Origin of the sequence: Bacillus proteolyticus (assembly GCF_001884065.1) — a bacterium.
Lineage (GTDB): Bacteria > Bacillota > Bacilli > Bacillales > Bacillaceae_G > Bacillus_A > Bacillus_A proteolyticus.
Genome location: NZ_MACH01000068.1, coordinates 1 through 57671 on the forward strand (window position 1 = coordinate 1; position 57671 = coordinate 57671).

The following is a 57671-nucleotide window of genomic DNA, read 5'->3' on the forward strand; positions in this document are numbered from 1 at the left end:
CTTGATCTTGTAATCGTTTTTGTTGCTGTTGTTTTGTTAATCGATGAACAATTACACGAGCTGGCACTTTATCAATTATTCCTACATAAGCATCAGCTATTTCACATGTTTGTCCTGGTGGAAGGGAGTTCATTAACGTCTCCATATCTATCTGTATATACTCTGTACCTTTCTTAATTCTTCCATCTTGAAAATAATCAGGATTAGGATTTTTTTGATAAATACGTGTATTCGACTTGATACGAGAGAGGTAGTAGGCCTCTTTATCTTGTATATATTGAAGGTCTTTTAAATGAAAACAACCTAAATCTCGGATACATAAATCATTCGCTGTCACAGTTGGGGCACACAGAGAGCCGTAAGTGCGATCATGTTGTTTACCTGGACCTGTATGAATATGTAGGAACTGTCCACTTAACAAATCATACTCAAGTTGAATTTTTATCCCCGCTGTATGGCTGCATCCTCCTGCACCTGGATAAACCGATGAAAATACATCCGGGAGTTGAAATGCAGTTGAATCTAAAATACGAATACGCTTGAAAACAGAAGTGTATGGAGAAGAAATCGGCATAGATGCGGCCAATTTTTTGCTTAGTAGTTCGGCTAGTAGGTGTTGTAAAAGTAGGACGGCCGCCTTATTAAACCGTTGATTCAGTCCCTCAGGACTGATGAGTACTTCTGTTGATGCTTCTAAACAGCTAGATAATTGAGTTAAAGAAGTCATAGCTACATTTTGGCTCACCCATACACATAAAGCTATTAAATCTTTTGCTTGGTACTTACTGGTTCGTTTTACAAAACCAACATCTCTAGCAAGATCCCGTAAGGTATTTGGAGATAAAAAACTTTGAATCTCTTGAGCAAATAGTTGTAATTCGTCAGACACAGAAACAGACATAAAAAACGCCATCCTTTCTTATGATTCTACAGAAAGAATAACGTATTTTTTTCATTACGAAAATAATCCCAGCTTTCTAGATAAAAAGTTGGGATTATTAGATTTTTAATAGACTTAGAGGAATGAATAATATTCTTCGCTTATTCAAGAAAAGCACCCGTTAGTGCATTAACAAAATGTAATGTACATGTTGAAACATCCTACAAAAAAATAGAAAAATCATTAATACCTGCATATGGTACTTGATTCTTGATTTTGTCTTCTAAGCTAAGTAAGGTGTATTCTTGCCATTCTTCTAAATTATTCGCATCCCATTTTTGAATGAATAGTTGATACAAATAAATCTCTCTTATTTTTAAGAAAATAGGAATTTGTATAATTATATCCTTATGAAGCGTATTTTCTGTTTTATATCCTGCAAAAAAATTACTCATAAATATATCACAAAAAGAATGTGTATTGCCATTGAAAGAGCTATGTTGCCAATAAGCATGATAGAAAGCTACTGCAATATCCTGAGCATACCAATTAAATGAGCAGTCATCAAAGTCAATTGTAGTTATACGACCTTCCTCATTAATAATTAAATTTCCTAGATGATAGTCATTATGAATAAGTCCGAAAGTATCAGGATTAATAATATATGAAGTTAGACTGTGTACCAATTTTTCATATTTCTCCCTAATCCATGGGTCTAACTTTCTTCTAATATCAAAGACATCAGGATTTTCAACTTTCCATTCAGGACGTTGTATTGTTTGTAATTTAAAATCTTTGGATAGTGCATGCATTCTTCCTAAAATTTTACCAAGTTTTTTAAAAGTTTTTTCATTCCAGTGGGATTTATTTGTAACATCAATTTGATCGCCCTTAATAAATTCAAAATATGTTTTAACCCGTTCTTCCTCACACTCTAAAGGAATTATTGGCTTAGGTACAAGTACACCTTTTTCATATAAAAAATTCATCCACTCTATTTCTTGTAAAACCATCTCTTTTGTTTTACTCTTTTCAGAAATTCTAACTACCCTTTCTTTCTCTTTGATATAAAAAATGTCGTTATTAAATCCTCCATTCAATCTAACACGATTTTCTTGCATCCTGTTTTCCCCTTTAACTCTCAATTTACAAGACCACTTTAATAATTCTTCTCCTTATTCATTATTAATCATCTTACAACTATAAATTATAAACTTAATTCAGTAGCATGTAGTTCTTTAAAATAGTACTTACATTTCTTTAAATACCACAGAAATTTTGCTTAGCGTATATTTTCGTTAAAATGTGGGCGGTACGCCCTGTCCACCAAGCTAAGGTTTTGAAGTACACCCTAAATGAAAATTCTCTTTCTCTACAGTTAGTTTTTTTGAGAATTCAGCTCATTTTTTCTTTTTGGGGGTGTTTATTTTTCTTAAGTTGATGGGCATGGGGTCACATCACATATCCATCAACTTAAGCATTTACCACCAATACGGAAATTTTGTGCATTTTGCTCTTTTTATTGCTTTAGGTTCACTAGTCCTTTTATCTTGATGGACATAGAGCACGGCTCCCTACTATCACTTTCTTACCTTGTAAATATATGTTCCATACTATAAAATCTAATAGTATTTATATTTTTCAGAAAAATCAAAACAAAATATAAACTTTATTGTATAATGTTGTAAAAAGATGTCGGAGGGATTTAATGTTAAATAAAATATCTCAATTCACAATAAAACTTTCATCAATTCTTTTATCACTCTTACTATTACTAAATTTACCTTATTTATTTATCACTCAACAGGGATTCACTTTTCAACCAATTCATTTTTTTAATCAGATCGTTACTATGTTAAAACAGGTTTTCTCACCTGAATCATTAGTAGTTATAGGATCAGACCCGAAATTTGGTAGTTTCAAAAAGACACCATTATTTCCAACTGTTTTAGAACCTTACCTATATTCATTTACTGTATTATTTATAGCCTTTTTTCTTGCGCTCTTTCTATCATCTAGTATGGCATTTTTTTATTTTTTAGCAAAAGATTATATAAAAAAATGGATAAACCGAATTGTGTTCATATTAGAAGCTGTCCCTGATATGATGATGATGATTTGTTTGCAAATATTTTTCATATGGGTACTTCAGAAATTCGGAGAATCTCCTGTCACCATTATTTCTTTTAATGAAAATCGAGCTTATTTACTCCCTATTGTATCTTTAGCGGTCTTACCTACATTACAAATGTTTCGGATGATGGTGTTATACATAAAAGAAGAACATGGAAAACATTACGTAGAGGTGGCATATGGAAAAGGCCTTTCATCAAGTTATATACTATGCATTCATTTATTCAAAAATATATCTATCCACTTCTTCCACCATTTAAAAACGATTTTTGTTTTCTTACTTTCTAACTTATTCATTTTAGAATTTGTTTTTAATATGGAAGGCATTATTCAATTTTTATTTAAGAAGGCGTTTATTTCACCTCCAGCTGCATTTATCATACTTGTTATGATCATTTTACCATTTTATACTATTTTTCAAATAACCTCATTCATGATGAATAGATGGAAAAAGCAATTGAAAGGAGCAGCATTATGAAATCTATTTGGAAATCAAAACGCTTTTTAATTGGCTTTACTTATCTATTCATACTTGTTTCAGCTAGTTTTATTTATAGTTGGTTCTTTAAAGATAACATCCCAAAACCTCCTCAGTTACTTTACAATGACAATAACGAATTACTTGGAAAGGCCCCCTTTCCACCAGCGTTAATGCCGCCTTTTGGAACCGATCGTTTTGGAGAGTCTGTTTTCTTACAAATTGTAGAAGGAGCAAAATTCACCATTTTATTAGCCGTGGCAATTAGCTTCTTTCGAATTTTATGCGGAACATGTATAGGAATCCTCTTAAGTTTATATGCTCCAAAATTCAAGAGATTTTTCCAGACATGCTCAGAAGTTTTTTATTATATTCCAACTCTATTTATCGCATTTATACTCATCACGCCCGTTAATATTGTAATTACATCAAATGCTGATAGATTAGACCCAAATATTTCATTTACGTTTTATCAAGTACTCGTACTTATTTTCGTCGCTCTGCCTACACTTTCTTTATATATATCCTCAGAGGTTGATGAATTTATGAAACAAGATTACATTTTAAGTTCACAATTACTGGGTGCTAGCCGTTTTCATATTATAAAAAAACACTTACGAGTCTTATTACTTGACCGCTTATTTGTGTTATTCATGGAACATATCGTCCAAACACTCATACTCGTTATCCATTTAGCGTCGCTTGACATTGTAATTGGCGGGATACAAATGCGGGAACTCTATGACGGAGTGCTCAAACCTGTTTCTCTATCTAATGATTGGGCAGGCCTTATTGGATTAAATCGTTATGAAATGAATCTTTCATGGTGGATTATTTTTTATACTCTCGTTTCATTCTTTATTACGATTCTTTTTATTAAGCTTATGACAATCGGGATTCAAGATGCACTGAAAGCAAGAGATTCGCAAGTTGTAGCAATTCAAACCGTTCCAGATCATAAAAAATTTGTTAAACATAAAGATTCTTTTTCGTTTGCAAATAAAGTGAACCTTTAATCAGCGGGGATTTTCTTCATCCCCCACTGACTATCAGCCCTCACCAATCGGGCTTTTATGGGCAATTGATTCCCCACCTAACTTCTTTGCCTTCACCGAATTTTGAGGTGGGGATCTTACTACACGACAAATAGCGGGATAAATTGAACCTTTAATCATTTCTCATTAATCGGCATTGCTATTAGTGGAATATAAAGAAGATGATCCCTGTTGAATACAGGGATCATCTTCTGCATGCCGTCTAACTTTTTTACATATCCTTTGCTAGACTCATGCTTTTTATATTTAAAGTGAATTATTTGCAATCACAATTATGCTGTTTAAAATCGATTACCATACGTCCTTGAATTCTACCTTGTTCCATTTCTTCGAATACATTTTGTACTTTATCTAGAGAACACGTTTGAACAACTGGCACTACTTTCCCTTCTGCGCCGAACAAAAATGCCTCCTCTAGGTCCTTACGAGTACCAACTAGAGAACCTACTACTTCAATTCCGTCGAGTACAAGTCGTGGAATATTTAAATCCATAGTTTCTACTGGTAAACCTACCGCAACGACTTTACCACAAGCACGTACTGCATCAACCGCTGAGTTGAAAGCTACTTTAGAAACAGCTGTTACTACAGCAGCATAAGCTCCACCAAATGTCTCTTGTACAATCTTATCAGCAGGACCTTGCGTAATTGGATTGATAGTCATATCCGCACCAACTTCTTTTGCTAAGGCTAATTTGTCGTCATTGATATCTACTGCAATTACCTTTGCACCAAATACATTTTTAGCGTATTGGATAGCTAGGTTACCTAATCCACCACAACCATAGATGACAATAGGTTGACCAGGTTTAATGTCCGATACTTTTATAGCTTTATATGTAGTTACACCCGCACATGTGATTGATGATGCTTGAGCAGGATCTAATCCTTCTGGTACTTTCACCGCATAATCAGCTGTAACAATACATTGTTCAGCCATACCACCATCTACTGAATAGCCAGCATTTTTCACTTCACGGCAGAATGTTTCTCTACCAGTTACGCAATATTCACAACGGCCACAAGATTGGAACATCCATGCAATACTTACACGGTCACCAACCTTTAGTGAAGTAACATCATCAGCAATTTTCGTAACAATACCTACACCCTCATGACCTAGGATACGGCCATCTGTATTACCAAAATCGTGATTTGCAACGTGTAAATCAGTATGGCAAACTCCGCAATACTCTACATCTACTAACGCTTCGCCTGAGCGTAACGGACGTAATTCTTTTTCAATAACTTCGACGTTTGCTCTGCTGTTTTTATTAACCACTACTGCTTTCATATGTGATCTCCCCTTTAGTGTTTTAGAATTTTAATGAGTTCTTCTCACAACTTCTGTCTTCACTGTTTTGGCCAACTATTGCACCAAATTTAAGTGTTCAATCATCATTACATGTTCATCATAACATGTAATTTTATAAGTCCATTGTAAAATATTGAACAATATTTGAATTATTATCCAAAATGTATTTTGATGTATGAGGCTATTTTTTGCTTTTGTATGCGAAATATATAGGTATAACAAAATGAATGTTTTTAAATATAAAAAATTACGAATATTAATTAGTGACCTTTTTCTATGAGGGAATTTAAAAAACGTAGATCTAGAGGATATATCAACAGACAATTGACCAATATAAAAAGCTCTTCATTTGAAGAGCTTTTTATATTCGCTTCATCGAAATTGTTTCACGAATGCTTTGTAAATTTTGTAGTGTTTCATCTTGGCGCTGTAACGACAATCCCACATACAAAGTACCTAATAAACTTGGTTGTGCTAATCGCGATGAACTTGCTTCCGTATGAAATTCTGTCTCACGAGTCGAAGTATATAGTGTTATGTCAGCAAGTTGACTTAACGCTGATTTCTGATAGCTCGTAATTGCAATATACACACAGCCTGCTCTAGTGCCGTTTCATTTAACAAATGTAATGTATCCTGCAGTCCTGTAATATGCGAATGAAAAACTTTTTTAGCGACAGTTACCATACTATCTTCTGCAGACACTTCTTCATGAATATTTTGCATTGGTGTATGTACAATCTCACGAGCTAATGTAATTTTCAGGTCTTGAAAACCTAGGTGTTTGCATAAGCGGAATATCGTTGCTTCAGAACTATTCGTAACTTCCGCTAACTCCGTAATCAATTTATGTACAACATCTTGTGAATGTTTCAAAATATGTTCGCCAATACTTCGTAATTTCGGTGATAAACCATTTAACGAAGCCTGAATCTTTCCAATCCCACTTTTTGTACCAGGCATATCGTATCTTCCCCTTCCATAGTTGCTATATCTCGTATTAACGGGCAGTAAGACTCCCTCCTCAAAATTCGATGAATGCAAGGGAGTTAGATGGGAGTCGGGCTGCCCGTAGAAACCCGATTGGTGCGGGCTAATAATCGAAAGAAGAACCACCTTTATTTAGCGCATCACTATACATTTTATTTGCTCTTATGTATTCTACCGTAACATATGACACAATTATTCATACTTATTTCTAGTTTTCCCCATGCTTTACTGCGTATAATGCAGCTTGTGTACGATCATCTACTTCTAATTTAGCCAATACGTTAGAAACGTGTGTTTTCACAGTTTGTTCTGTAATATGAAGCTCTGCTGCAATCTCCTTATTGCTTCTTCCTTTCGCAATTTCACGAAGTACTTCTTGCTCCCTTTTCGTTAACATAGAAAAAGGATTCTCTTTTTCTTTCTTGACTGCTGATCGTCCTAATAGTGCTGGTGTTACTTTCGGGTGAAAATTTGCATTTCCTTGATATACCGCAACAATTGACGCAACAAGTTGATCTGGCTGCACTTCTTTTAATTGATAACCATCTGCCCCAGCTTCGAGTGCTGGTAAAACGTAATCTTGTTCTGAAAAACTACTGAGCATAAGTATCTTTATCGTCTCATCATATTGTTTTATACGTTTTGTCGCTTCAATACCATCCATTTTCGGCATTGATAAATCCATTAATACTACATCTGGCCTTTCTGTTTGGACGAATGTTAATGCTTCTTCACCATTTTCTGCTTCCCCAATAATTTCAAATTCTTCTCTCGTCTTCAAAAAGAATACGAGTCCCCTTCGAACGATATGATGATCTTCTACAAGTAGTAATTTAATTTTCATAGACGTTCTCCCTTTCAAACCGGTAATTGAATTTCTATTTTCGTTCCCTTTTCTGGTTCTGCTTTTATTCGAAAAATCCCCCTCATTAATTCAATTCGTTCTTTCATACTTTTCAAACCAAGTGCGGACTCTCTTACTTGTTCCTGTATAAATCCTATTCCGTTATCTTCTATGTAAAAGTGCAGCTTATTATCTTCAATCCTTAAATGAACACATACTTTTTCACACGAAGCATGCTTTTTACAATTATGTAATGCCTCTTGGCTTATACGCCATAAAACTTCTTCTATTTCATCTTCAATTAAAACCATTCCATCAATTCGAACTTCCACTTGAATCCCTAACAGTTTTCCATAATTTTGTATCGCTTCTGCTAAACCTTTTTCTAATCCTTCAGGTCTTAATTGCCAAATTAATAGCGTCATCTCTTGTAATGCTTCTTGCGATAATTCCCCAATATAACTTAACATCTCTTGCAAATCTCTATCTTGCGTCATATTCAGAGTACCTTTCGCTGTTAGCATAATAGAAAATAACAATTGTTTAACTGAATCATGTAAATCACGAGCCAATCGATTCCTTTCAGCTACAACTACATATTTACGTTCTTTCTCCACTAATTGAATACGTTGTATTGTCGTTCCAATTTGAAATGCAATCGATTCTAATAACGCTAACTCTTCCTCAGAAAAATGTGTTTTATGGGGCGAGGCCACATTTAATAGACCAAATCTCTCTGATCCGGACCTAAGTGGAATTGTCGCATGATGTGTAACATCTTCTGTTTCACCCCAATTACATTCAATCGCATCTTCTATTCGCTTACATTCAATAATATTTGTCGCTTTTTCTAATCTGCCATTCACAAAACGTTCTACACACCAACAGTCTCCTTCACACATCGGCTTCTTCTTTTGCCACGTAAGGGCTGGTGGTAAGTTTTCGTCTACAAGCATACGGTGCTTTCCACTTTCATCAATAAAGAATATCCACCCTGTTTGTAAATTCATAACTTGTAACAATGTATGTAAAACTTTTTCTAACATGTCCTGTAAATTCGTTGCTTCATTTAGCAATTCCGCAATTTCTTTTAATGCTTCTAAACGATGTATCTCTTTTTCTTCAAAGTTCATTCTCATCACCAACTATCATTATAACATTAAGAAATTTCTAAATTCTATAAATAAAAAAGAACTGAATTTCTTCAGCTCTTTTTTATTTATCAATCATTTTTTTATTTTCTCTTTAAATTTTGGCAGCGTAATTCTTAAACTGAACTACGCCAAGTAATGAAGTTACTTTTTAAGCCCTCTAAAACTCATCTACATCTACAAATCCGAATTCAAAATGTAAAGCTTTATTTAATTGTCTGACAAAGATTGTTCCCCATGGATATGCTGCAAACTTTCAGTAGTAACGAACATATTCGCTGCTGGCATTTGCACTTGATGTTTATGGAACATAGCCATTAATGCAAATCTTACTTGTCTAGAAGTTTCAAAATAATCTTCTGGTTTAATTAAACCTGTAATACAAAATTCATATCCAACATATTTAAGGTTAGGATTTAAGTCTGTAACACCAACATATTTAAATGGTTCAACAGCCTCATCCTCTACTTTATACAGACTTTGTTCCAAATTTTCATTGCATATAACACATACGTCTTCTAACAATTCCTTAACTCTTGTAGGATCTTCCTGATAACTTACCGTGATGCGTTCAATTACTCGCATCCACCCTTTATTAAAATTTTGTATCGTTCTAATCTCTCCATGTGGTATGGTAAGTAGTTTTCCTGACCATTCACGTATTTGCATAAAACGAATACTAATTTCCTCAATAGTTCCCGAATTTGTTCCGTTAAAAGTAACAAAATCGCCAACACGAAACTCTTTGTCCGCTAATCTCGCAAAGCCTAATATGACATCTTTTAGCATTTGTTGCGCAGCAAAACCAATGACTACTCCCGCTATCCCTGCACCTGCAATAATGCTTTTTATATCTACAAACTGACTAATTAAATAAATGATTAGACTGATGATAATGATATATCTAAAAATAGATCGAATGACACTTTGAATCGTCTGTTCTACCTCTTCATCAAAAAAGCTGGACTTTCTAAAAAACCAATCAATAATGCGATTTATTACAAACGAAATGATGATAAGAACTAAAGCAAATAGTAAAAACCTTAATAGTAAAAACTCCCTTACATAATTAAAAAACTCCTCAGTATACGCTAATACACTCATCTATCCACTTCCTTATTTTTAAAAAATTTCATGCAGAGCTGATTTATTGTAATTACTTATTGATTATCTCAAAATTTGCTTTCGCAACTTTTTTCCCTGATCTTTCATTTTACTTTCTTAACTATGTATTTGTATCCCTAGTTCATCTCCAACAATATAACCCTTTCATCAATCTTTCAACTTCAGATGTCCTTTTCTATTTACTATAAATATACCCTTTTTAATAATCTAAAGGGAGATTACAATAGAAATTTTTATAAGCAACTTTGTAATTCTCACCTCGTTCAAAGGAATACATTCACATAACACCGAATAGTTCATTTGATACTTTTTTCATGGAGGTTACAATTAATGGGATATATCGAAGAACTAAGAGCAATTGTTGGATCAAGACCACTCAATTTAGCAGGAGTTGCTGTAGCTGTTTTAAATGACCAAGGACAAATATTACTACAACAAAGACGAAATGGCATGTGGGGTGTTCCTGGAGGGTTTGTGGAACTCGGTGAATCCACAGAAGAAGCTGGAAGACGAGAAGTGCTTGAAGAAACAGGTATTGAAATTGGTATACTTCAGTTAGTAAGTGTATTTTCAGGTAAAGAGTTTTTTGTGAAATTAGCGAATGGAGATGAATTTTATCCTATAACAATCGCTTACCTTTGCAAAGACATTACAGGTGGCTTGTTAAAAGCAGACGGAGTTGAATCATTACATGTACAATTTTTCGATTTAAATGGGCTACCAGAAAAGATTAGTCCGTTCATTAAAAAGTTAATTCAACAACAATTCGTTTCTATTTAAATGTAAAAAAAGAGACCTTTTCAAAGGCCTCTTTTTCACTTCACTTCTGCATTTAAACAAGATTTAAAATGTCCAAGTGCATATTCATGCCCTTGCGCATTAAAAGATGCAACCGCCTTTTCATAAACGACAATTTTAAATCCTTTATTATAAGCATCTACTGCTGTATGAAGAACACAAATATCAGTACATACCCCTACAAGATGAACTTCTTCTATTCCTCTTTCTCTTAGTTTCATCTCTAGATCCGTTCCCGCAAATGCACTGTATCGCGTTTTGTCCATGTAATATACATTCTTATCATTTTTATATTTTTCGTATACATTTTGTAATTCACCAAACAAGTTTCTTCCATTTGTACCTGCTATATTATGAGGTGGAAACAAATTGGCTTCTGGATGATGTACATCATTTTCTTCATGTTTATCGATTGCAAACACTACGTAATCTCCATTTTCAATATATTGCTTCGTTATATGTACAAGTTCTTTCTCAATTTCTTGACCTGGCTTCCCGCAAGTTAAAGCACCTTTTTCAGCTACAAAATCATATGTATAGTCGATATTAATAAGAGCTCGTTTCATTACTACTATCTCTCCTTCTTCTGTTTCACAGTAAACAATAGAAAATTTGTTATTACGACATCGTATGTACTATTCGACATTTCAAATGAAATCCCTACATTTCCAACTCAATACTTACCTTAATCCGAGTTTAGCATAAAGTGAAACTTTAATCAGAGGGGGGTGTCCATCCCCCTCTGATTATTAGCCTTCACCAATCGGGCTTTTACGGGCAGTTGATCTCCCACCTAACTTCCTCGCATGCGCCGAATTTTTAGGTGGGGTTCTTACTGCCCGTTAAAGCGGGATAAAATCGGTACACAATGACAAAACATACAGTTCCAATTAATAAATCATGAATTTGATAATTGAGCGTTACTTCAATTTCCTCTTGTAAGGTAAACCAAATTATCGACATCATTATCACAAGTAAGAAAATACGAATACATCGCTTCAAATTTTCAATCCCTTTCTCTTACATAGCAAAGAATAACTTCTTCCTATTCATTCGTATTGGAAAGCGAAACAGATTATTCTCTATTACATCATTCGATCCATACAAAAAAGCACACTACTTTTTTGAGTAATGTACTTTTTATTCCGCTTAAGACGCAGGCTTCGTTTCAAATGTCGCTTGATTAAAGCTAATGACTTTTCCTTTCGGGTCATTGTTTTCAAACTGAGCTGCGGTAATCGTATGACTACCTGTCTCAAGCATTTTTTCTTTTAATTGTACTGTTGTCTGTGTTGAACTAGTTACTTGATGTTTATCTGCAAATATTTGATCTACAAATACGAATGTATCTTTATCGTTTTGAAAATTAGAAAGTTCTAACTCGACTTGCTGAATTAAAGTATCTTTTTTGATAAATACAGTCGGTATATTGCCATTTTCAGAAGTACCATCTGGTGTAATTACTTTTACTTTCCCTTCTCCAACTGGTATTGCCCCTTCAGGAAATACAACCATATTCTCATCACTTGCATTTACAACCTGTTCTTTCTGATTAGACTGTGCGTCCTCTTTTTCCTTTGGAGTACCACAACCTACTAATAACAATACAGACAGTCCAGCGATTATGAATTTCTTCAAAATTCATCCCCCCTGTAATTTCATTATATTTTATTATACAAAAATAATTTTAATATTTTAAAACTACTTTTAACACTTTCATGAACAAATACTATCTTGCTCACGATTACTGTATCATACTTTCCTTAATAGAACATTAATTTTTTGTAAGCAATAAATAGAAATTCTTTCTTATTCATCATTTTAGCCCAAAATCACACCAAAATATCCCAAAAAATAAAAAGACATCGTTATTTCCAATGTCTTTTTTATCTATTATTTAATAAATGTTGTAATCTCATCTACTTCTTTTCTTGGAAGTTTCTTCGGTTTATCTTTCGGAAACCCGAGTGAAATAACCATATTTATTTGTTTTCCAGGCTCAATTTGTAAATATTGTCGCAGTTCATCCTGAGCTAATAATACAGGTCCTGTCATTGGACAAGTACCAAGTCCCTTCGCATGTGCAGCCAACATTAAGTTTTGTGCCGCTAAACAGCTACTCTTAATCCCTTCCTCTTCCCACACTGAATCAGGAACGAAGGCAATTGGATCAAATATCTTTTCACGAAACTTTGATTCATATGGCGTTGCCAAACATACGATTAATACTGGTGCCTCTGAGAAAGCTGTCGCATACGGTCCGAAAGAACGTGTAAGTAATTTCCCTGCTTTCTCTTCTCCATTTTCTGCTGCTTTTGCTGCAAGTTTATGTAATGCATCCCATGTCATTTGTTCAATTTCTTTAATTTTCTCTCGGTTCATAATAACCAAAAACTCCCACGTTTGTGAGTTCGTATCACTCGGTGCGTAACGAGCACAATCAATAATTTCTTTTATATCACTTATGGACACTTCTTGTTCCGTGAATTTTCTAACACTTCGTCTACCGTGAATTACTTCTTTAAAATCTTCATAATTCATACATAAAATCCCCTTTTTACAGCGTTTTCAAAACTTGTCCTACGGTTGAATTATATCATGAAAAAAAGCCGGAAGAATACCAGCTTTTTTCTTCAGTATTAATTTGTCACTTTAAACAAACTAATACTCTCTTCATATGCAGCTTGTAGTTTTTTCGTAATTGGTCCTCTTTCACCGTTTCCAAACTGCTCATCACCAATTTGAACAACCGGGAATATTTCGAGCGGTGTCGCTGTAAAGAAGCACTCATCAGATTCATATACTTCCTGTAATGAGAATTCTCGCTCTTCTACTTCAATATGTAAAGCTTTTGCTAATGTAATAACATAGTGACGAGTAATGCCGTGTAGAATAAAATTGTCAGTTGGATGGGTAATCAATGTATTATTTTTCACCATAAAGAAATTAGAGTGACACCCCTCAGTTACAATTCCCTCTCGTACTAATATCGCTTCTTGATACCCTTGCTCATTTATTTTATTTTTAATCATAATATTCGGTAGCAGGTTTAATGATTTTATATGACAAAACTTCCATCTGATGTCCTCTTCTACTGTTACTTTGATCCCCGCTTCCATTGAAGCAACTGGTCTTGGGAACGAAACAAGATTTGCAAAATATGTCGGCTGTAAATCTGCCTCATATACATGATTACGCGGTTGTGCGCCTCTTGATATTTGTAAATATACATTCCCATCTTCTTGAAATTGATTTTTTTCAATCATTTGATGTAACCCTTCCACTAATTCTTCCTTCGTAAATGGTGGAACTAGTTTAATTTCTTCCATTGATTTAAAAAATCGCTCCAAATGTAAATCTAATAAATGAGGCTTACCATCGTATAGTCTAAATACCTCATAAATACCATCACCAAATTGGAAGCCTCGCTCTTCTAATGCGACCATCGGCTGTTCTTCCTTCGTATTAATAATTCTCCCATTGAACAAAATCCAATCTTTATGAGTAGCCTTCATTCTTCCCCACTCCTTTATTACATGATTGGTTTTATTGTACAACTTATACCGTTCTGAAAGAAGGAATTTTCTGTATTTTCACAAATAAAAAGTACATCACTTCGTAAAAGTGATGTACTCTATCATTCATTTATTTAAGAAAATATTTTTCAATATCATCTAACATAAGGTTTGCAGCTTTAATGCCGCCTGCTGTATTCCAAATTACTTCATCTACTTGGAATACTTTATTATTTTTAGAAGCCTGTAATTGCTTAAAGAGTGGATCTTCTGTCCATTCTTTCGCTAACGTATTTCCTTCATTATTCTTATCCGCATCTTTATCAGATGTGAAGTAGAATATGTAGTCCCCATCCATATTCGGAATTTGCTCTTTTGTAATTCCTTTTATCGCAAATTCATCTTTATCTTGTAGTGGTGGTCGCTTAAATCCAACATCATTTAAAACAGCACCTGAGAATGAATTTTTCTGATAAATCCGGACATCACCTGGTACGAAGCGAATAATAGAAACTGTAGAATTCAATTTATCTCCTAGCTTCTCTTTCATTCCTTCAATACGTTTTTTATAATCTTCAAGAGCCTTTTGCCCTTCTTTTTCTTTATTTACAGCTTTTGTATAGAGTGTAAAGTTTTCCTTCCAATCCCCGCGCAATGTTTCAGCGTATACAGTTGGCGCTATTTCGTTCAATTGCTCATATATTTTTTCATGACGCATTTTATTCCCGATAATTAAATCCGGCTGAAGCTTCATAACTGCCTCTAAATTAATATCACGCTCAGTTCCTACAACTTTCGTATCTTTTAACTCTTTTGCTAAATGAGGATACCATTCATCGCCAGCACGTGGTTTTGTAGTTCCAACTGGTGTTACTCCAACAGCTAAAAGTGCCTCCGCACCCTCATTTGTTAAAACAACTACTTTTTTAGGTGTACCATTTACTGTTGTTTCACCCATTGCATGCTTTACAGTATACGAATCTTTTGCTTTAGCTGATGTATCATTTTCTTTTTTCTCTTCTTTGCTACACCCTGCGATTATTACCATAAGTATCATAATGCAGAACATAAATATTTTTTTACTATGTACCATATGTCCTCCCTAGATGAAATCGATTATCATTAACAATTAAAGGTTAATGTATATTACATACATTGTCAATGTATATCAGAAAACTTTTTTAATATATACAATTTAAATTTTATCCGCTATTCAAATGTTTATTTTTAAAATAAACTGTATAAGTATGAAAATAATAAACGTTCTTAAAATGCGTATCTACGTTATACATAAATACGCATTCATATTACATTATAAATTCATTTTCTAATATTGATTATATTTAATATATGATGGATCATTGTACACCCATTGATTTCCACCAAGGTTCAACCAACCGTTTTGATTAATATACACTAAATAAGATTCTGGATTATTTAATTTACGAATAACTGAAGAAGATGTTGATGGACCACTTCTTAAATTCACATTCGTTCCTTGTATATATGCGACACCAATTGCACTTCCATCACTATTGCTCGTCTTTACAAAATTAATGTACGAAGGGTCATTATACACCCATTGTCCATTTCCTAAGTCCAACCATCCATTACTTTCCTGATATACGACATACGACTCTGGAGAGTTTAGTTGACGAATAACTGAAGAGGACGTTGATGGACCACTTCTTAAATTCACATTTTTCCCAAGTATATAGGCGATCCCCTTTGTTTGTGGTGTTGGCTGAGGGTTTGGAGGTTGTGGATTTGGAGGATTGGGATTTGGAGCAACTCCAAAAATAGCTGCTATCCCATTTGCATACGCTTGACTTAAGTCTTCAATAAATTGTGGATTTTTCAATAAATTAGCATCAAACGTTGTATCAATAAAAGCAGTCTCAGTTAAAATTGCATCCATTGCAGTCTCTCTTAGTACCGCATAATTTGCTTTTTTGGCTCCTCGGTCACGAAGACCATATTTAGTTAATACAGGATTGACTGCTGCATGCATTTTTTGTTGCTTTTCATATGCGGAACTACTATTAGATAGCGCATTGTAAATATAACTTTCAAATCCAGTGCCACCGCCGCTATTAATGTGAAATGAGATAAAATAATCTGCACCAAATGAATTAGCAATATTAGCACGTTCTGATAAAGAGATGAATACATCGCTGTCACGTGTCATTTTAATATTGATTGGATAATTTGCAGATAAAATATCTCGTACACGTCTAGCAATTTGAAGTGTTAACTCTTTTTCTACTAACCCATTACCAACAGCACCAGAATCATATCCACCATGCCCTGCGTCTATAACAAGTTTCATATATCTTTTTCGTTCCTTTCGTTAAGGTAATAAGCTTACATTTCTACTCGTCCTATTTTATGTTAGTTGTACAAGTTCCGTTACAAATACAAAGAAAAAACCCCCTTATGTAAGGCGGCTTCTATCACTTTTCTTTAACCAATTTAAAATGAATATGTACGATTGATAGTGGATGTAACGTATACAAAACAAAATAAATATAAGAGCTATTCCAACACCGCTGTATAACAATCCAAACTTTAAAAAGATGTTCAAAAGAGGTGAAAAATGAATTACGTTTTGTAATGCAACTAACATGCAAAACAAAATTACAAACACGGGTATATATTGTAATTCATATGGTCTTCTCTTCTTATACATTCTTTTTCGAATAAAGATCTGGCATAGTTCTGCTACAATAAAACAACCTCCAACTAATACAAGACCAGCAGTCATTGTCATACATTCACCTGCCCCATATTCATTTCATCAAGTGATCAATATTCATTATATTTTCTTTACATATATTCCATTTTCCTCAATAAAACCAGATCCCACTATGAAAGATTTAGCTTGTTCCGTAAACACCTCTTGCAATACTTTTATTTCATTCACATTTCTCTGTTTCATTATTTCTTCAAATGTAAAATACGTATTTGTCCCGTATCCATAACCTTGATAATCAAAATGAATAATTAACTGTGACAAAATAGCACTCTCTTCTTGGACACTATAATCTATTACACCAATATATGTATCATCAACTTTTACACAATACTGAACCTTTTTCATATCTAAGCTGTGTGAGTGAAACATTTCTTTTACAACGCTTTCATTTTCTGTATTTACTTTCTCAAACGTAATCATATGTTGTCCATCCTTTTACTATTATTATATCAATTATAATTACAATTTATGAAAAAAACCTTAAGGCCGAATACGACCTTAAGGTTTTTTTTATTAAACTAAGCTATACGCACGCTTTGTTTCTTCGTGGAACTTATTCGTATCGTATTTATGCTCAACATAAATTTGATGCCATACCATAAACGCAAGTACAGTCCAAATTTTACGGCTATAATCGCCTTTATCTGCACAATGTGCTTCCAGTAAGTTTAATACATACTGTTTGTCGATTAAATGATCCGTTTTGCTTTCTTTAATAATATTTATAGCCCAATCGTGCATTTCATCTTTTAACCAGTGACGAATTGGTACTGGGAATCCAAGCTTTTTACGATCTAATACGTGATCTGGAACAATGCCACGTGCTGCTTCACGTAAAATAGCTTTCGTAGTTCCGTTAGCAATTTTAAATTCAGTCGGAATTTTAGATGCAACGTCAAATACTTCTTTATCTAAGAACGGTACACGAAGTTCTAATGAATTTGCCATCGTCATTTTATCAGCTTTTAATAAAATATCGCCGCGTAACCAAGTGAACATGTCAATGTACTGCATTTTACTTACATCATCATAATCTTTAATTTCGTTATACAATGGTTTCGTGATATCCATATAGTTAACACTTTCATCGTAATACTTCATTAATTCAGCTTTCTCTTCTTCACGGAAGATTTTCGCATTTCCATAGTAACGCTCTTCAATTGGCGTACATCCACGCTCTAAGAAGCTTTTCCCTTTAAATCCTTCTTTAAGAGCACCACTTAATGCCTTTAGAACGCTCTTTCCTGGGCTAGGAATGTAAGAGAACATTTTTAAAGAGTTTGGCTCACGATAAATGTTATACCCACCAAATAGCTCGTCTGCACCTTCACCAGAAAGAACAACCGTTACATGTTTACGTGCTTCTTTCGCAACGAAATACAATGGTACAGCTGCTGGATCTGCTAAAGGATCATCCATATGCCAAATGATTTTTGGGAACTCATCCATAAACTCTTGCGCTGAAATGAATACGTTATGGTTTTTAACTCCTAATTTCTCAGCAGTTTCTTTCGCAACGTCAACTTCACTGAAACCGCGTTGCTCAAAACCAATAGAAAATGTTAAAAGATTTGGGTTCATTTCTCTTGCGATAGAAGCAATAATAGATGAATCGATACCACCAGAAAGGAATGAACCTACTGGTACATCACTACGCATATGCACTTTTACAGAATCGTATAATACATCACGAATTGCTTGGATATGTTCTTCTTTCGTTGCGCTTGAAGCGTTGAAATAAGGATTCCAGTAGCGATGGATTTCCATCTCTTTACCGATTTCTTTTACGAAGTAATGACCAGGCTCAATTTTATTAACATCAATTGTTAATGTTTCTGGCTCTGGACCATATTGGTACGTAAAGTAATGTTGTAATGACGTTGGGTTTACCCCTTTGTCTTCCATTACATGCATAATACTTTTCTTCTCAGATGCGAAGAATGTAGTATCACCTTGTTGTGCGATGTATAAAGGCTTAATGCCGAAGTGGTCTCGTGCACCGAAAAGTGTCTTTTCTTCACGATCCCAAATCATAAATGCGAACATACCACGAAGGTAGTCTACACATTTTTCTTTCATATGTGCATACAATGCAATGATAACTTCTGTATCAGATTGCGTTGCAAACGTTGCGCCTTTTTCAAGTAACATTTCACGTAATTCTACATAATTGTAAATTTCACCATTAAAAATAATTACATATCGATCATTTTCATAAGTTAGCGGCTGATGTCCTGCCTCTAAGTCAATGATGCTTAAACGGCGGAAGCCAAATTGTACATGTTCATCACGAAAATATCCTTCGTCATCTGGACCGCGGTGGAAAATCATCGTGTTCATATTTTCAAATTGATGTTTTTCTGTTTCTGAAAACTCTCTAGGGTTTTCACATAAACATCCTACAAAACCACACATACTTCTTACCCTCTTTCAGTTTTCATTCTGTCTCTATACTACTATATCAACCCTATTTATACTAGCATAATCAACTGAATATGGCGACCAAAAACTATAAAAAAATCACTCCATTTCACATTTTTAACAATTTTTTATGAAAACATGAAAACTAGGCAATCACCTTTCTCCGCTTTTGTCATATGATATTGCATATTGATTTCTAGGAGGGAATACCATGAGTGAAGAAAAAAAAGATTCTTCTCGCCCACCGGTTCGCAATTATTTAAAGCAAATTGATGATTTCTTCGAGCAAACACCACTTCGCAATGTAATCGCTGATTTAAATCATTTTTTCCAAAAAGGAAACCGTTTATTAACATTCCCTGTAGATTTATATGAAGTTGGCGAAGAACTCGTTGTTACAGCTGAACTACCAGGTATACAAAAAGAACAAATTCGAATTGAAATACAAAGTGAATACTTAAAAGTCTCTGTAAAAGAAGAGATACTTGGCGAGGAAGAAGAACAAACATCTCATAACTATTATCGCCGAGAACGTTCCATTTCAGAAGCATCAAGATTGATTAAGTTACCATACTCAATTAATAAAAAAGCAGCGAAAGCATCTTATCAAAACGGCGTATTAGAAATTCGTGCACCAAAACTTCCACAGCAGCATGACATTTTATCCATAGACTAATGTAAAAAAAGAAGGGTACTATGCACCCTTCTTTTTAATCTGCTAATCGCTTCATATCACGTATAATATCTTCGTATGGCGTATTACTAATGCCACTATATTTTTTCATTACTTTTCCGTTTTGATCGATTAGATAAAAAGATGTACCGTGTATTACTTGCCCATCTTCTGGTTTATCTACAAGCGATTGGAAGTTATCTTTTGAAAACTTTGTAATTTCCTCCAGTGAATACCCTGTTAACAAGTTCCAGTTACTTGTATCTTCTGTAAACTTTTGAATGAAAGTTTTCAAATTTTCTGGTTTATCAAGTTCAGGATCTACACTAAACGAAACAAACTCAACATCCAATTTCTCTTCCTTAGCCATTTTCTGTAATTTAGCCATATTAGCAGTCATTGGCGGACAAACTGTTTGACAGTTTGTAAACATGAAATCAGCTACCCAAACTTTCCCTTTTAAATCTTTTGTACCAAATGGCTTTCCTTCTTGATTTGTAAATTGGAAAGTTTCTAAATCCCAGTTTAACGGTTTACGTAATTTTGAACCTGAACTGCTACAACCTGCAAGTACAAAGAGACAAAATACAACCATAAGACCAATTAACTTTTGATAACGCTTCATTATTAAACCTCTTTTCTCTTTCCTTAATTTATGTAAGTAATGTATATCATAACAAAAGTAAACACTATGAGAAAATTGTTTACGTCATTTGTTCACGAAATCGTACGATTTTACGTATGTTACTTCTTTATTTAAAGCTAATTACTAGACAAAATATATTTTACTACTATTATTTCTCTAAACATTATTTACGAAACAAAGTTCATTGTTAAATTTGTAAATACCTATCCCTGTTTTTTTACAATTACTTAAACATTAATCCATGTTAAACACTGTATTCCTTAACAACATTTCGGTACAATACAACTACAACGATTTTAAATGAGGTGATGTTCATGGCTAAGCGCTATGAAAATATGGATAATGTAAGTACAAAAAAATCAATTCGCTCCTTCCTACGCTGGCGTAAAGAGAGAAAGCAAAACAAAAAAGACTTTTCTTTTCTAGTAGAACAATCACCTGTTAAACAAAGTAAATTTTTGCAAAGTAATGTTGAAAAAACGACTGTCACATGGATTGGGCATTCCACTTTTCTTATCCAAACGAATGGACTTAATATATTAACGGATCCAGTATGGGCCAATAAATTAAAGCTAGTTCCAAGACTCACAGAACCTGGACTCTCTATAGAAGAATTACCTAAAATTGATATTGTCCTTATTTCACACGGTCATTACGATCATTTAGACTTTTCATCTCTGCGCCAACTAAATGATGATGCCTTATACCTTGTTCCTATTGGGCTTAAAAAATTATTCACTCGTAAAAATTTTACCAATGTAGAAGAATACAACTGGTGGGAAAGTACAACAATTGATGAAGTCTCTTTTCACTTCGTACCTGCCCAGCACTGGACGAGAAGATCATTATTTGATATGAACACCTCTCACTGGGGAGGATGGATCATTGATAATATAACTTCTTCAGAAACCATTTATTTTTGTGGTGATAGTGGTTATTTCCAAGGTTTTAAAGAAATTGGAAAACGTTTTTCAATTGATATTGCACTTATGCCAATTGGCGCCTATGAACCAGAATGGTTTATGAAAGTGTCTCACGTTTCACCTGAAGAAGCTGTGCAAGCCTATTTAGATATAAAAGCTACACATTTCATTCCAATGCACTACGGTACTTTTGCTTTAGCAGATGAAACACCAAGAGAAGCAATAACAAGACTACGAAATAACTGGAATTTACGAATGCTACCGTGGGAACAACTACATGTTCTCTTTTTAGGTCAAACTTTCACTTATAATAGCGCAACAAATGATAAACAAGTAAATGAAAAAATCGAAACGCTACATGTATAACGGAACTACTTATTTCTTGCATCCATCATATAATATAGAAAATCATAAAGTGAACTTTAATCAGTGGAGTTTTCTTCATCCCCACTGATTATTAGCCTTCACCAATCGGGCTTTTACGGGCAGCCCGACTCCCGCCTAACCTCTTTGCTCCAGCTGAATTTTGAGGTGGGAGTTTTGCTGTCCGCAAATAGCGGGGTAAAGGGTGTTTTCTATGAAAGAATATTTGCAGACTCGTTATATCATTAGCGGTTGTGCCTGTATAACCCTTCTTATTTCTTACTTTCTCTTCACATAAAAAAGCTACTTGAAATATATTTCAAGTAGCTTTTTTATTACTCTGCTAAATACATAAATCCGATTGCGCCCGGACCTGTATGAGTACTAATAACTGGAGTTGTATAGAAAATTTCAGATTGTGCGAATCCACTCGCTTTTTCAATCGCTGCTTTCATACTTTCAGCTAAAGGAATTGCTTTTGCATGAGGAATCCCAACAGCTTTTATAGACTTCCCTGCTGTATCCTGTTCAAATAATTTAGTTAGTGTCTTTACAATCTGCCCTTGACTACGAACTTTTGTGACAGGATTGTATGCTCCACCATCAAGGTTTGCAATTGGTTTGATATTCAGTAAAGAGCCGATAAACGCTTTTCCTTTACCAATACGTCCACCTTTCACTAAGTTCTCCAATGTATCTACAACTACATATAAGCGAGTATTTTTTCTCACTTCTTCAATTCGCGTTAAAATTTCTTCTAATGAGCGCTCTTCTTTTGCCAACTTTGCTGCTTCAATTACTTGATATGCTAATGCATGGCTAATGAACTGAGAATCAACGACTGTTACTTTTGTATCGGTCATTGATGCAGCACTATTTGCTGTTGCAACAGTACCACTCATTCCACCTGTCATATGGATGGATAGTACTTCGCTCCCATCTTCCCCTAACTTTTCATACATTTCTACAAATGTACCCATAGCTGGTTGTGATGTTTTTGGTAATTCTTCTGATTTTGCCATCTCTTCAATAAATTCATCTGGTTGTAGATCAACGCGATCTAAATATGTTTGTCCATTTACAGAGATTGATAATGGTAGAACATGAATGTCATACTTCTCAATCACCTCTTGTGATAAATCTGCCGTTGAATCTGTTACAATTTTAATTTTTTGCATATTATATTCTTCCCTTTCCAATACGCTCTCCTTGTTATTATACTAGCATTCCAGATGCTTTCAACAATTTCGAATAAATTTCACCAAATTAATTATATTTCTATACCTAAAATGAAAAAGACAGAGCCGATCTAACTCTGTCCCTGCTGTATATTATGCATTCTTTTCAAGAGTATTTGTTTTATATACATTTGAATAATCATTCCACTTCAAACAACTTTGTAAATATTCACGGAAAGAGTACGAGAATCTTGGATTTTTATGTTTTTGAATTTTTGCAATAAACAATTGAAGACGAGACTGAATTAGAAACGCTAATGGATGCTGTGTTTGTAGGACAGGGATTTCAAATATTTTAATACAACTCCCTGTTGCATGAGTGAAATAAAAACTTTTCGTAATCACAATATCAATCCTCTTTTTCGTTGGATTTTTGAACTTCCTCCACTTTATTCTTTAACACGTTTTTCAAGTGTAGGTTTCCTATGAAAACTAAAATATTTTTAAGCGGCCCCCGTTTAGAAGTTAATACTTAATTTATATCCACCTAATTTGGCCCCTGTCCTATATATCCCTTGAGACGGGAGTCTTATTACCCATATATAGCTCGATAACTTCAGTATAAACTTATAAAGGTGAAAAGTTTGTCTAAATTTTGGAGATTCTATAATTTTTTTCTTCTATATATTGTATACGATTATAGCTAGAGTATAACAAATAAATTAAAAAGTGCCTTTATAAAGAGGCACTTTTCGACTGTTTTTCTTCTCTTTTTTGTTTTCGCTTACTAACAATCTTTGATAAAGCAATACTAATTTCATAAATACAAATAAGTGGTACCGCTACCAAACTATGTGATAAAAAATCAGGTGGTGATATACATGATGCAATAATAATCAATGTTACATATGCATACCTTCTTATTTTCACAAGGAATTCTGCCGTTAAAAGTCCGATACTCGTTAAAAACATCACCACTACAGGTAATTCAAAAATAACTGCAAATGGCACTGTTAAATTAAGTACAAAATGAAAATATTTTTCTGTAGTAAACATCGTATTAAACATTTCATTACCAATTGTCGTTAAAAAATGAAATAGAAACGGCATTACAATAAAATATCCGAAACACAAACCTGCAATAAATAATATAGATAGTACCGGTATATACATTAATGTCATTTTTTGTTCATTAGGATGCAAACCAGGCTTTACAAATAACCAAATTTGTATCGCAGCAAAAGGAATCGTACAAACGATAGCAAATACTGTAGCAATCGAGAAAAAAATCCACAATACATCACTCGGTCCCAGAACTGTTAACTTCATCGGCAAATCTTTTACGAGCCCAAAATATATATCCTTCGTAAAAGTAAATCCAATAATTAAAAATAGTACAAATGATAAGACTGTATATATTACTCGTTTACGAAGCTCAACAATATGTTCTACTACGCTCATTTCTTGATCTTCCATCTCGTTCACCACACTTTATTTATCCATTACAAGGAAAATCCATTACATTTTTTCTTTCTTTTCCTTCTCTTGAAATGCATCATCTGTCAATTCTTTCGTTGATTTTTTAAACTCTTTTAACGTTTCCCCTAAAGCCTTCCCGATTTCCGGTAATTTTTTAGGTCCAAATAAAATGAGTACAGCTACTAAAATTAAAATTAACCCTGGAAAGCCAATATTTGAAAACATTTCTCCATCCCCTTTATTAGTAGATTCCTTGTCCTACTATTACATAATTTTATTTTGTCAAAAAAGTTTGAAAACGTCAACAATTCCGTTATCTTTTGTCAAAAAAATTCAAAAATATAATCAATTATACAAATTTCATTTTCTATTGCCCTTGTGTATGATATGGTAAGGGAAATGAGAAATTATTTTATGATAGTAGAAAGGATTTGCATAATGACTGAAAAAATGACACGAATGACACATTTTGTGAAAGAAGAAATTGCAAATGCAATTACACATGGTATCGGTGCCATTTTAAGCATCCCTGCCTTAGTTATATTAATTATTCATGCTTCTAAGCACGGTACCGCATCTGCTGTTGTTGCATTTACTGTTTATGGTGTAAGCATGTTCTTACTGTACTTGTTTTCAACGTTGCTACATAGCATTCACCATCCAAAAGTAGAAAAATTATTTACTATTTTAGATCACTCAGCCATCTATTTACTAATCGCTGGCACATATACTCCTTTTCTACTCATTACACTTCGTGGACCTTTAGGTTGGACGTTACTCGCTATTATATGGACACTTGCAATTGGCGGTATTGTCTTCAAAATTTTCTTTGTACGCCGCTTTATAAAAGCATCAACTTTATGTTACATCATTATGGGCTGGCTCATAATCGTTGCTATTAAACCACTTTATGAAAATCTAACTGGACACGGTTTTTCACTACTGTTAATAGGTGGCATTTTATATTCTGTTGGGGCTATATTCTTTCTTTGGGAAAAGCTACCTTTCAATCATGCCATTTGGCATCTTTTTGTTTTAGGTGGTAGTACAATGATGTTCTTCTGCGTACTCTTTTACGTCTTACCTGCAGTGTAATAAAAAAAGTTTCAGCTTGATGTAAGCTGAAACTTTTTTTATTACTTATGTAATTGAGATGCAATAATATCCTGTGTATGCTTCGTTAATTCTTTAATATCCATATTCGCATACTCTTCAGGTGTAATCGGCTTAGAAATTGTTACTGTTGCATGAGCTGGTTTCATGCGATTTCCATTCGCTTCAAACATTTTATATGTACCATCTAACGTTACTGGTAAGATTGCTACACCAGATTTTACTGCTAGGTGAAAACTCCCCGCTTTAAACTCTCCAATTTCGCCACCCTTACTTCTCGTTCCTTCAGGGAAAATTACGATAGAATGTCCATTCTTTAATAGTTCAATTCCATCTTTAATCGCTTGAAGAGATTGACGACGATCATCACGAACCATAAATACACAATTCATAAGTTCCATCCAAGTTGGTACAACTGGAAATTTCTTAATCTCTGCCTTTGAAACGAATCCAATTGGTTTATTTAAGTAACCTAGTAAAACAGGGATATCCATATTACTTTGATGATTACTTACAACTAGTACTGGCTTGTCTTTCGGAACATTTTCAAGTCCTTTTACTTCTACTGTCCCCCCAGCAACACGTACCATTTTTTTACCAAACCAATTTGTCGTTTTATACACAGCATTATCTTTTTCTTCCGGTGACATCGTATTTACTTGTTTTTTAAGACGCCACATTCTCGGTGTAATCGCAATTACGATTAAAATTAAATAAAAGATTTTAAAAAACGTTTGAATCATACAGAACCCCCACCTATTATCATTCCGACCTTCATTATACTAGACAAACGAAGGAAAAAGAAGAAAAAATGTCCAAACAACAAGTGTTTGGACATTTTTAAGTATTCTATATTAGAAACGTTTTGCTAATTCACGAGCATTAGCAATTGCTGCTTCTTTAATTTCTGGTGCTTTTTCAGGGTTTGCATTCATACCTTCAACTGCAATATATTCAGTATCATTTACACCAATGAATCCTAATACTGTTTTTAAGTGATTGCGACCGAAGTCTACAGCTGCATATGCTCCTTCAGAATAAACGCCACCTGTCGCTTGAATGTGAAGTGCTTTTTTGCCTTCTAATAAGCCAACTGGACCATTTTCAGTATATTTGAATGTTTTACCTGCGATTGCTACGTTATCTAAGTATGCTTTTACTACTGGTGGATAGCTAAAGTTCCACATTGGAGTTACGAATACATAACGATCTGCATGCATAAATGTTTCTAGGTTTGTGTTCATTGCTGCTACTTTTTGTTGTTGAACTTCAGTTAAAGTTTCAAAACCTTCACCTGCTGCAAATTTACCCCAAGCAGCAAATACATCTGCATCAATTGCTGGTACGACAGTATTAAATAAATCAACTGTTACAACTTCGTCTTGTGGATGCTTGTTTTTGTAAGCTTCGATGAAAGCTTCTCCTACTGCCATTCCGAAAGAACCTTCTGCTGAATTTGGATTTGCTGTGATAAATAGTACTTTTGTCATTGTATTCTCTCCCTTTTTACATTTTATCTTTAATTTGAGATTTATGTTTTGTAAGTAAATAACTTACCTTATGTAAGTATAATACAAAAAGTTATACTTGCTGTCAATAAAAAATAGCTACTTTTTTTCGTAAGTTAATAAGTTATGTAGTTTCATTTTACTTTTGTATATAAACATTAAGATTTTAACCAAATAAAAAACTACCTCCCTATTTCATGGAGGTAGTTTCTATCAATTTCTATTTTTGAAAAATATGTTTCACTTTTTCAGCTGGAATGTTACTTCCGCCTCTACCTTTTACATCTTCAATCATCATTGTAATGACCATATCAGGTGAATTTAAATCAAACGCAGCGAACCAGCCTAGTTCTTTTCCTTCGGCCTCTTTAGATACTTTTAATTCCGCTGTACCTGTTTTTCCAGCAAGAGTCATTCCATCAATTTTAGCAATTTTCCCTGTACCATCTGGATCATTAATTACTTTTGTTAAAGCAGTTTTTAATATATCTTGATTTCCTTTAGAAATCACATTTTCTTTCCAAGCTTTTGGTTGTTTATCTGTTTTAATGATATACGGCGTGGGAATCGTTCCATCATTTACAATTGGCGCATACGTTAAAGCTAAATGAAGAGGAGTCATTAACACTTGTCCTTGTCCATAACCTGTGTCTGCCATTTGAATATCATTTTTAATACCATCATTTGCGATTTTAGAAGCTGGGAATCCATATTCAATTGGTAATTTCTCATCGAATCCGAATTTTTTCGCTTCACTCATAAATTTGTCTTTCCCAATTTTTAACGCTTCTTGTGCGAAGTAAATATTATCCGAGTATTTCATTGCCTTATCAAGATCAATCGGATTTGCATCTTTCACACGCGTTACATAATAATTACCCCAAGAAGAATCTTTTGTCCATTTCAATCCTTCAATTTTCAACTCTTCTTTTGGATCAATCGTTTTTGTTTCAAGACCAATTGCAGCTGTAATTGGCTTAAATACAGAACCTGGTACCGATAATTGTGTAAAACGATTCGTCATTGGTTTTTTCGGATCATTATTCCAAGCTTCGCGTTGTGCTTTCGATGTTCCTCGTGCAATTAAATTAGGATCATAAGCTGGACTACTTACAAGAGCAATTGTTTCTCCACTTTTCGGATTAATCGCCGCACTTGAACCAGCTTCTCCCTTCATTTCATTATACGTTTTTTCTTGAACAACACTATCAATAGTTAAAGTTACATTTTCTCCATCAACAGCATCTGTTTTTGCCAAATTTTTAATTTCTTTTCCTTGTGCATCTTCTACAAAGACACGGCCACCCTTTTTACCGCGTAGCTTTTCTTCCAACACTTGCTCTAATCCAGCCTTACCAACTGGCTCATCAGCTTGATAGCCTTTCTTTTGTAGCGTTTTTAAATCTTCAGCATTTACCTTTCCGATATAACCAGTTAGATGAGCTGCAGCTTCCCCTAACGGATATGTACGAACATTTACAGGTTTTGTTACAACACCAGGTAAATCAAGATACGTATTTTGCGTTGTCCCTTCAGGTAAAATTCCAATTGGTACGAGATACCCTGGTTTTACCCATTTAGCAGCTAGTTTTTGATCAATTTCTTCTACAGACATATTTAGCAACTTCGCTATCGTTTCCTTCGTTTGCGGAGCAGCATCTCCTAATTTTTCTGGAATCATTCCAATTTCAGAAGCTTTACCATTTACCGCAAGATATTTACCGTTACGGTCATATATTTCTCCACGTTTTGGTTGCGTCGTTTGCATACGCACTTTACTATCTTTTGTCATGCCTGGGAATATAAAATCAGGAGTCCAATCTATTTTCCATGATTCTTTATCTCCATCTTTTTCTTTCACCATTTTCGCTTCATGGCCAAAAGTGACTTTACCACCAACTGTATCCATGCTTACCTTAAAAGGAACAGGGCCTTCATCTTTTTTATCTTCTTTTACTTCCCCTGTTTCTACCTTTAAGTCTTTCACTTCGATACCAGAATATATCTTTTCATATTTCTCAGTAAACTCTTTCTTTGAAATATCTTTTTTTGCATTTTCTGATAATTGATCATACATATCTGCAAATTTTTGTTTATTCCATGCTTTCGCATATGTATCAAACGCTTCTTGTGGTTTTTCTTCTTTACCGCATCCGACTAACATGAATGTTAAGCAAAGAAATAGAATCCCCCATATCTTTCTCAATCGATTCTCCTCCTCTTTCTACATTAATACTTTTGAAAATTTTAGCATTTTTCACATGCTATCTTTCATTATAGCACTATCGAATATCATCTATAAACTTACATTTATAAATACAAATAAAAAAATTGATGCGAATACTCACATCAATTTTTATTATTATTATTATTATTGTTGTTTCTCGTATACATGGTAATAATACGTATACGGATTTTTTTCATCCGTTAAACCTTGTTCTACAAAAATCTCTTTCCAATTTGTTATATCCATTTCTGGGAAGAATGTGTCTCCTTCAAATGCGTGGTGGATTTTTGTTATATATAACTTGTCTACATAAGGTAAAAAGAGATCATAAATTTGCGCTCCGCCAAAAATAAAAATCTCTTCTTCATTTTTACATAGTTCAAACACTTCTTCTACAGTATGAGCTACTTCGCAGCCTTCTACATGATACCCTTCATTACGAGTTACAATAATATTACGTCTTCCAGGCAATGGTCTACCAATCGCTTCATAGTTTTTTCTTCCCATAATAAGCGGGTGGCCCATCGTCGTTTTCTTCACGTATTGTAATTCACTAGGTAAACGCCAAGGTAAGTTATTATCTTTCCCAATTACTCTATTCTCGTCCATTGCGACCATAAATGAAATAATCATTCTTTTCATCTCCTCTACAATTACACTGCAACCGGTGCTTTAATTGCTGGGTGTGGATCGTATCCTTCAATCGTTAAATCTTCCATTTCAAAATCGAACACAGATTTTACATCTGGATTTAATGTAAGTTTCGGGAATGGACGTGGTTCACGTGCCAACTGTTTTTCTACTTGTTCAAAATGATTCGTATAAATATGTGCATCACCAATTGTATGAACAAACTCGCCAACTTCAAGACCACATTCATGTGCAATTAAATGTGTTAGTAATGAATAGCTTGCGATGTTAAATGGAATCCCAAGGAATATGTCACCGCTTCTTTGATATAACTGACAAGAAAGCTTTCCATCTGCTACATAAAACTGGAATAGCGTATGACAAGGCGGTAAAGCCATGCTTGGTACATCCTCAGGATTCCAAGCAGAAACAATTAGTCGACGTGAATCTGGCGTTTTTTTAATCATTTCAATTACATCTTTTAGTTGATCAAGCGTTTCACCAGCTGTCGTTTTCCAAGCACGCCATTGCTTTCCGTATACGTCTCCTAAATAACCATATTTATTCGAAAAATCATCATCTTCTAGAACGTTCTTTTTAAACAATTCCATTTGCTCATCGTATTGCTTCTTAAATTCCTCATCTTGTTGAGAGCGAAGACCGAAATCTGTCATATCAGGACCTTTATATTCGTCACTTTCTACCCAGCTCTTAAACGCCCATTCATTCCAAATATTATTATTATGTTGCAATAAATAACGAATATTTGTATCACCTTTCATAAACCAAAGCAGTTCACTTGCTACAAGGCGAAATGGGACTCTCTTAGTCGTTAATAAAGGAAATCCTTTACTTAGATCGAAACGCATTTGGTAACCAAATACAGATACAGTACCTGTCCCCGTACGATCTTCTTTCTTCGTACCGTGCTCCATTACATGACGGCATAAATTTAAGTATTCATATTCAGCATGTTTCATATGTAAGAAAACCTTCTTTCAATCTTATATGCAATTTATCATAACATGAAAAACAGCGAATTTAATAATCCAAATTAATAAAAAACATTTCTATATTAACAGAATTCTACCTCATTTATTTTCTTACAAAATGTAAATTCATAATCGCCCGATCCTAGTTCCTTTTCAATCCTATCTCGCATTTCCCATTCAGCTTCCTGAATTCGTAACGTTGCTGTAGTATTTGCCGGTACTGAGACATTTAATATAGCTTGTTCATGTTCTACACGCCAATCAATTTTAATTTCTCCATACGCTGTTTCACGCTTTATATTAATCCATTCTAGATTGGAATCAAAATGAGGCTGGATATAAAAATGTTTATATACAAGCTTTGTTTCATTCACTTCTAACCCAACAATATATCGGTATATCCATTCAACGATAGAACCGTATGCGTAATGATTATAAGAATTCATGCTATCCTTCCAAAGTGTTCCATCTTCTTTCACACCATCCCAATGTTCCCAAATGGTTGTAGCTCCTTTCTTCACTTGATATAACCAAGAGGGATAATCTTCATGAAATAGAAGCTTACAAGCAAGGTCGTGACGGTTAAACTTGCTTAATATTAAATTCAAGTACGGAGTTCCTATAAAACCAGTTGTTAAATGATTTTTATTTTCTTTTATAAGCACAATTAAGCGATTAAATACTTTCTCCTTCACATTATCATTTATTAATTCAAACAACAGCACCAATACATGGGCAGTTTGGGTATCTGAAATTAATCTACCATTTGGTGTAACGAATTCATTTTGAAATGCTTGAACAATATTTGCATGTAACTCTTCATAAAACCTAGCATCTGTTTTTTCACCTAAAATCCCAGCAATTCTTTGTAAAAGCGATGTAGAATACGCATAGAAAGCCGTCGCAATAAAATACTTGTCTGTTTCGCCTTCATACACATCTGGTTTCGTATCTAATGCAAGCCAATCTCCTAAATGATAACCTGTATCCCATGTATACTCGTTATCACCTTGTGAACGTATGTAATCTATATACTTCTTCATACTGTCATATTGTTCTTTTAAAATCAATACATCCCCGTAATGCAAATAATGAACCCACGGACAAATAATGGCTGCATCGCCCCAACCTCCAGAAGTATCAAGATCAAAATCCGCTCTTTTTCCAAACGCATCTGGAATAACTAAAGGCACAGCTCCGTTAACATTTTGATCTAATGATAAATCTTGGAGCCATTTCTTAAAGAACGATTGAACATTCATGATTTGTGTAGCTGTCCCGATGAACATTTGTGCATCTCCTGTCCATCCAAGTCGATCATCACGCTGTGGACAATCTGTTGGCACATCAAAGAAGTTACCTCTTTGGGACCATTCCACATTATGATGAAGCTGATTGATTAATGGATTGGACGTTTCGAACTCAGTCGCTTTTTCCATATCAGTATGCAATACAATCCCCTCAAAATCTGTTATTTGAGGTGGTTGGGTTAATCCACTTATTTTCACATACCTAAAACCTTGATATGTAAAATGAGGCTCAAACTTTTCCTCAGCTTCTCCTTTTGCTATATATACTATTTTTTGTTTTGCCTTTCGGAGATTTCCAGTATAAAAACTACCGTCTTTATTTAATATTTCAGCATGTTGTAATTCTATCTTTTGTCCACTATAAACATGACGAACTGTAAATCGCACCCAGCCCACCATATTTTGTCCCATGTCAATGAGCCACTCATGATTTGGTAGTTTTGAAATAGAGATTGGTTTTATGATTTTCATTTTACGAATCGATTCGTTTTCTTGTGCAACAATTATTCGTTTAGAATGACCAATTACTTCCACATTCTCTAACTCTTGCCCACTTTCTTCTAACCTAGCGTCGTAAACTTCTCCTTCATAAATTTCAGAATACAAAATAGGGCTTTTTTCTACCTTCCACGTTTCGTCTGTTACAATTTTTTCTTTCGTTCCATCCTCATACGTTATATGTATTTGAGCAATAATCGCACGTCTTCCCCCGTAATAATTACGTACATGATGCATTGTAAGCGGTCCTTTAAACCATCCATTACCTACCAGTATAGAAATAGCATTGTGCTCATCCTTTAATAAATGCGTTATATCGAACGTTTGATACAATACTCTCTTATCATAACTCGTCCATCCAGGAGTAAAGTAACTCTCTCCAATACGCTCTCCATTTATAGCGGCCTCATATAATCCTAAACTTGTTATATATAAACGTGCTTTTTTTACTAATTTTTTAATAAAAATATTTTTATTAAAGGACATAACTTGTGTTCGCTCTTTTTTTGCAGCAATCCAGTTTCCCGTCCAATTGTCACTTTGTAATCCAGTCTCCCAAAATGCTACTTTTGACCAAGATGACTCTTCTTCATGATTATCCCACACCTTCACTCGATAAAAATAGCGTGTCTCCGTTCTATATAGAAAGGAATTGATCGGTATATGTAAACTTTGATCTGTTTCTACTTTCTGTGAATCAAATACTATATTTTCAAAATCTTTATCCTTCGCAACTTGCAATTGATAAGCACGTTGTTTGACATTTCGGTTATTCGACTCAAGCTGCCAACTAATTTTAACAGCTTTTGAATCTATGCCTATCGGATTAATTTTATTATCGCAAAGTATTTTCTTTATTGTTAGCACGCTTTTTCACCCTCTCTTCTCAAATCCAATTTAAATTAATTATAATAAAAATAAAATTCTAAATAAATAATAATTTTATTTATTCTTACAAAATTATTAACTTTCTGTATTTAAAAAGGGTTTCACTTTTCTATTACAGAAAGTATAGTGCGGAACATAAAAATTATATTTGGAGGTTGAAAGCATGTCTAAAATCAAAACTCCTGTTTTAAGTACGTTACAACATAAGGTTGAGAAGATGATGAAGGATTTAAACGTTCCTGGCGCTGCTATAGCTGTTATAAAAGATGGCGAAGTAATCATTTCAGAAGGTTTTGGCTATCGAAACATAGAGAAAAAAGAGGCTGTTACTCCGCAGACACGATTCGCAATCGGTTCCGCAACGAAAGCATTCGGGACACTTTCATTAAGCTTACTAGCACAGCAAAAAAAATTTAATTGGGATACCCCTGTCCAATCTTACGTACCTAACTTCTCTCTATCCGATATGCTCGCTAACTCGCAAGCTACAGGACGAGATTTGGCTTCTCATCGAACTGGTGTAAGTCGTCATGAGGCTCTCTGGTACAGCTCTTCCTTATCTCGAAAAGATCTAGTTGAAAAAATAAAACATTTACCACTTGATGCGCCGTTCCGAACAGCGTTTCTATATAACAACTTAATGTATGCGACAATTAGCTACATTGTGGAAAACATTACAAATCAAATGTGGGAACAATACGTTACAGAACATATTTTAGAGCCTTTAAATATGAATCAAACAAATTTCTCTGTTACAGACTCACAAAATACAGACGATTATGCTTTACCTTACATGGAAAATGACGGTGAAATAAAAGAAGTTCCATTCCGTAATATCGATACAGTTGGCGCTGCTGGATGCATTAATTCTACAATTGAAGATATGGCAAATTGGGTACTTCTTCACTTAAACGAAGGAAAGTTTGGAGATCATGAATTAATCTCCTCTGAATTATTACAACAAATGTATACACCACACAATTCCATTCCAGATCAACCAGTTCTATCACTCCCTGAATCTCCATTAAATAGTTACGGCCTTGGTTGGTTTATTAGCGCTTATCGTGGTAATAAAGTGATTCATCATGGCGGTAATATTGATGGATTTTCGGCACTTGTTTCATTCATGCCAAAAGAAAATGTAGGCCTTGTCATTTTAACGAATGCCGGAAGCACATTACTCCCTACTTATCTTGCTAACCAAATTTATGACGATCTACTTGAATTAGAAGGCATCGATTGGCATAAACGTGCTGTTGAAGATACTGAAAAAATGAAGGAAATGATGAAAGAAGCAACTGAATCCCTTCCTGAACAAATTAAAGGGACTGCACCTTCTCACAAGTTAGAGGATTATACTGGTACTTTTGAACATCCTGCTTATGGAGCATTACAAGTATATAAACGGGATGATTCATTACACGTACAATTTATGGAGATGGAGATTCAATTACAGCATCATCATTACGACATTTTCTCCGCACCAGTTGACTTGTTCCAAGCAAAAATGAATCTATTATTTGCATATGAAATGAATGTGAATGGTGAATTCCCATCACTTCAGTTACATGTGCCCGCTATGCTAAGTACTCAGCCGCTTACATTTACTAAAATTGAATAGTTAATTTCATAGAGGGAAGCTTTCGCTTCTCTCTATTTTTTCACAAGTAGAAATTTCATCTAAAACCATTAATTTATTTATCTAATTAAACAAATAATACTTTAGCACTACTCAAACCATTCATCATTATATAAGCTCAAAATACTCCTTTAGCATGTAAAAAAAGAGCAATCTTATTAGTTGGTTCATATAAACTATTGGATATTTGTAAGTCTGTAAATGCAAAGATACATAGTAAAATAGCAAAGCTAGCAATTAATATCACTTTTCTATTTTTCATCATGCTCCCTACTTTCCACTATGCTTTAATATAAAATTCCCCATTTCAATTGCTAAATCTTCACTTTGAGGATAGACACCTACGTTATCTCCATAAGCGTGCCCTAAACCACGATAAAGAACTGTTTCGGTATCAACTCCTTTGTTAGTTAATTTAGCTGCATAAGCTAAGCATTCTATCATTAAAAAATCATGCTCTCCTACCGTAATAAATGTACTTGGATAGTCTGGGGATACATCAACATATGGACTTAAATACTTAGAATTAATTTCTTTCGTACCAAGTACTTCTGACATACCTCCAACCATTGAATGCATAATATTAAGCATTTTTTCTAATCCTTTTTTATACTTTGGAGCAATTTCATATTTATCTATACTCCAAGAATAAAACTCATCTTCATAATCACACATGTTAATTGTAGGATACAGTAGCAACTGTCCCTTCACGTACTTCCTACCATCTTCCAAATCTTTAGTTGTACAATACTGTGTTAAGTTCCCTCCTGCACTATCACCTGCTACAAAGATATTATTCTTATCACCGCCTAATGTGCCAGCATTCTCATAAATCCACTTTAAAGTAGTGTAACAATCTGTATGCCCGGTTGGAAAAGGATTTTCTGGAGCTAATCGATAATCCACAGAAACGGCTAGTATATCTGTTTTTTCTACTATCAATTTCACAAGTTCTTCTACCACATCAGGTGATCCTGCCATAAATCCGCCACCATGAATAAAGTATAAAATTGGTGCATTCTCTCGTTTAGTACTACTGTTATAAATTCTTATAGGTATATCATAGCCATCTTCCGCTTTCACTGTTTTATGCGCAATATTTATGTCTTTAGTGACAATTGGAACACTTTTAATTCCATTAAATTGTTTTCGCATATTCTTTACCGATTTTTCAGAAGCATCCATTTTCATCATATTTTTAGGCATAAACCTCATTACATTCATTTGAACCTTCGTATCCTTATAAAGGCGTGGATCCATCGCTCCTTTTTCATCGCAATCTGGTATGTTTTTTACTAAGACTTTTGCCCCCTGCACATTGATGGTTTCTTGTTTTTCTTGAATTTGTTCTAATAAGTCTAAGTCATATTTTCTAGTCATCTAATATTTCTCCCCTCTAAATTCAAGCGCTTTCATTATTCAGGATTATATAACTTCCCGTTTACTAAATAAAAATACGTTCCATGTACAAAATGTACCATGGAACGTATTTTTATTGTTGTTCATATTTGATTCGATTATAGTCATTTTTTGATATGATATTTTTCCTATACTGTAATGGTGTATATCCATATTTGTCTTTAAACTGTGAAATAAATGATTTCACATTTGGAAATCCATGTTTCAGCGCTATATCTTGTATAGAATTCGTACTTCTAATAATATCTTCATACGCTTTATAGAGCCTGTATCTCGTTAAAAAAGTGGTGAAATTTGATCCGAATGATTTTTTAAACATACGTGAAAAATGTTCTTCACTTACAAAAAAATGTTTAGCCACATCTTTCAGTTTTAGTTCCTCATCATAATGTTTGTAAATATACGTAATTATTTCTTTCTGTCTACTTTCAAGTTGAAAATCATTGTCTATATTCTCCCCATCTTTGCAATATCGCAATAGAATATAAACAATTTCATAAATTAAACTATTAATTTTTATATAAGTTAAATCATCAGAATTTGTAACTAACCCCTTTAATTCATAAAACATTTGCTGGAGGTTAGTTTTCTGAACAACTGATTCTTTTATATTAAATCTATATTTATCAAAATCTTCATTTAGCTCTTTAAGAAATTCATAAGAAATAATTAGCATCATGACTGCACAACTTATATTTTCAACTTTTTCAAATTCATGAACATCTCCACTATTTACAAAAATAAATTCGCCAGCAGATACTTTCTTTTTTTGCCCATTCACATACAAGAAAACGTCTCCATATACGACTAGGCTAATTTCAATACTTCTATGCCAGTGAGGAGGAATATAATAGTGAAAACCAGTAGGTAACATTGTGTCCTCTATATATTCAACCATTCCTGGGATTCTATCGCGTAATTTTATTTCTTCATATTTGCCTTGCCTGATTTTCAATAATTCACCCCCTTTTTTTATTATAATGGAGACATCAAGGTTTTCATTCCTTCATAAAAAAACTACATATATAGTATGTAAAGAGACCATCTCATGAGTTATTTACAAATAGCAGGTGTGAGATTTCCCACCTACTATCCTTATTTTCTATTCATCATTTCACTATCAAACCAAATCGGCTTCGATAATTCAAAGTTTTTATGATCCTCTAAAACGATAGTAAGACGTTCTAACATATCATCTAACATATGTGGTGCTGCTCGTAAACACCAAACAACTGAAGAGAAAACCGTCATGCCAACGTACACCGCATATAATTTCCAAAACTCCTCTGGTATTCTACCATTAAAGTATCCTTCTATTTGTCCGATTGAATACGGGATACTAATGTCTCTTGCAAATAATGCAATCTTTACGAAATCATGAAGTGGGTCGCCCCAATCATAGCCATTAAAATCAATAACACCTACATATTTCCCATCCCGTACAATTATATTTTCTAAATGAAAATCATCGTGTTGAAATCGATTCGGGCGGTTCTTTACATACATTTCATTTTCATCTATAAACTTAATAATTCTATCATCATTTTCTATTTTAAATCCGCATGTTTTATATGCCTCTAAATATTTTCTATGTTTTTCCATTGCTCTTTCATGCCAAGGCAGTAAGTCCTTGGGAGCTTCATATGTATGCATTTTTGCTAAATCTTTTCCTGCCTATATACCAATATCATATTGTTCTTTGGGTAAATACGTAGGTAATAGCTTCTTCGCATCTTCCCCTTCTATATAAGAAAAAATGCCATAGCATACACCTTCTTCTGCCAACAAACCCATTTCAATTGGTTTTTGTGCTTGCACACTACGGTTTTGCATTTCATTTAAAATTTGAAACTCTATTTTCTTTCTTTCATACTCTTTTATATCGCCTGTCCGCAATAAATATTTTTCATTACTCGCACTCGTAATTATATATTTCTTATCAGGTGAGAAACCTTTAGAAATTTCTTCAATATCCACTGCATCTTTTACTATTTGTATATTGTTTTGCCATGCTGTAATTGTCTTCATGTCTATTCCCCTTACATTTCCGCATTCGGTGTATACGCAACCTTTACAATAAAACCATTCGGGTCATAAAAGTCTATTGTATAGTATCCATCCTAATAATGCTTTATTTCGATAGGACCACATATAATCTTCACATTAGTATCGACTAAAAATCCCGATACCTCATCAACTACTTTTCTATTAATAGCTTGATAACAAATATGTCTCGGTCCTAACGTCCTTACAATTTTCCTCGTCTACTTCTTTAAAATATATTTCACTTTCTCCCGTACTATATGCTCCTTCGCTTAATTTTCTCCATCCAATTATTGAAAACAACATATCGTAAAAAGAAATAGACTCCTCTAAATTTGCTACCCAAAATTCAATATGATGAATACCTGCTCGAAGTGTATTCATATTAAGAATGCGCTCCCTGTACTACTTGCATTATTTCCATTGGCGTATTGACCATATAATCTGGCGCATCCCCTTTTACCGTTTCAATAACGTCATATCCCCAAGAAACCCAAATTACATTTACACCAGCTTTTTTACAAGCTGCTATATCACGTTGTTCATCACCGACATACAACATATCTTGTTCTGTTAGCTTTTTCGATTTTAAAAATCTTTTTATCATTTTATCTTTACCAAACAAATTTTTAGAACAATACACTTCCTGTATATTTTCTATATCATTATTGTGTAAAAATGCCCGAATATGCTCTTCTGAGTTCGATGATATGACTGCAATTCCGTAGCCTTTTTTATGTAGTTCATCTAATACATCTTTCATCCCATGGAACAAAACGAGATCTTTTATAGCAGGTTGATACAATTTATAAAACTCCAGCGCTAATATCGGTAGTTTATACAGAGGTACATCAAGCTTTTTACATCTCTCTGGCATCGTTAATTTACGTAAATACTCAATTTCTTCTTCCCTTACCGTTTTATATCCGTGCTTTTCAGCAAGTTGATTATAAATTGGTACAAATATATTTTGTGAATCTACTAATGTGCCGTCAAAATCAAAAACAATGTATTTTTGCATTCCCATACTCCCTTTGCTTTTTTTCCTAAACATATGTTATTCAACAACAGAAATGTCTTCCCCTTTCATAAATATAAAAAAAAGAACAAGATTTTCTCTTGTTCTTCTTTAAGACAGCCATTTCGGCGGTACATTCGTATTCCAATAAATATTTCCTAACTCATGGTGTCCTGAGTATCCATCATCAAAACGATGATAGTGGAAATTAAAATAATATCCATCTTGCGGTGGATGATCTCTCCTCACATGAAATCGCAGTAAGTCAATTCCTGATTTCGTGTCATAAACATGAAAAATCTTTTCATTATTTCCGCCAGCCGGTCTTTGAGAAATCGCTAATGATTGTAACGATTCTTCTGGCACATCATTGGCAAGTTCTGCAATTGCCTCTTCAATTTTAGGTAATACAACATCTTTAAATTCATCTTCAATTACAGGCCCAATTTTAGAGCCGAATTTTTGCATAGATTGCTTCTCTGCTTCTTGCATCGCATAATTAATAAAGGTATCGGTGGTTAACCTATCATTCGTTTCTTCATATGTATAGGACGTACTCTCCAAATTTTGTTGCCCAGCTGTGCTCGTAGGCTTGTCCGCAGCTTTGGCATTATCAAGTAATATGGAAGGAGGCGTCACTAAACCAAATGTAAATACGGTAATTAATGCGACTAAGGTTTTTCTAAACCAATTTGGCATTTATGTTCCCTCCCCTTTCGCTCATTATATTTTATATAACGATTGTTTCTTCTATTATACAAAATGATTGTAATTTTTGCACTTTACAATTTTGTTAACGTTCACATATTTTTCACTTGAATATGAAATTGTAAGATTTCATACACTATATATACAACAACGAGGAGGCGATCAGATGACTTTAGATGCCCTGTACTCCGCCGCAAGCATACTCCTTTTAGTATATTTTATTTATCAGTGTGTTACAGACTAGAAAAAGAGCCGTTTCCGGCTCTTTTTCTATGGTAAAAATACAATCCAACCAATGAATACTATAAAAATAAACCCAATTATTACTGCTGGCAATAAATAAAACTGAGAAAGGATGACCGTCCCGTATATGAATACGGTTGGAAAGAGCAAATAACGATCCGCCTTCCATCTTAATAATAGTAATTCTCCTTCGTCACAATATAAATGTAGAAACATTTTCTTCGTAAATTCATTCCAATAATCACGTGCATAGCGAGAAATAGCAACTAAAGCAAATACAAGAATAATAGCTGTTATCCACTTCGGAGTCACGATAATACTTACAGTACTTATACATACAATTTGAATATAAAACATGAAAGCACTACTTGTACGCAAAAATTCTTTTAAAAAAGTTTCTACAATACGCGAATCAGATTTTTTTCCTAATATCTTTTTAGAACGAGGAAACATCCATGGTTTTTTATTCGAACTACTCGGTTTAGCTGCATGACCACCAACCTGCATAATCCCTACAGTCCAGCGCATACTTTCTTCTTTTTCTTTCTCAACTTCTTTAAAAAAGAATTTTTTATAATTCATCTTTTCTTTTACTAAGACTACAGTAAGTAAAGCTGCTAGACCGATAAATAATACTGAGTACAACGGATTTTTATAAATAAAAAATATACTGATTCCAAAAAAAATTAAGCTAATAGAAAATACAACATCTTTTACTATCCATAAAACCCATCGTTTCCCCACACGTACATTTATGAATCTCATCAACAACGATAACGTAAATCGAAAAACAGTAAAGAAAATCCAAAATAGTACGATTTGGATACTTGTCGCTCCCATACTTTTCATCAATATAGGTAACATAATAAATATTACAATTACGTTCGTTATTGCAATCCGAATAAACGTATACATCATGCCAATCCTCATTAATTTTTGCATATGATTTGGATACGAAATTAAAAATAAGCTATCTGCTTGCTCAAAAAACGAGCGAACGCCTCTTGAAAATGTGACAAAATAAAACGCGAGTAAGCCTAATCCAAAATAAACGGCCTCTTCCATCGATAATTCTTTCATCCATAGTGAACGATAGTAAATCCCCGCAAATATAAGTGCTGGAATAATAATATATAATGCGACTGTCCAATCTGTAACAGAACGAATCGACTTCCATTTTCTTTGCAATTCATGACGTAACCTTTTATTAAACTGTTGTTTAATCATGCTGTTCCCGCCTTACAATTGCATCAAAACAGTCTAACAATGGACTCCTTGGCATTTCTGCTAATGTTTGGATTTTGTCTAATTTCCCATCTGCTACTAATGTCCCTTTCGAAATAAGCAAAAATCTTTCACAAATCCTTTCTGCAGTATCTAGTACGTGTGTACAAAGTAAAATTCCAGCTCCTCGCTCTTTTTCTTTATATAAGTAATTCAAAAATGCTTTCGTAGCTACTGGATCTAAACCGATAAAAGGCTCATCAATAATATAAAAATCTGGCTCTGTTAAAAATGCTAATATAAGCATCGACTTTTGTTTCATACCTTTTGAAAACTTTGATATGTATTCGTGTATATGTTTTTCCATTCGAAACGTATGTAATAATTCCCTTGCTTTGTCCTCCCAATTTCTCACTTCATTTCCACGGGCAGCCATTAGCAATTCAATATGTTCCCACAAAGTTAAGTAATCATAATAAGTGGGGTGCTCCGGTACATATGCATATGGATTTTTCTTTTCACCAAACGAAATTTCACCATCCATATTGACTAGCAAACCGAGCATCGATTTAATTGTCGTACTCTTTCCTGCGCCATTTGCGCCAATAAGAGCAACTAACTCGCCTTTTTCAATTGCAAATGCAATATCGTGAACTGTCTTTTCACCTACTTCATATCCTGCTGAGCGAATATTCACTTCTAGCATACATTCCCCTTCTTTCCATTTACAATACAATCAAGGAAAATGATAACATATCCCTCTTAATATAGTATTATATCATTTCTAAAATATTTGTTTCGGTAGCAGGAAAAAACATACTTTAACAGAATATTTAATGTTTGAAGATTTTAAAGTAAATGGGGTTGATCATATGTCAGTTCAAATTCGTGAAGCGACTATAGATGATATTGATTCACTTTGTTCTCTTACAAAAGAATTAAAAGGATCCTCTATCTCTAATGAAGATATGAAGAATCGTTTACAATTCGTAAAAATGAGCCCTTTTGATTTTTTATATGTATATGAGGAAGATAATACTATTTTTGGATTACTAGGATTTCGTATACGTGAAAATTTAGAAGATGTAACTCGTTATGGAGAGATTTCAATTATTAGTGTTGATTCTACAATACGTCGAAAAGGTATTGGACAAGTGTTAATGGATTATGCAGAACAATTAGCAAAAGAGCATGACTGTATTGGTACTTGGCTTGTTAGTGGAATGAACCGCAAAGAAGCACACCCCTTCTATGAAAAATTGGGCTATGAAGTAAATGGGTATCGATTTGTAAAATATTTTTAAACTACTGGTACAAAGAAAGGACTATAACTATGACAAACATTGAAGCAATATTCATTGATCGTGACGGAACAATTGGTGGGGATACTACAATACATTATCCAGGTTCTTTCACATTATTTCCTTTTACGAAAGAATCTCTACAAAAATTAAAAGCAAAAAATATAAAGCTTTTCTCTTTTACGAATCAACCAGGTATCGCAGATGGACTAGCGACCGTGAATGATTTTGCGAAAGAATTAAAAGAGTTTGGTTTTGATGATATTTACCTTTGCCCTCATAAACATGGTGATGGATGTGAATGTCGCAAACCGAGCACAGGTATGCTCCTACAAGCAGCGGAAAAACATGGGCTTGATTTAACAAAATGCGCTGTAATCGGTGATCGCTGGACGGATATTGTTGCTGGTGCAAACGCAAATGCAACGACTATATTAGTTCAAACTGGTGCTGGATATGATGCTTTACATACGTTCCGAGATAAATGGGCACATATTGAACCAAACTACATTGCAGAAAACTTTGAAGATGCTACAAATTGGATTTTAAATCATCAATAAAAAATTAAATGAGGCGTCTTCACTTTGAAAACGTCTCATTTAACTATGTGTATTTCAAAAAGTTAATTCATAATGGAAATAACGATTATCTCTCAAATAACCATTTTCAGCGTATAATCGCTGTGCTGATAAATTATCAATCTCTGTTTGTAATTTTACACCTTTTGCACCATTTTTTAATGCGAATTCTTTTGCGGCCTCTAATAATTTTTTACCTGTTCCAGCTCCGCGCTTCGCCTTTTGTACAAACAGATCATTTAAAATCCATAATTCTTTCATCGAAATAGAAGAAAATGATGGATATAGTTGCGTGAACCCGATATATTCTCCATCTTCAACTGCCACGAAAATAATGGATTCTTTTCTCTCAATTCGATTTCGTAAAAATACTTTTGCTCCTTCAATATCGGAATCTTGTCGATAAAATACGCGATAATTATTAAAAACCGATGCTAGTCCATCTAAATCTGCAATTGTTGCCTCATATATTCTCATTTTACTGTATTCCCCTTCCAATATTGTTTCATAATATCCGTTGCCCATTCAGGCTGCTTTATTTCTTCTCTCGGTATAAATTCTTTCATAACAGGCTTAATATCCAATATAGGTGTACCATCGATTGCGTCTAATCCTTCAACAACGATTGTTTTTCTATCTCTTCTTATCACTTTAACAACTGTCGCTCCTAGTCGGTTCGGACGATTTTTTCCACGCTGTGCAAAAATCCCTACTTTTGGATAATTACTATTATTTCTAGGGTGTCTAGCAGAATACTGGATTTGTTCATCTGTTACTTTATGAAAATAGAAAATAACTTCAATATGAGAAAAGTCTTCAACCCCTTGTATACTTTCCTCAGTATACATATCAGTTAAAGTAATACAGGATCTTACATCTCCCCACTCATCATCTTTTATTTCCTTTCTTTCATTATGTACAAATGCGATTGGTTGAACTGAAAACATCCGCATTCCCCCTTGAATGTAACCACTTACATTATAAAATATTTTCTGAACATTTTCCACTCACACGGTCATTGTTTACATAATAAAATTATCTTTACTTATTAAAGACATATTCACAGCTTCAATTGCGTGTATGCGGGCTGTATCAAATAAAGGAACTATTGAACCTTCCTGTTTTACTAATAGCCCTATTTCCGTACACCCTAATATTATGCCTTTTGCCCCTCTTTGCACTAAATCTTCCATTACACTTTTAAAATATTCTCTTGATTGTTGGTTTATTTTTCCTAAGCATAATTCGTTATATATTATTTTATTTACTGTCTCTCTATCTTCTTCTGTTGGTACGATTACTTTTATATCATTTTCTTCTATACGTAATTTATAGAAATCCTGCTCCATCGTGTATTTTGTCCCGAGTAGACCAACTGATTGAATTCCATGTTGTTTTATTTCCTTCGCTGTTGCATCAGCAATATGTAATATTGGGATGCTGATTCTATTTTTTATATGCTTAATAACTTTATGCATTGTATTTGTACAAACTATTATAAAATCAGCACCACCCTTCTCCAAAGAAGAAGCTGCATTTCCCAATACTTCTCCCGCTTTATCCCAATCCCCTTCAGATTGATATCGCTCAATTTCTTCAAAGTCAACACTGTAAAGTAGACATTTCGCTGAATGTAATCCACCTAATCTCATTTTTACTTCTTCATTTATCATTTTGTAATACTCAGTAGATGACTCCCAGCTCATTCCGCCAATAAGACCTATTAATTTCATATATTCTCCTTTTAAATAATATTTTCAAACACACAATTCATAATGTAATTTATACACAATAAATAACGTTTCATTACTATAATAAATCAAATCCCCATCTTAATATATATGCGATCGAATGTATAGGAATATTATTCATTTCCACGGAAATAATTATAGAATATTCAGAAAACAACTCTTGTAGTAGACTCATATTGATAATCAAAACATTTGCGATACAATCCTTTTATTTCTTCATATGATGGAACTCTCGGGTTATTGCTTGGGCTACCACTTGCAATAGCATCTTTCGCCATTTTAGAAATAGCATTTTCAAATTCAACTTCCCCAATTCCGTATTCTCTTAAATTAGGAATACGAAGATCAAAGCAAAGTTTCTTAATTTCAGCAATCGTGTAGTTGGCTACTTCTTCTTCAGAATGAGAATATAAATCTTTGTTTAAGTTATGTCCTATGTCAGCTAACCTTCTTACTGCTTTCGCTTTTGTATATTCTAAAACTGTAGGTAATAGTATTGCATTCGATATTCCATGTGGTACATGGAATAATGCTCCCACTGGACGAGACATACCATGCACTAATGTAACAGATGCATTTGAAAAAGCAATCCCAGCTTGCAATGAAGCAATCATCATTGCTTCCCTTGCTTCCATATTATCTCCATCTTCATATGCGATACGTAAATATTTCATAATGCTTTCAATAGCCGACAGAGCAAGAACATCTGTAAGAGGTTGTGAAACTTTAGAAAAATAAGCTTCAATTGCATGACATAATGCATCTATCCCTGTTGCTGCAGTAATATGAGGTGGTAACGAACGTGTTAAAATCGGGTCAATAATCGCTACTTGTGGAGTGAAATTCGGATGCTTTATCATCATTTTTACATCCGTTTTTTTATTCGTAATTACTACTACACTTGTTACTTCTGATCCAGTACCAGAAGTTGTTGGAATTGCGATAAGCGGTAGCGGATCTTTTTCTATTTCAACATCCTTTTGTACGTAATCTTCAATTTCCCCACCATTTGTATATAACACTGCAATTGCTTTCGCAACATCAATACAACTTCCTCCGCCGATACCGATAATAAAATCACATTTCCCTTCTTTACAAATAGATAAAGCTTCTAATACGTGTATATTTGTAGGCTCAGCGTTCACTTTATTGTATGTACTAACAGTAATCCCTTTCGCATTTAATTGCGTAATACAACTTTCAACATACCCTAATTTCTCCATAATTGTATCACTCACAATAAAAGCCCTTTTCCCTAACTTTTTTGATTGCTCCCCTAGTTTTTCAAGCGAATTTCTCCCATATAATACAGACTTCGGCATACGAAATTCAGCAACTTCTTGCAAGTACTCCACCCCTTCTTATCCTAATGAATATTTTCTTTTCGTATATTAACTCTTATTAATAGATTCCTGTTAAAGTATAGAACGCGATGACTGCAAATACAGCAACCGTTTTCAAAACTGTAATAGCAAAAATATCTTTATATGATTGCTTATGTGTTAATCCCGTTACCGTCAATATTGTAATAATTGCACCATTATGCGGCAATGTATCCATTCCACCTGACGCCATTGATACAATGCGGTGCATAACTTCTAATGGAATGTTATATTGCGTTGCTGCAGCAATAAATTTATCCCCCATCGCACTTAACACAATTCCCATTCCGCCTGATGCTGAACCTGTAATTCCAGCTAAAATATTCGTCGTTACTGCCCCATTTACTAATGGGTTAGTAAACGTTGCAGAGATGCCATCTCTCATTATCGCAAAGCCAGGAAGTGCGGCAATAACACCACCAAACCCAAACTCAGCTCCTGTATTCATTGTTGCAAGTAGCGCTCCACCAATACTTGTATTCAAACCAGCTTGAAATCCAGTTACTACCCGTTTCCAATATAATAAAAGTGTTGATAGAATCCCTATAATAAGTGCCAATTCTACAGACCAAATTCCAACTACTGCACTTAATTCAACTTTTCCAAATGCTTTCATACCAATAGCTGAGAAATCAAAGCCATTCGGATACCACTTCGGTATCATGATTGTGAAAACTTTATTCATTACACCTACTAAAATAAGTGGTACAAACGCAATCACCTGTTGCACTCTTGTGATTTCAATACCGCTTAGTATCGGCATATCTTTTTGTTCTAATTGTAAAGATGCTGCCATTTCAGAATTTCCATCGTTAAAACCAAAATACCCTTCTCCTGCGGCTTTTGCCTTCTTACGTCTACTCTCTAAATATAGTAAACCTAATGTAAGAACAAAAATTGCCCCTACAATACCAAGTATCGGCGCAGCATAAATGTCAGTTTTAAAAAAGGTTGTAGGTATTACGTTTTGAATTTGTGGTGATCCAGGTAGCGCATCCATTGTAAACGTTACTGCTCCAAGAACAATCGTTCCAGGGATTAGACGCTTCGGAATATCCGCTTGTCGAAACAACTTATCCGCAAACGGAAATATAGCGAACACCACTACATATACACTAACACCGCTATACGTTAAAATAGCCCCCATTAGAACAATCGCTAAAATTGTACGTTTTTCTCCAACTAACTCTACAATGGTCTTTGCGATGGAATCAGCGATTCCTGACATTTCTACTACTTTTCCAAATATTGCTCCAAGTAAAAACACAGGGAAATATAATTTAATAAATCCTACCATTTTTTCCATGAAAATATTTGAAAAGAAAGGTAATACAAAACTAGGCTCTGTCAAAAATACCGCAAATAATGCAAAAATCGGTGCGAATAATATTACAGAAAATCCTTTATATGCTACAAACATGAGTAAACTAAGTGCTAATAATATAATAACTAGCTCCAATTATAACCCTCCTTTTAAACTGAAAATTCAATCTTTTAACAACAGACTTTTACCGGGATTTCAAACCCTTTTATTTCATAACATTCCTCCTCTTTTTATCCCGCTATTTGCGGGCAGTAACACTCCCACCTTAAAATTCAGCAAATGCGCGGAAGCTAGGCGGGATATCAACTGCCCGTAAAATCCCGATTGATGAGGGCTGATAATTTGTGGAGGATGGAAAAAGCCTCCACTGATCAAAGTTTCACTTTATTACAAATTTTTCATGCTAAAATTGTCTAATTATAGTATTCGATTACATATGTAAAATCCCTTTAAACAAAAACGATTTCATCGTCATATGTTATAAAGGGATTTCTAGGTTCTATTTCTATAGTTTTATCGTACTATTCTCTATACAAAAGCTTTGTAACTCTTCGACATCTTTCACTATATGAATCGCCCCAGCATCACTCAATTCAATCTCACTACCATATCCATACAATACACCTATTGAAGCAATTCCGTTACTGTTCGCACCGATTACATCATGCTTTCTATCACCAATCATCACCATTTCTTCTTTTTTAAGTTCTTCATTTGTTTGTAAAATATGAGCAATTATTTCTTCCTTTTTTATTCTTGTCCCATCTAAATTACTCCCTACAATCTCTTCAAAAAAAGTTGTTAACTGAAAGTGCTCTATTACTTGTTTCGCAAATACAGTAGGTTTTGATGTCGCTATAAACAAACGATTGCCAGCATCCTTTAATTCTTGCAATAGAGTTGTAATTCCATCGTATACTTTATTCTCTAATAAACCACTTTGCTTTAAATATTCCCGAAAGTAAAACACTGCTCGTTCTACTTCTATTTCGTTCATATTATATCTATCTACAAAAGATTGTTGTATTGGTGGGCCGATAAATGAATCTAACTCGCTTATATTTACTTCTTCAATCCCGATTTTTTCTAACGCGTATAGAACAGAATTTATAATCCCTTCTTTCGGATCCGTTAATGTTCCATCTAAGTCAAATAGAAATGTTTTATACATATTTAATTCCCCCACTGATTTTATATGTACCCTATTAAAGCCATTCTCCTACTTAGCTCTTTACTATACTATCACCATTTAACTTTTCAGAAAATTACTTTTTCTAACCCTTATACTTTCAGTTACAAAATCACAAAAGATATGATAAAGTGAAAAAGTTATACTTAATTTAATAGAAACTGGTGAATCAAATGTCAATTACATTAATTTTTATAATGGCTTTCACAATTGTTATCCACGCAGTTGAAACTAGCTCTTATAGTATTCGATTAGCTGGTGTACGTTTAAAAAAGATTGCCGTTGCCTTATCCGTCGTAGGAATGGTACTGCTTATTTCAAGAACATCTAACTTACTGCAAGCCTTTTTAATCGGTGGTATTGTCGATGAAGCAAAACTAGATTCTTCTATTAATTTAGAGCATATTATACGGCTCGTTCTATTATCTGCTTCTGTCGGTACTTTGCTCGCGATTATACTCTATCCAACTTTGACAAAGCTATTTGGATACGTCATTCAAAACTTTGAAACAGATGGTTCATTCATTCGAATGATGAAGACGAATAACATTCAAAAATTAAAGTACACAAAAAAATATGTACGCTTCCCCAAATTCGAAATGATTCATCGAATGAGGATCGGTGGTATACCAAAGCGTATTATGCTTATTAACATGTTTGCTACTGCAATTTATACAGCGGGGGTACTTTCAGCCCTTTACGCTTCCTTTTTAAACCCAGATTACGCAACAAATGCAAGTACAGCTTCTGGCCTAGTTAATGGTTTTGCTACCATTTTATTAACAGTGCTACTCGATCCACGCATTGCTCTTTTAACAGAACGAGCTTTACAATCAGAAAAGGGTGCTGAAGCAATGAGTAAAATGTATGGTTGGCTAATGATTTCTAGACTTCTCGGCACCTTATTAGCACAACTTTTATTTGTACCAGGTGCTTACTGGATTTTATGGATTATTGAGCTGATGCATTAATCTACAAGGAAGGTGTATTTATCAATGAATATAAAAACAAAGCAAGATTTAATTCACTTAATAGAAAACGACGAATGGATGATGAATGTATTACAAATGGCAAAATCACTAGAGCTACCTGATTGGTGGGTTTGCGCTGGATTTGTCCGTTCTAAAATTTGGGATACTTTACATAACTACGAAGTACGAACAGCTACACCCGACGTCGATGTCATTTATTTTGATCCATTACATAAAGATGAGGTATACGAACAATCATTAGAACAGAAGCTGACGAAGATGGATGCCTCTATCCCTTGGTCAGTAAAAAATCAAACTCGCATGCATGTAGTGAATGGAATGCTGCCATACTCTTCTTCTGTTGATGCTATTTCTAAATTTCCTGAAACAGCAACCGCTCTTGGTGTTTCTTTGGACGAACAAAACAAAGTCATACTAACATCCCCGTGCGGAATAGAAGATTTACTTTCATTACAAGTGAAACCTACACCTCATTTTCTTGAAACGAAAGAACGAATACATATGTATAAAAATAGGGTTAATAAAAAGAATTGGCAAAGCAAATGGCCTAACATTACAATCACTTATCCTGAAATTTAAAAAGGGTACTTCTCATTATTAGAAGCACCTTTCTTTTTTATTTTAAAAAATGAATGACTGTTTCAGCAAATCGATCTGCTACCTCGTAATGGGGTGTATGACCACTTTCTTCGAATATGATATGCTTTCCATTTAGAGAATCTCGATTGAATATTTCAATTTGCTTTTCACACGTTACTACATCATATTTTCCTACTATTAATAACATTGGATTCTGTACATCTATTATTTTAGATAATAATGACGTATGACATGCTCCCTCTGATTTTAATCTATCGAAATGGATTTTGGAACGATTCGAAAATTGTTCCCACTCTTCGTCACTATATAAGCTATCGTCTGTCTCATCTTCCTTATAATTGTAAATTTCCATTCTTTTTTCATCTAATTCATCACTTAACCTTATATATGCATCTAGTAACTCTTCCGAATTAGCATTACTAGATGAATAAGTTAGGCACTCTTCTGCTGCCGCTTCTTTTCCATACTTTTTTAATACCGTTCCTGTCTTTTGTAACAAAGCCCTACTTGTTAATGCAAAATCGAAAGTTGGCCCTTCAAAAATTATTTTCTCTATTGAACTTGGATATATCAACGCATATAACAATGCTAAATATCCACCGAAGGAGTGTCCAATTACAGACCATTTCTCAATTTGTAATACTTTTTTTAGTTCCTCACAGTCTTCAATCAAATCATTTAATCCAAAAGCTTCGTCCTCATTAATTTCTTCTGAGCGACAAACACCTCTTTGATCTATCATAATTACATATAAAGAATCTTTTAAACGTTCCGCTTGATGAAATGAAAAATCATAGCAGCTTTCTCCTGGTCCACCATGCAAGTATAGGACTGGTTTATTTTTAGGGCTTCCATGCGTTTCAACGTATAACTTTTTCCCTCTAATATTCATATACTTCCCTGCTTCTATCAAATTCGCTTTTATAATCATCACCTTCTTTTTTACTGAATATTATAACATTTAATGTTAAATAATTCCTATTACATTTAAAAAGACGATGATTATTGCAAGTGGCGCTACAAATCGAAGTAAAAATGCCCAACAAGTAAATACTTTCTTTCCGTAATTTCCACCTACAAAAAATTCTGCTTCTAACACTTTCTTTTCCATTTTGAATGATACGAAAATACTAATAAATAGCGCTCCGAGCGGCATTAAAATATTACTAGATAAGAAGTCTACTGCATCAAAAATATTTTTTCCAAAAATCGTAATATCACTCCATACTCCAAATGATAACGCAGATGGTATACCCACTAAGAAAATACAGAAACCAATGATCCATGATAGTTTCGTTCTTCTTTCTTGTTCACCATTTGCTAATGCTGAAACAACCGTCTCTAGTAGAGAAAATGCCGAGGTTAATGTCGCAAATGTAAATAGCGCAAGAAATACCGTTAAGAACAATCCTCCGAATGGAATTTGGCTAAATACAGATGGCAATACAATAAATAGTAAGCCCGGCCCCTCTGTCGGCTCCATTCCTAATGAAAATACTGCTGGAAATATAGCAAGGCCTGCAAATAAAGATACGAATAAATTCAATCCAACAATCGTAACCGCTGATTTTGGTAAACTTTCTTTTTTATTTAAATAGGAACTATATGTAACCATAATTGATATTCCGATACTAATCGCAAAGAATGATTGGCCCATGGCGAACAAAATACTTTCTGAAGTAATCTTTGAGAAATCTGGTTGTAAGAAAAACTTCACACCTTGCATTGCATTATCCAGTGTTAATGAACGAATAATAAGGGCGACAAATAAAACGAACAATGCTGGTAGCATATATTTACTTGCTTTTTCAATTCCGTTTTGTACACCTTTTGATACAACCCATATCGTAATGAACATAAAAGCGAAATGGCCAGTAATAGCCCAAACCGGATTTCCAATTGTTTCAGTAAATAACGAACCGTAATTTTGTCCCGGAGTAATAAGTTGTCCAGTTACTCCTCTGAATAAATAAATTAGTACCCATCCACCTACAACACTATAAAATGAAAGTAATATAAAACAAGTCCCAACCCCAAGACGTCCAATCCAGTGCCATCCTGTATTTGGTGCGATACTTTTAAATGCTCCAACTGCTTGTTTCTGTGTACTGCGTCCAATCATAAATTCAGCTATTAATAGCGGGAGACCAATTAATACAGTAAATAATATAAAGATTAAAAAGAATGCTCCTCCCCCGCTCTTTCCAGCAATATAAGGAAACTTCCATATTGCGCCAAGTCCAATTGCTGATCCTGCTGCTGCCATAATAAAACCTAATTTCGTAGTCCATTGCTCCGTTTGTTTCATCTCATTTTCCTCCTAACTAAATCTTTTTATATAAATAAATGAATTTTATAAACTATCCAAATAAACCCTCCATTTCTTTTTCTATAAAATAAAAAATGGCTTAGCATCTCTTTATATAAAGAGACGCTAAGCCATTTACTTAACGCGGTACCACCCTTATTGATTCCATTATGAATCCACCTTAGTAGTAATCGTTTGATTACAAACCTAATATCGAAGGTTAACCGTTAAGATTTACTAAGAATGTGATTCCGTTCCACCTTACTGCTCCTAGGCGAGTTCAGGATGTCATTTGACTATGTCACACCAACCCATAGCTCTCTGTACAAATATACGACCTTACTACTCCTATTCAACACATTTTAATATTTAGAATATATTTTCTTTTGAAATTAATATGAAGTATATCGATTATATTAGTAACTGTCAAGGTATATATTAATTTTTTTGTCGAAAAGAATGTTCCATTGTAACTTTGTACAATAGAGCAATGTTATTAATCATCTAGATCATCATGATCCATATCGTCTTCATCTTGGTCATCATCATCTTCATTTTTTATTAATTCAAATTCCTTTTCTACTATATTCGCATTAATCTATATATTTTGCCGTACCAATGAAATCCAACTTGTAGGTAGTCTTATCTACGAAGTTAACAATTTTACCTTCTTTATTATAATCATAATTATAAATTAAAATGATGGTATTGTATTTAGACTTTAACTTAATGTTATTGTACTGTTGTATTAATTGATTATCATATGAAAAATCTGCTAACAGCTTTTCTATGTCATCTTCAGCATCAGAAATCCAATCTTTTTCAACTAAGTCCCTATCATAATAACCTAATTTAAAATCTTTCTCAAAAATAGAGGGAATACTATCTCCATCTTCATTATATTTTATTTCAGTGTACGTTTCGAGTTCATCAAAATCACTAAAGCATCCTAACCATAAAGAAACATCGTTTTTCATTTTTCACCTCCTCAAACCTTCTGGTAAATCCATAATGCCATTTTTATTCTATTTTCAGCCCACTCATTAGGCCTTTTAACAAAAATTTCATAGTCAGAAGCAGAATCAATAATCTTTAACATTTCATTATGTGCTTTTGTCGAGCCTCTTCTTCCATGACGATCAGGTGGATTTACAAATTCAACATCTTTAGTCAGAGACCTCATTTCTTTAATATCATCCATACTAATTCCCCATTGCTTAAATTTAGGAGTTCTTGCTACAAGATGCCACTCGTGGTATCCTCCTGGGCGTCTAATCCTATCTTCTATTTTACTTCTCAACTGAGGGTTATTCCACATTTCCTCAAATTCTTTTACTGATAGATTATCAAACCATTTATTAAACTCATTGTTTCTTACTGATGGAACTCTCACATCACTTAAATGCTTACTATTCCCACTAGTACTCTTACTACCTTCACCCTTCCCCTTAACAACCCTACTCTCCATATACTGATAAGCCTCTTTCAGGGAATACTGTCCTCCCCCTGAGACATTTCCTACTCCAGCCATGGCGAAGCCTTTTCCCTCGCCTGGGATCCATTTGTACTCCAGTAATGTTTTTACTGCGTGCTGAATCTTTTCATTCCCCTGCAAGAAGGTTGTTTTTACGGTTGTGGCACCTTTGTTTCATAGGCTTCCGATTTTGTCGGCAAATCCTTTTGCTGTGGAGGCTACAAAGTTTACACCCTCTTTTACTTTGTGGCTGGCTGTTTTTATGCCATCTACAGCTACTTTTTAGTAGATACTTTTTATTTTCTCAATCTAACAAAATATTAACTTTCTTATTATATCTTATTTCTATACTGAGACGAAAAAAGCACTTGTTGTCTTTAATTGACAATCAAGTGCTTTAAGTTCATCTGTTTTTAAGTAGCATAAATTTGTAAGTTTTGTAGTAACAGTATGACACCTTTTGTACATCATGACAAATACTATGTTAAAACTTACGAGTTTGTACGAGTTCGTTAGTTTAATATACATTCCATGTACAACTATCGTTATTTGTACTTTGTCTTGATTTGGAATGAGCTCTATTTTCCCACCGATAAACATCGCTTCACTACCTTGTTTTCGCTTTTCTTCTAATACATCGCGAAGTAACCACGGTGTTTCTTCTGGCAATCGGAATGCACTCACTTCCTCTGAAGCTTCTTCTATCCAATTATTTAACTGTTCATCTAATAATGTAGGAATATCCTGTCCACTTTCTTGACACGTTTCAAACAAGTTTAATAACTTCATACCAAGAAACTCTGCAGCAATTTCACCGTGGAAAGACATCCCTACACCATCACATAAAACAAATATGAAACTAGTTCCATTATCTTGAAATACTAGGAAGTCCTGTCCACTCTCATTTAAATCCTGCGTTTCTTTTGCTCTGACATAGCTATATCGATAAGTAAAATGTTTGCTTTTCTTTTCTTGCAATACCGTTTCTCTCTCTTGCGATAGGATATATTTCACGATACTTCTCCCTCCTATCGAACCGGCGTTGCAGCAGACATTTGAAATCCAAGTGATACTAAATCCGCATTTGTACCAGGAAACATCATCACCGCACCATCTGCAATATGGAAACCATATTCAGTCATCATCTCACGATAGCTTTGAGGGATAGGCGATGAAAGTCTTTGCAACTTTGCACCATACTCATCTGTAATTTCTGTATTTGGCATAATCCCTTGCCACTTCTTTATGCTAGTAATTTGGTCTTGCATAATTTCATCTGAAATAAAAATGTTTTCAATTAGTACATTTCCATCAGGTACAGACATATCCATAATTCTTCGCACAATTAATTCTGGATCTTCACCAGTTGAAGCCCCATCTGTCATATGACAGACAACAGGAGCTGGTCCATCTTGTAAATTTGGTAATTCATTTTGTAATAACTTCTCTACTACAGAGAAAGCTTTTGCTGTATCAGTTAAGCGATGTGTTTGGATTTTTTCTAGCGGGCGCAGTCTTGCTACTTCGTCGATTGTTTTCACCCCACCCAATAAATCAAAAACATGATCACTATAGGCTAAAATAGACAATTTATACCTCGGGAGCAAACGACTACCTTTTGTTGAACGGAATACCATTTGGCGAATTGCTAAAGAAAGAGCATCCGTTACAATATCAATTCTTCTTTTTTCTTCTCCGCCTGCATCCATCATTTGATTCATTGATGCGCTTACATCCAGAAGATAGATTATATAAGCTGGTGTTTGTTGTGTTGCTTGAGTTTGATATAACATGTTTCATACCCTTCCATACATTATTATATGAACTATTTTTATATTCATGTTTTATTATAATTTATGAATTTTCTATTTCTCAATTCATTATAAAATTTTCTTGATACAATTTACATATTTTCACACAAAAAAACCATTATCATTCCCTTTAACATATGTTGAAATGCACAAAACCCTTCTATAAAATAGAAGGGTTTTAATGTTATGGTATAAGGCGTGTACAATCCCTCGGAAAAGCACTCGCTTCTCTTACATTCGATAATTCTAATAGCTTATACACAACTCGTTCTAATCCAATTCCAAAACCACCATGCGGGGGACAACCGTATCGGAATGTATTTACATAAGATTGAAATTTCTCTGGATGTAATCCTTTTTCTTTAAAAGATGCGAGCAACATGTCATAGTTATGAATTCGCTGTGCGCCTGACGTTATTTCCAACCCTTTATATAATAAGTCGAATGAATCAGTAATAGTTGGATTCTCTTTATTCGGCATCGTATACATCGGTCGCGATTCTTTCGGATAATGTGTAATGAATACTAATTCACTATTATACGTTTCTTTCACATATTTCCCTAGTAACTTTTCACCTTCTGTATCTAAATCCCCTATAGGAGATTCTTTTCGATACCTACTTTTCAAAACTTCTTGTGCTTCTGCCAATGTAATTTTAGGAATTTCTGCAATAACAGGTACTTCTTTTTGTAGTAGTTGTAATTCTTTTTCGCAGTTTTTTGACACTTGTTGAAACATATATCGTAAAATATCCGTTTCTAATTGCATCACTTCATGA

Annotated in this window: 55 protein-coding genes, 7 pseudogenes and 1 other annotated feature (1 of these 63 running past the window's edge); of the genes and pseudogenes, 11 read left to right on the top strand and 51 right to left on the bottom strand. The window is 34.1% G+C overall.

The genetic code is table 11. The features are described 5' to 3' along the window. On the bottom strand, window positions 1-901 hold a 901-nt coding region (locus BAQ49_RS09975), incomplete at its 3' end, for an IS4 family transposase (protein ID WP_116733445.1). Between the two features lie 200 nt (window positions 902-1101). Continuing rightward, window positions 1102-2001 carry a phosphotransferase enzyme family protein gene (locus BAQ49_RS09980; RefSeq protein WP_071745183.1) on the bottom strand — a complete coding sequence of 300 codons (900 nt, stop codon included), beginning with the start codon at window positions 1999-2001 and terminating at the stop codon, window positions 1102-1104. 587 nt (window positions 2002-2588) lie between these two features. Between BAQ49_RS09980 and BAQ49_RS09985 the strand changes: the two genes are divergently transcribed. Both BAQ49_RS09985 and BAQ49_RS09990 read left to right on the top strand, forming a co-directional pair. Then, the gene (locus BAQ49_RS09985; protein WP_071745184.1) at window positions 2589-3491 is read left to right on the top strand and encodes an ABC transporter permease subunit; all 903 of its coding nucleotides are present in this window, start codon (window positions 2589-2591) and stop codon (window positions 3489-3491) included. Beyond that, window positions 3488-4507, top strand: coding sequence for an ABC transporter permease (locus BAQ49_RS09990; RefSeq protein ID WP_071745185.1), 1020 nt, complete (start codon window positions 3488-3490; stop codon window positions 4505-4507). Before BAQ49_RS09985 ends, BAQ49_RS09990 begins: the two co-directional genes overlap by 4 nt. 295 nt (window positions 4508-4802) lie before the next feature. Here the strand turns inward: BAQ49_RS09990 and adhP are convergent, their stop codons facing one another. The 5 genes and pseudogenes from adhP to BAQ49_RS10015 all read right to left on the bottom strand — a co-directional run bounded on the left by adhP (window position 4803) and on the right by BAQ49_RS10015 (window position 9950). After that, entirely contained in the window at window positions 4803-5840 is a 1038-nt protein-coding gene (gene adhP / locus BAQ49_RS09995; RefSeq protein ID WP_071745186.1) for an alcohol dehydrogenase AdhP, read from the bottom strand. A 382-nt stretch (window positions 5841-6222) separates the two neighbouring features. Continuing rightward, window positions 6223-6824 (bottom strand): annotated as a pseudogene (locus BAQ49_RS10000) (MurR/RpiR family transcriptional regulator). 235 nt (window positions 6825-7059) lie between these two features. Further along, window positions 7060-7695, bottom strand: coding sequence for a response regulator (locus BAQ49_RS10005; RefSeq protein WP_071745187.1), 636 nt, complete (start codon window positions 7693-7695; stop codon window positions 7060-7062). A 14-nt stretch (window positions 7696-7709) separates the two neighbouring features. After that, window positions 7710-8828 (bottom strand): GAF domain-containing sensor histidine kinase, encoded by a 1119-nt coding sequence (locus tag BAQ49_RS10010; protein WP_071745188.1) that lies wholly within the window; start codon window positions 8826-8828, stop codon window positions 7710-7712. Between the two features lie 228 nt (window positions 8829-9056). Next, window positions 9057-9950, bottom strand: a complete 894-nt coding sequence (locus BAQ49_RS10015; RefSeq protein ID WP_071745189.1) for a mechanosensitive ion channel family protein — start codon at window positions 9948-9950, stop codon at window positions 9057-9059. A gap of 351 nt (window positions 9951-10301) precedes the next feature. Here BAQ49_RS10015 and BAQ49_RS10020 point away from each other — a divergent pair, with 351 nt between their 5' ends. After that, window positions 10302-10751 carry an NUDIX hydrolase gene (locus BAQ49_RS10020; protein WP_071745190.1) on the top strand — a complete coding sequence of 150 codons (450 nt, stop codon included), beginning with the start codon at window positions 10302-10304 and terminating at the stop codon, window positions 10749-10751. A 35-nt stretch (window positions 10752-10786) separates the two neighbouring features. Here BAQ49_RS10020 and BAQ49_RS10025 read toward each other — a convergent pair whose 3' ends face one another. The 10 genes from BAQ49_RS10025 to asnB form a co-directional block, all read right to left on the bottom strand. After that, window positions 10787-11335, bottom strand: a complete 549-nt coding sequence (locus BAQ49_RS10025) for a cysteine hydrolase family protein (protein WP_071745191.1) — start codon at window positions 11333-11335, stop codon at window positions 10787-10789. 253 nt (window positions 11336-11588) lie between these two features. Beyond that, window positions 11589-11780, bottom strand: coding sequence for a hypothetical protein (locus tag BAQ49_RS10030; RefSeq protein ID WP_244159087.1), 192 nt, complete (start codon window positions 11778-11780; stop codon window positions 11589-11591). A gap of 138 nt (window positions 11781-11918) precedes the next feature. After that, entirely contained in the window at window positions 11919-12407 is a 489-nt protein-coding gene (locus tag BAQ49_RS10035; protein WP_071745193.1) for a putative periplasmic lipoprotein, read from the bottom strand. Between the two features lie 255 nt (window positions 12408-12662). Continuing rightward, on the bottom strand, window positions 12663-13310 hold the full coding sequence (locus tag BAQ49_RS10040) for a nitroreductase family protein (protein WP_071745194.1): 648 nt from the start codon (window positions 13308-13310) through the stop codon (window positions 12663-12665). Between the two features lie 98 nt (window positions 13311-13408). Then, window positions 13409-14284, bottom strand: a complete 876-nt coding sequence (gene dat, locus BAQ49_RS10045; protein WP_071745195.1) for a D-amino-acid transaminase — start codon at window positions 14282-14284, stop codon at window positions 13409-13411. A 130-nt stretch (window positions 14285-14414) separates the two neighbouring features. Then, entirely contained in the window at window positions 14415-15377 is a 963-nt protein-coding gene (locus BAQ49_RS10050; RefSeq protein ID WP_071745196.1) for an ABC transporter substrate-binding protein, read from the bottom strand. A gap of 234 nt (window positions 15378-15611) precedes the next feature. Beyond that, on the bottom strand, window positions 15612-16613 hold the full coding sequence (locus BAQ49_RS10055; RefSeq protein ID WP_002031713.1) for an N-acetylmuramoyl-L-alanine amidase: 1002 nt from the start codon (window positions 16611-16613) through the stop codon (window positions 15612-15614). A 105-nt stretch (window positions 16614-16718) separates the two neighbouring features. After that, window positions 16719-17054 (bottom strand): hypothetical protein, encoded by a 336-nt coding sequence (locus BAQ49_RS10060; RefSeq protein WP_084667383.1) that lies wholly within the window; start codon window positions 17052-17054, stop codon window positions 16719-16721. A gap of 45 nt (window positions 17055-17099) precedes the next feature. After that, window positions 17100-17459, bottom strand: a complete 360-nt coding sequence (locus BAQ49_RS10065; RefSeq protein WP_000627497.1) for a GNAT family N-acetyltransferase — start codon at window positions 17457-17459, stop codon at window positions 17100-17102. Window positions 17460-17552: 93 nt separating this feature from the next. Beyond that, entirely contained in the window at window positions 17553-19454 is a 1902-nt protein-coding gene (asnB, locus tag BAQ49_RS10070) for an asparagine synthase (glutamine-hydrolyzing) (protein WP_000333827.1), read from the bottom strand. A 217-nt stretch (window positions 19455-19671) separates the two neighbouring features. Between asnB and BAQ49_RS10075 the strand changes: the two genes are divergently transcribed. Then, entirely contained in the window at window positions 19672-20136 is a 465-nt protein-coding gene (locus BAQ49_RS10075; RefSeq protein ID WP_071745198.1) for an Hsp20/alpha crystallin family protein, read from the top strand. 34 nt (window positions 20137-20170) lie between these two features. Here the strand turns inward: BAQ49_RS10075 and BAQ49_RS10080 are convergent, their stop codons facing one another. Beyond that, entirely contained in the window at window positions 20171-20758 is a 588-nt protein-coding gene (locus BAQ49_RS10080) for an SCO family protein (RefSeq protein WP_071745199.1), read from the bottom strand. A 335-nt stretch (window positions 20759-21093) separates the two neighbouring features. On the opposite strand from BAQ49_RS10080, the gene BAQ49_RS10085 reads away from it, so the two are divergent. Beyond that, the gene (locus BAQ49_RS10085) at window positions 21094-22068 is read left to right on the top strand and encodes an MBL fold metallo-hydrolase (protein ID WP_071745200.1); all 975 of its coding nucleotides are present in this window, start codon (window positions 21094-21096) and stop codon (window positions 22066-22068) included. A gap of 332 nt (window positions 22069-22400) precedes the next feature. On the opposite strand, the gene BAQ49_RS10090 is transcribed toward BAQ49_RS10085, so the two are convergent. The 4 genes from BAQ49_RS10090 to BAQ49_RS10105 form a co-directional block, all read right to left on the bottom strand. Continuing rightward, a complete protein-coding gene (locus BAQ49_RS10090) occupies window positions 22401-23243 on the bottom strand; it encodes a DegV family protein (protein WP_071745282.1) in 843 nt (280 codons plus the stop codon). Between the two features lie 153 nt (window positions 23244-23396). Further along, window positions 23397-23648 carry a DUF2535 family protein gene (locus BAQ49_RS10095; protein ID WP_000629009.1) on the bottom strand — a complete coding sequence of 84 codons (252 nt, stop codon included), beginning with the start codon at window positions 23646-23648 and terminating at the stop codon, window positions 23397-23399. A 330-nt stretch (window positions 23649-23978) separates the two neighbouring features. Next, window positions 23979-24719, bottom strand: a complete 741-nt coding sequence (gene tatC, locus BAQ49_RS10100; RefSeq protein WP_071745201.1) for a twin-arginine translocase subunit TatC — start codon at window positions 24717-24719, stop codon at window positions 23979-23981. A gap of 42 nt (window positions 24720-24761) precedes the next feature. Next, entirely contained in the window at window positions 24762-24947 is a 186-nt protein-coding gene (locus BAQ49_RS10105; protein WP_000492443.1) for a twin-arginine translocase TatA/TatE family subunit, read from the bottom strand. A 213-nt stretch (window positions 24948-25160) separates the two neighbouring features. On the opposite strand from BAQ49_RS10105, the gene trhA reads away from it, so the two are divergent. Beyond that, window positions 25161-25817: a PAQR family membrane homeostasis protein TrhA gene (gene trhA / locus BAQ49_RS10110; protein ID WP_071745202.1), complete on the top strand. Its 657-nt coding sequence runs from the start codon at window positions 25161-25163 to the stop codon at window positions 25815-25817. Between the two features lie 41 nt (window positions 25818-25858). Here trhA and BAQ49_RS10115 read toward each other — a convergent pair whose 3' ends face one another. The 6 genes from BAQ49_RS10115 to BAQ49_RS10140 all read right to left on the bottom strand — a co-directional run bounded on the left by BAQ49_RS10115 (window position 25859) and on the right by BAQ49_RS10140 (window position 33867). Then, on the bottom strand, window positions 25859-26578 hold the full coding sequence (locus BAQ49_RS10115; protein ID WP_071745203.1) for a lysophospholipid acyltransferase family protein: 720 nt from the start codon (window positions 26576-26578) through the stop codon (window positions 25859-25861). 111 nt (window positions 26579-26689) lie between these two features. Further along, on the bottom strand, window positions 26690-27325 hold the full coding sequence (locus tag BAQ49_RS10120) for an FMN-dependent NADH-azoreductase (protein WP_071745204.1): 636 nt from the start codon (window positions 27323-27325) through the stop codon (window positions 26690-26692). A 238-nt stretch (window positions 27326-27563) separates the two neighbouring features. Further along, window positions 27564-29549 carry a penicillin-binding protein 3 gene (pbpC, locus tag BAQ49_RS10125; protein ID WP_071745205.1) on the bottom strand — a complete coding sequence of 662 codons (1986 nt, stop codon included), beginning with the start codon at window positions 29547-29549 and terminating at the stop codon, window positions 27564-27566. Between the two features lie 165 nt (window positions 29550-29714). Beyond that, the gene (locus tag BAQ49_RS10130) at window positions 29715-30203 is read right to left on the bottom strand and encodes a dihydrofolate reductase (RefSeq protein WP_071745206.1); all 489 of its coding nucleotides are present in this window, start codon (window positions 30201-30203) and stop codon (window positions 29715-29717) included. Between the two features lie 20 nt (window positions 30204-30223). After that, complete coding sequence (locus BAQ49_RS10135; RefSeq protein WP_071745207.1) at window positions 30224-31180, bottom strand: thymidylate synthase; 957 nt, start codon at window positions 31178-31180, stop codon at window positions 30224-30226. Between the two features lie 95 nt (window positions 31181-31275). Next, on the bottom strand, window positions 31276-33867 hold the full coding sequence (locus tag BAQ49_RS10140; protein WP_071745208.1) for an alpha-L-rhamnosidase: 2592 nt from the start codon (window positions 33865-33867) through the stop codon (window positions 31276-31278). 184 nt (window positions 33868-34051) lie between these two features. Here BAQ49_RS10140 and BAQ49_RS10145 point away from each other — a divergent pair, with 184 nt between their 5' ends. Continuing rightward, the gene (locus BAQ49_RS10145) at window positions 34052-35509 is read left to right on the top strand and encodes a serine hydrolase (protein ID WP_071745209.1); all 1458 of its coding nucleotides are present in this window, start codon (window positions 34052-34054) and stop codon (window positions 35507-35509) included. A gap of 145 nt (window positions 35510-35654) precedes the next feature. On the opposite strand, the pseudogene BAQ49_RS34240 reads toward BAQ49_RS10145, so the two are convergent. From BAQ49_RS34240 to BAQ49_RS10185, 9 genes and pseudogenes are all read right to left on the bottom strand, one after another. Then, window positions 35655-35789 (bottom strand): annotated as a pseudogene (locus BAQ49_RS34240) (phosphatase PAP2 family protein); the annotation flags it as partial. Window positions 35790-35797: 8 nt separating this feature from the next. Next, window positions 35798-36907 (bottom strand): alpha/beta hydrolase, encoded by a 1110-nt coding sequence (locus tag BAQ49_RS10150; RefSeq protein ID WP_071745210.1) that lies wholly within the window; start codon window positions 36905-36907, stop codon window positions 35798-35800. 112 nt (window positions 36908-37019) lie between these two features. Beyond that, a complete protein-coding gene (locus BAQ49_RS10155; protein WP_071745211.1) occupies window positions 37020-37901 on the bottom strand; it encodes an AraC family transcriptional regulator in 882 nt (293 codons plus the stop codon). Between the two features lie 140 nt (window positions 37902-38041). Next, window positions 38042-38974, bottom strand: a pseudogene (locus BAQ49_RS10160) (aminoglycoside phosphotransferase family protein). Window positions 38975-38985: 11 nt separating this feature from the next. Next, a pseudogene (locus BAQ49_RS33470) lies at window positions 38986-39373 on the bottom strand (VOC family protein). A gap of 1 nt (window position 39374) precedes the next feature. Then, a complete protein-coding gene (locus BAQ49_RS10170) occupies window positions 39375-40010 on the bottom strand; it encodes an HAD family hydrolase (RefSeq protein WP_071745212.1) in 636 nt (211 codons plus the stop codon). Between the two features lie 108 nt (window positions 40011-40118). Then, window positions 40119-40706, bottom strand: a complete 588-nt coding sequence (locus BAQ49_RS10175) for a YpjP family protein (protein ID WP_071745213.1) — start codon at window positions 40704-40706, stop codon at window positions 40119-40121. Window positions 40707-40985: 279 nt separating this feature from the next. After that, window positions 40986-42185: an ABC transporter permease gene (locus tag BAQ49_RS10180; protein ID WP_071745214.1), complete on the bottom strand. Its 1200-nt coding sequence runs from the start codon at window positions 42183-42185 to the stop codon at window positions 40986-40988. After that, complete coding sequence (locus BAQ49_RS10185; RefSeq protein WP_071745215.1) at window positions 42178-42888, bottom strand: ABC transporter ATP-binding protein; 711 nt, start codon at window positions 42886-42888, stop codon at window positions 42178-42180. The genes BAQ49_RS10180 and BAQ49_RS10185 overlap by 8 nt, the downstream gene beginning before the upstream one ends. Window positions 42889-43054: 166 nt before the next feature. On the opposite strand from BAQ49_RS10185, the gene BAQ49_RS10190 reads away from it, so the two are divergent. Then, the gene (locus BAQ49_RS10190) at window positions 43055-43486 is read left to right on the top strand and encodes a GNAT family N-acetyltransferase (protein ID WP_071745283.1); all 432 of its coding nucleotides are present in this window, start codon (window positions 43055-43057) and stop codon (window positions 43484-43486) included. Window positions 43487-43515: 29 nt separating this feature from the next. After that, a complete protein-coding gene (locus BAQ49_RS10195) occupies window positions 43516-44043 on the top strand; it encodes an HAD-IIIA family hydrolase (RefSeq protein WP_071745216.1) in 528 nt (175 codons plus the stop codon). A 54-nt stretch (window positions 44044-44097) separates the two neighbouring features. On the opposite strand, the gene BAQ49_RS10200 is transcribed toward BAQ49_RS10195, so the two are convergent. The 6 genes from BAQ49_RS10200 to BAQ49_RS10230 form a co-directional block, all read right to left on the bottom strand. Then, window positions 44098-44538, bottom strand: a complete 441-nt coding sequence (locus BAQ49_RS10200; protein WP_071745217.1) for a GNAT family N-acetyltransferase — start codon at window positions 44536-44538, stop codon at window positions 44098-44100. Continuing rightward, complete coding sequence (gene tsaA, locus BAQ49_RS10205) at window positions 44535-45008, bottom strand: tRNA (N6-threonylcarbamoyladenosine(37)-N6)-methyltransferase TrmO (protein ID WP_071745218.1); 474 nt, start codon at window positions 45006-45008, stop codon at window positions 44535-44537. The genes BAQ49_RS10200 and tsaA overlap by 4 nt, the downstream gene beginning before the upstream one ends. A 75-nt stretch (window positions 45009-45083) precedes the next feature. Continuing rightward, window positions 45084-45794, bottom strand: coding sequence for an aspartate/glutamate racemase family protein (locus BAQ49_RS10210; RefSeq protein ID WP_071745219.1), 711 nt, complete (start codon window positions 45792-45794; stop codon window positions 45084-45086). 164 nt (window positions 45795-45958) lie between these two features. Continuing rightward, complete coding sequence (locus BAQ49_RS10215) at window positions 45959-47158, bottom strand: iron-containing alcohol dehydrogenase (protein WP_071745220.1); 1200 nt, start codon at window positions 47156-47158, stop codon at window positions 45959-45961. Between the two features lie 55 nt (window positions 47159-47213). Then, a complete protein-coding gene (locus tag BAQ49_RS10220) occupies window positions 47214-48653 on the bottom strand; it encodes a GntP family permease (RefSeq protein WP_071745221.1) in 1440 nt (479 codons plus the stop codon). Window positions 48654-49023: 370 nt separating this feature from the next. Continuing rightward, on the bottom strand, window positions 49024-49689 hold the full coding sequence (locus tag BAQ49_RS10230; protein ID WP_071745223.1) for an HAD family hydrolase: 666 nt from the start codon (window positions 49687-49689) through the stop codon (window positions 49024-49026). A 191-nt stretch (window positions 49690-49880) separates the two neighbouring features. Here BAQ49_RS10230 and BAQ49_RS10235 point away from each other — a divergent pair, with 191 nt between their 5' ends. Beyond that, on the top strand, window positions 49881-50678 hold the full coding sequence (locus BAQ49_RS10235) for a lipid II flippase Amj family protein (protein WP_071745224.1): 798 nt from the start codon (window positions 49881-49883) through the stop codon (window positions 50676-50678). A 24-nt stretch (window positions 50679-50702) separates the two neighbouring features. Continuing rightward, window positions 50703-51278: a nucleotidyltransferase family protein gene (locus BAQ49_RS10240; RefSeq protein WP_071745225.1), complete on the top strand. Its 576-nt coding sequence runs from the start codon at window positions 50703-50705 to the stop codon at window positions 51276-51278. 37 nt (window positions 51279-51315) lie between these two features. Here the strand turns inward: BAQ49_RS10240 and BAQ49_RS10245 are convergent, their stop codons facing one another. From BAQ49_RS10245 to aspS, 8 genes and pseudogenes are all read right to left on the bottom strand, one after another. Then, the gene (locus BAQ49_RS10245) at window positions 51316-52230 is read right to left on the bottom strand and encodes an alpha/beta fold hydrolase (RefSeq protein WP_071745226.1); all 915 of its coding nucleotides are present in this window, start codon (window positions 52228-52230) and stop codon (window positions 51316-51318) included. A 36-nt stretch (window positions 52231-52266) separates the two neighbouring features. Beyond that, window positions 52267-53607 carry a sodium-dependent transporter gene (locus BAQ49_RS10250; RefSeq protein ID WP_071745227.1) on the bottom strand — a complete coding sequence of 447 codons (1341 nt, stop codon included), beginning with the start codon at window positions 53605-53607 and terminating at the stop codon, window positions 52267-52269. 116 nt (window positions 53608-53723) lie between these two features. Continuing rightward, window positions 53724-53972: a binding site (T-box leader), on the bottom strand. 131 nt (window positions 53973-54103) lie between these two features. Next, window positions 54104-54202: pseudogene (locus BAQ49_RS34245) on the bottom strand (PepSY domain-containing protein); the annotation flags it as partial. Beyond that, window positions 54201-54584 carry an immunity 22 family protein gene (locus tag BAQ49_RS10255; RefSeq protein WP_071745228.1) on the bottom strand — a complete coding sequence of 128 codons (384 nt, stop codon included), beginning with the start codon at window positions 54582-54584 and terminating at the stop codon, window positions 54201-54203. The pseudogene BAQ49_RS34245 and the gene BAQ49_RS10255, both read right to left, overlap by 2 nt. Window positions 54585-54587: 3 nt before the next feature. Next, window positions 54588-55363 (bottom strand): annotated as a pseudogene (locus BAQ49_RS34085) (WXG100 family type VII secretion target); the annotation flags it as partial. Between the two features lie 246 nt (window positions 55364-55609). Next, window positions 55610-56098, bottom strand: a pseudogene (locus tag BAQ49_RS10265) (hypothetical protein); the annotation flags it as partial. A gap of 11 nt (window positions 56099-56109) precedes the next feature. Beyond that, window positions 56110-56874, bottom strand: a complete 765-nt coding sequence (locus BAQ49_RS10270; RefSeq protein WP_071745230.1) for a vWA domain-containing protein — start codon at window positions 56872-56874, stop codon at window positions 56110-56112. A 202-nt stretch (window positions 56875-57076) separates the two neighbouring features. Beyond that, window positions 57077-57671 carry the 3' end of an aspartate--tRNA(Asn) ligase gene (gene aspS, locus BAQ49_RS10275; RefSeq protein ID WP_071745231.1) on the bottom strand. It continues 704 nt past the right edge of the window, so the window shows 595 of its 1299 coding nt (coding positions 705-1299); its start codon lies off the right edge, out of view — the gene reads right to left on this strand; its stop codon occupies window positions 57077-57079.

Bases quoted from the DNA above. Each gene is read 5' to 3' on its own strand.
- BAQ49_RS10185 (WP_071745215.1), bottom strand. From the start codon at position 42,888: ATGCTAGAAGTGAATATTCGCTCAGCAGGATATGAAGTAGGTGAAAAG.
- BAQ49_RS10240 (WP_071745225.1), top strand. From the start codon at position 50,703: ATGAATATAAAAACAAAGCAAGATTTAATTCACTTAATAGAAAACGAC.
- BAQ49_RS09990 (WP_071745185.1), top strand. From the start codon at position 3,488: ATGAAATCTATTTGGAAATCAAAACGCTTTTTAATTGGCTTTACTTAT.
- BAQ49_RS10025 (WP_071745191.1), bottom strand. From the start codon at position 11,335: ATGAAACGAGCTCTTATTAATATCGACTATACATATGATTTTGTAGCT.
- BAQ49_RS10050 (WP_071745196.1), bottom strand. From the start codon at position 15,377: ATGGTACATAGTAAAAAAATATTTATGTTCTGCATTATGATACTTATG.
- tsaA (WP_071745218.1), bottom strand. From the start codon at position 45,008: ATGTTTTCAGTTCAACCAATCGCATTTGTACATAATGAAAGAAAGGAA.
- trhA (WP_071745202.1), top strand. From the start codon at position 25,161: ATGACTGAAAAAATGACACGAATGACACATTTTGTGAAAGAAGAAATT.
- BAQ49_RS10115 (WP_071745203.1), bottom strand. From the start codon at position 26,578: ATGATTCAAACGTTTTTTAAAATCTTTTATTTAATTTTAATCGTAATT.
- BAQ49_RS10210 (WP_071745219.1), bottom strand. From the start codon at position 45,794: ATGAAATTAATAGGTCTTATTGGCGGAATGAGCTGGGAGTCATCTACT.
- BAQ49_RS10015 (WP_071745189.1), bottom strand. From the start codon at position 9,950: ATGAGTGTATTAGCGTATACTGAGGAGTTTTTTAATTATGTAAGGGAG.
- BAQ49_RS10055 (WP_002031713.1), bottom strand. From the start codon at position 16,613: ATGAAACTTGTTATAGACGCAGGGCATGGTGGATATGATTCTGGTGCT.
- BAQ49_RS10170 (WP_071745212.1), bottom strand. From the start codon at position 40,010: ATGCAAAAATACATTGTTTTTGATTTTGACGGCACATTAGTAGATTCA.
- BAQ49_RS10270 (WP_071745230.1), bottom strand. From the start codon at position 56,874: ATGTTATATCAAACTCAAGCAACACAACAAACACCAGCTTATATAATC.
- BAQ49_RS10090 (WP_071745282.1), bottom strand. From the start codon at position 23,243: ATGCAAAAAATTAAAATTGTAACAGATTCAACGGCAGATTTATCACAA.
- BAQ49_RS10010 (WP_071745188.1), bottom strand. From the start codon at position 8,828: ATGAACTTTGAAGAAAAAGAGATACATCGTTTAGAAGCATTAAAAGAA.
- BAQ49_RS10040 (WP_071745194.1), bottom strand. From the start codon at position 13,310: ATGAATTATGAAGATTTTAAAGAAGTAATTCACGGTAGACGAAGTGTT.
- BAQ49_RS10255 (WP_071745228.1), bottom strand. From the start codon at position 54,584: ATGAAAAACGATGTTTCTTTATGGTTAGGATGCTTTAGTGATTTTGAT.
- BAQ49_RS10085 (WP_071745200.1), top strand. From the start codon at position 21,094: ATGGCTAAGCGCTATGAAAATATGGATAATGTAAGTACAAAAAAATCA.
- BAQ49_RS10065 (WP_000627497.1), bottom strand. From the start codon at position 17,459: ATGATTACGTTTGAGAAAGTAAATACAGAAAATGAAAGCGTTGTAAAA.
- BAQ49_RS10175 (WP_071745213.1), bottom strand. From the start codon at position 40,706: ATGCCAAATTGGTTTAGAAAAACCTTAGTCGCATTAATTACCGTATTT.
- BAQ49_RS10120 (WP_071745204.1), bottom strand. From the start codon at position 27,325: ATGACAAAAGTACTATTTATCACAGCAAATCCAAATTCAGCAGAAGGT.
- BAQ49_RS10180 (WP_071745214.1), bottom strand. From the start codon at position 42,185: ATGATTAAACAACAGTTTAATAAAAGGTTACGTCATGAATTGCAAAGA.
- BAQ49_RS10190 (WP_071745283.1), top strand. From the start codon at position 43,055: ATGTCAGTTCAAATTCGTGAAGCGACTATAGATGATATTGATTCACTT.
- BAQ49_RS10080 (WP_071745199.1), bottom strand. From the start codon at position 20,758: ATGAAGCGTTATCAAAAGTTAATTGGTCTTATGGTTGTATTTTGTCTC.
- tatC (WP_071745201.1), bottom strand. From the start codon at position 24,719: ATGGAAGATCAAGAAATGAGCGTAGTAGAACATATTGTTGAGCTTCGT.
- BAQ49_RS10135 (WP_071745207.1), bottom strand. From the start codon at position 31,180: ATGAAACATGCTGAATATGAATACTTAAATTTATGCCGTCATGTAATG.
- BAQ49_RS10075 (WP_071745198.1), top strand. From the start codon at position 19,672: ATGAGTGAAGAAAAAAAAGATTCTTCTCGCCCACCGGTTCGCAATTAT.
- BAQ49_RS10230 (WP_071745223.1), bottom strand. From the start codon at position 49,689: ATGTATAAAACATTTCTATTTGACTTAGATGGAACATTAACGGATCCG.
- dat (WP_071745195.1), bottom strand. From the start codon at position 14,284: ATGAAGGCTACTCATAAAGATTGGATTTTGTTCAATGGGAGAATTATT.
- BAQ49_RS10195 (WP_071745216.1), top strand. From the start codon at position 43,516: ATGACAAACATTGAAGCAATATTCATTGATCGTGACGGAACAATTGGT.
- adhP (WP_071745186.1), bottom strand. From the start codon at position 5,840: ATGAAAGCAGTAGTGGTTAATAAAAACAGCAGAGCAAACGTCGAAGTT.
- BAQ49_RS09980 (WP_071745183.1), bottom strand. From the start codon at position 2,001: ATGCAAGAAAATCGTGTTAGATTGAATGGAGGATTTAATAACGACATT.
- BAQ49_RS10005 (WP_071745187.1), bottom strand. From the start codon at position 7,695: ATGAAAATTAAATTACTACTTGTAGAAGATCATCATATCGTTCGAAGG.
- BAQ49_RS10060 (WP_084667383.1), bottom strand. From the start codon at position 17,054: ATGACAATGACTGCTGGTCTTGTATTAGTTGGAGGTTGTTTTATTGTA.
- BAQ49_RS10130 (WP_071745206.1), bottom strand. From the start codon at position 30,203: ATGATTATTTCATTTATGGTCGCAATGGACGAGAATAGAGTAATTGGG.
- BAQ49_RS10150 (WP_071745210.1), bottom strand. From the start codon at position 36,907: ATGACTAGAAAATATGACTTAGACTTATTAGAACAAATTCAAGAAAAA.
- BAQ49_RS10020 (WP_071745190.1), top strand. From the start codon at position 10,302: ATGGGATATATCGAAGAACTAAGAGCAATTGTTGGATCAAGACCACTC.
- BAQ49_RS10200 (WP_071745217.1), bottom strand. From the start codon at position 44,538: ATGAGAATATATGAGGCAACAATTGCAGATTTAGATGGACTAGCATCG.
- BAQ49_RS10250 (WP_071745227.1), bottom strand. From the start codon at position 53,607: ATGAAACAAACGGAGCAATGGACTACGAAATTAGGTTTTATTATGGCA.
- BAQ49_RS10245 (WP_071745226.1), bottom strand. From the start codon at position 52,230: ATGATTATAAAAGCGAATTTGATAGAAGCAGGGAAGTATATGAATATT.
- BAQ49_RS10235 (WP_071745224.1), top strand. From the start codon at position 49,881: ATGTCAATTACATTAATTTTTATAATGGCTTTCACAATTGTTATCCAC.
- BAQ49_RS09985 (WP_071745184.1), top strand. From the start codon at position 2,589: ATGTTAAATAAAATATCTCAATTCACAATAAAACTTTCATCAATTCTT.
- BAQ49_RS10105 (WP_000492443.1), bottom strand. From the start codon at position 24,947: ATGTTTTCAAATATTGGCTTTCCAGGGTTAATTTTAATTTTAGTAGCT.
- asnB (WP_000333827.1), bottom strand. From the start codon at position 19,454: ATGTGTGGTTTTGTAGGATGTTTATGTGAAAACCCTAGAGAGTTTTCA.
- BAQ49_RS10145 (WP_071745209.1), top strand. From the start codon at position 34,052: ATGTCTAAAATCAAAACTCCTGTTTTAAGTACGTTACAACATAAGGTT.